We start from the raw sequence: 57,671 nt of genomic DNA, 5'->3' as shown, positions 1-57,671 counted from the left end.
CAAACGTCCGCTGCTGCCGCGCCAGTGGGAACCAAGCGAAGAGACCCGCGAAGTGCTGGACACCTGCCGGGTGATCGCCGAAGCGCCACGCGGATCCATCGCCGCGTATGTGATCTCCATGGCGAAGACGCCTTCAGACGTGCTGGCGGTTCACCTGCTGCTGAAAGAAGCCGGTATCGGTTTCGCGCTGCCGGTCGCGCCGTTGTTTGAAACCCTTGATGACCTGAATAACGCCGACGACGTGATGACCCAGTTGCTGAATATCGACTGGTATCGCGGCTTTATCCAGGGCAAACAGATGGTGATGATTGGCTACTCCGACTCGGCGAAAGACGCGGGCGTAATGGCTGCTTCATGGGCGCAATATCAGGCGCAGGACGCGTTAATCAAAACCTGCGAAAAAGCCGGTATTGAACTGACACTGTTCCACGGTCGTGGCGGCTCTATTGGCCGTGGCGGCGCACCGGCTCACGCCGCGCTGCTTTCGCAACCGCCAGGCAGCCTGAAAGGCGGCTTACGCGTCACCGAACAGGGCGAGATGATCCGCTTCAAATACGGTCTGCCGGAAGTCACCATCAGCAGCCTGTCGCTTTATACCAGCGCCATCATGGAAGCTAACCTGCTGCCGCCACCGGAGCCGAAAAGCGAGTGGCGCCATATCATGGACGAGCTCTCAACCATCTCCTGCGATATGTACCGTGGCTATGTGCGTGAAAACAAGGATTTCGTTCCGTACTTCCGTTCCGCCACGCCGGAGCAGGAACTGGGCAAGCTACCGCTGGGTTCTCGTCCGGCGAAACGTCGCCCGACCGGTGGCGTTGAATCGCTGCGCGCGATCCCGTGGATCTTCGCCTGGACGCAAAACCGCCTGATGCTGCCTGCCTGGCTGGGTGCGGGGGCGGCATTGCAGAAAGTGGTGGAAGATGGCAAACAGAGCGAGCTGGAAGCCATGTGCCGCGACTGGCCATTCTTCTCCACCCGCCTTGGCATGCTGGAGATGGTGTTCTCGAAAGCCGACCTGTGGCTGGCAGAATATTATGATCAGCGTCTGGTGAAACCCGAACTGTGGGCGTTGGGTAGCGAACTTCGCAAGCTGCTGGAAGCGGATATCAAAGTGGTACTGGCAATCGCCAACGACTCGCACTTAATGGCCGATTTGCCGTGGATCGCCGAATCTATCCAGTTGCGTAATATCTATACCGACCCACTGAACGTGTTGCAGGCTGAGCTGCTGCACCGCTCGCGCCTTGCGGAAGAAGAAGGTAAAGAGCCGGATCACCGCGTTGAGCAAGCGCTGATGGTCACGATCGCCGGGGTGGCGGCGGGTATGCGTAATACCGGCTAATTTAGCGGTTATCGCAAAAGGCCACACAGGTTGTGGCCTTTTTTGATCCTGCCAGTTAAGGTTATCCCTTCGCCAGCAACTAAAGGGACACCATGAGTCTCGATGTCAGCCATCTTATCTCGCGCCTGATAAACGGCCCGGCTCCGCTACGGCAGATATGCTTTGCGGGCGTGACCGGAACCGCGCCTGCGCAGGCCTGCCAGGTCGATTTTCCACGCCTGGAGATTGTGCTGGAAGGCACGGTGACCGATATGGGGATCAACGGCGAAACCGCGCGAATGTCGCAGCACGACGTGCTGTATGTTCCCGCCGGTAGCTGGAATCACCCACAATGGCAGCTCCCGGCCACTACCTTAAGCGTGTTGTTTGGCAAGCAACAGCTCAGTTTTAACGTCACGCAGTGGGATGGCGCCATGCTGCAAAACCTGGCGAAACAACATGTTGCGCGACGCGGTCCGCGCGTCGGCTCCTTCCTGCTACAAACCCTGCATGAAATGCAGATGCAACCGCACGAACAGCAAACCGCACGCCTGATCGTCACCAGCCTGCTCAGCCATTGTCATGACTTGCTCGGTAGCCAGATCCAAACCGCGTCGCGCAGCCAGGCGCTGTTCGAAGCCATTCGCGACTATATCGACGAAAATTACGCTTTGCCGCTCACGCGCGAATCGGTGGCGCAGGCGTTTTATATTTCACCCAATTACCTGTCGCACCTGTTTCAGAAAACCAGTTCTGTCGGCTTCAACGAATATCTTACTCATACCCGGCTGGAGCACGCCAAAACGTTGCTCAAAGGGTACGATTTAAAAGTCAAAGAAGTGGCGCACAGCTGCGGGTTTGTTGACAGCAACTACTTCTGCCGCCTGTTTCGTAAAAACACGGAACGCTCCCCCTCGGAATATCGCCAGCAGTACCACAGCCATCTCAGCGAAAAGTCCCCGCTGGACGAATAAACGCAAAACTGGATTTTTGTACGTTAAAAATACCCGGTTTGTTTTCGCGGCGCTCTACAACGCCTTTTTCATCTGCTATCACGTAATTTGTGAGACAGCTCGCACTTTGCCCTCTCGATCACATTTGTCCAGTGTTTGGCAGATTTGTTATATGGCGAGCATACAACCCCCGCTCTTATGCTGTGTGCAGAAACGCTATATGAGGAAGCATGATGGAACTGTATCTGGACACCGCAAACGTAGCGGAAGTGGAGCGCCTGGCGCGAATTTACCCGCTGGCGGGCGTAACCACCAATCCGAGCATTATCGCCGCCGGTAAAGGCTCCCTGTGGGACGTATTGCCACGCCTGCAACGCGCTATTGGCCCACAAGGAACGCTGTTTGCCCAGGTGATGAGCCGCGAAGCGGATGGCATGGTGGCGGAGGCCAAGCGCCTCAATAACGCCGTGCCGGATATCGTGGTCAAAATTCCGGTCACTGCTGAAGGCCTTGCCGCCATCAAACAATTGAAAAAAGAGGGCATTGTTACGCTTGGTACGGCAGTTTACAGCGCCGCGCAGGGGCTGCTTGCCGCGCTGGCGGGCGCAAAATATGTCGCGCCTTATGTTAACCGCGTCGATGCACAGGGCGGAGACGGGATCCGCATGGTGCAGGAGCTGCAAACCCTGCTGAAACTCCATGCGCCAGAGAGCAAAGTGCTGGCGGCCAGTTTTAAAACGCCGCGCCAGGCACTGGAGTGTTTGTTGGTCGGATGCGAAGCGATCACGCTCCCATTAGATGTAGCGCAACAAATGCTCAATACGCCCGCAGTAGAGTCAGCCATTGAGAAGTTTGAACAGGACTGGAAAACAGTTTTTGGCAACCTCAACCTGTAAGGAGGCAGTATATGGACCGCATCATCCAGTCACCGGGCAAATATATCCAGGGTGCAGATGTTATCACCCGCCTCGGTGACTATCTCAAACCGCTGGCCGATCGCTGGCTGGTGGTCGGTGACAAATTTGTGCTTAGTTTTGCGCAGGAAACGCTGCAAAAAAGTCTGGTGGATGCCGGGCTGGCCTGCGAAATCGCGCCGTTCGGCGGCGAATGTTCACAAAACGAAATTGACCGGCTGCGCGGTGTGGCAGAAAGCGCCCGCTGTGGCGCGGTGCTCGGCATCGGCGGCGGCAAAACGCTGGATACCGCTAAAGCGCTGGCGCATTTCATGCAGGTGCCGGTAGCAATCGCCCCGACCATAGCCTCTACCGATGCGCCCTGTAGCGCGCTGTCGGTAATCTACACCGACAGTGGCGAGTTCGACCGCTATTTGCTGCTGCCCAACAACCCGGATCGGGTGATTGTCGACACCAAAATTGTCGCCGGAGCCCCTGCGCGTTTGCTGGCAGCCGGGATTGGCGATGCACTCTCTACCTGGTTTGAAGCGCGTGCTTGTTCGCGCAGTGGCGCAAAAACCATGGCGGGTGGTCAGTGTACACAATCCGCCCTCGCGCTGGCGGAGCTCTGTTACAACACGCTGCTTGAAGAGGGTGAAAAAGCAATGTTCGCCGCCGAACAGCATGTGGTAACACCTGCGCTGGAGCGCGTGGTGGAAGCCAATACTTACCTGAGCGGCGTCGGTTTTGAGAGCGGGGGTCTGGCGGCAGCACACGCCATTCATAACGGCATCACGGCGATTCCGGAGGCACATCATTACTACCACGGCGAAAAAGTGGCGTTTGGCACCTTAACCCAGTTGGTGCTGGAAAACGCGCCGCTGGAAGAGTTCGAAACCGTCGCGGCGCTGTGCCATACCGTCGGCTTACCGATTACGCTGGCGCAACTGGGTATTAAAACCGATATTCCGGCGAAAATGCGCATCGTGGCGCAAGCCGCCTGTGCACAAGGGGAAACCATTCATAATATGCCGGGCGGCGCGACGCCGGATCAGGTCTATGCCGCGCTACTGGTCGCCGATCAGTACGGGCAGCGTTTTCTTGAAGAGTGGGAATAGCATTCAGAATTTTGCGCCCTCAGTAGAGTGCTGAAACCCTTAAAAAGCGTCTCTGCCAACCCTGTGAGATGTAAATCCAAAACAATGCAGAGCTAATATCGGTTGATGACCATGCGCACAGGGCGTGGTTTTCAGTGAGCCATAAAAAAGCCGGATCGCAATCCGGCTTTTCTTTGATTTTCCACTGTCTGGATTTTCAAACGGCCGGGCGAACGCCCAGGGTATGACAAATGGCGTAGCTCATTTCGGCGCGGTTCAGCGTATAGAAGTGGAAGTCTTTCACCCCTTCGCGGCTTAAAATTTTCACCATATCCATGGCGATATTCGCGCCCACCAGCTTGCGGGTTTCCGCGTCATCATCCAGGCCGTCGAACATCTGCGACATCCACGCCGGGATACGCACATTGGTCATATCGGCGAATTTTTTCGCCTGCTTAAAGTTGGAGACCGGCAGGATACCCGGCACGATCTCCACATCAATACCGGTTGCCGCGCAGCGATCGCGAAAACGCAGATAGCTTTCCACATCGAAGAAGAATTGCGTGATCGCGCGGCTCGCGCCCGCATCCACTTTTCGCTTCAGGTTCAGCAGATCGGCCTGCGCGCTTTTCGCTTCCGGGTGAACTTCCGGGTAAGCGGCGACGGAAATATCGAAATCCGCGACCTCTTTTAACAACGTCACCAGATCGGCGGCGTACATATCCGGCTTACCGCCACCCGGCGGTAAATCGCCGCGCAATGCCACAATGTGGCGAATGCCGTTGTTCCAGTAATCCTGCGCGATAGTACGCAATTCGTCACGCGTGGCATCGATGCAGGTCAAATGCGGCACCGCTTCCAGCCCGGTGCGATCTTTGATGCCTTTAATGATGCTGTGTGTGCGATCGCGCTCGCCTGAGTTTGCACCATAGGTCACCGAAACGAATTTCGGCTTCAGGCTGCTTAAACGATCGATGGAGTGCCATAAGGTCTGTTCCATTTCACTGGTGCGCGGCGGGAAAAATTCAAAGGAAACATTAATCTGGCCGTGAACTTCCGCCAGGCTCTGATTCAGGGCTTCCCGCTGGTTGGCGTGAAAAAAGCTCATACCTTACCTCATCAATCGCATGTCATTGTTTGTTGTCTTGTGAACTTCTATACGTTTAGACGTCCAGATGTAAAAATGACGGAAAACGATCGGGGCGTCAACAGGAAAATCACCATTCTGTGTGAGGAATGTTCAGCGAAGATGAAAAAAATTCAGGATGCCGCAGAAGTGTCCTCTCCCTGCACAGGGAGAGGATAAGAGATAGGAACTACAGTAACTGTGCGAGGCGATTGATATCTGACTGAATAGCGCCAGCGGTCACATCGCGGCCCGCGCCCGGCCCGCGGATCACCAGCGGGTTATCGCGATACCAGCGGCTTTCAATGGCGAAGACATTATCCCCCGGCAAAACCGCCGCCAGCGGATGTTCCGGGCGAACAGCCTCAACGCCGACGCGCGCTTTACCGTTAGCATCAAAACGCGCCACATAACGCAGCACCAGCCCCATTTCACGGGCGGCTTCCAGCCGCTGCACCATTTGCTCGTTCAGTTCCTCGCCGTTTTCGAAAAAGTGATCGACCGATCCCTCTTCGCAGCCCGCCGGGACTAAAGACTCCACGCGCACCTGATCAGGTTCGATGTCGTAACCGGCTTCGCGGGCGAGGATCACCAGCTTGCGCATCACATCTTTACCGGAAAGATCGACGCGCGGGTCCGGCTCGGTCAACCCTTGCTGCCAGGCCTGATCCACTAAATCGGTAAACGGCACGGTGCCGTCGAATTGCAGGAACAGCCAGGAGAGCGTACCGGAGAAAATACCGCTAATCGCCAGAATCGCATCACCACTTTCACGCAGGTCGCGCACGGTATGATTCACCGGCAGACCGGCGCCAACAGTCGCGTTATAGAGCCAGCGGCGACCGGTTTTTTCGAATGCATCATGGATCTGACGATAGGTATCCGTCGTGCTGGCCCCGGCCAGTTTGTTAGCGCTGATCACATGGAAGCCGTGGCTGGCGAAATCCAGATACTGATCCGCCAGTTGCGAACTGGCGGTGACATCCAGTACCACCAGATCATCGTAAGGGTGGGCGCGCATCCACAAAAACAGCGACTCCTCATCCTGCTCCACCGCTTCATCATTAAAGAACGCCAGCGCACGGCTGGCATCCAGCCCATCGTAGCTCAGCAAGCTGCGGCGGCTATCCACCACGCCCGCCAGCACAAATTCAAAACCGGTACGCGCCGACAACGCGCTCTGCTCGCGCGAGAACAGCTCCAGCCAGCGGGAACCGATATTGCCTTTGCCAAACAGCACCAGACCAATGCGTTTCTCCGCGCGGAACAGTGACTGGTGCAGCCCCTGAATCAGGCTTTCCGTCGGGCCAACGCGCAGCACGGCGACCAGGCTAATGCCTTCGTCAGATTGCCAGATAAACTCCACCGGCTGGCCTTTAAGTTGCTGCCAGAAACGGTGGCTGTGCAGCGGGTTGCGGCACACGCCTGCCCCCACCATCGCCACTAACGCCAGACCCTGGCGCAGACGCAATTCACCCGGTAAACCGGCTTCATCAAGCAGTTTAAAGACGCTATCGACCACTTCTGAGGTGTAGCAAAGTTGCAGCAGATTACGGTCAGCATGTGCGCCAACCGCCAGCGGGCGCACCTGCGCACGCTTGAGGATCAGGTCAATCTCTTTGTGCGCCAGTTTGAAGTCCTGCCCGGACGGCACCAGAAACTCAATCAGGCAGACGTCATCATGGCTGGTGACAATCCGCGCCCCGGTGCCGGAAGCCAGCACGCGTTCAATGCGTGTTGACCCCTGTTCCGGGTGGTAACTACAGCGCAATTGCAGATCGATATTGCTGCCGGAAACCGGCTGTAAGGTACGCGCATGCAGCACCGGTGCCGCCAGGCGCGCCAGCTCGCTGGCCTCATCAAGGCGCAGCAGCGGTAACAGGCAGGCATCTTTCACTTTACGCGGGTCTGCGCTGTAAACACCGGCCACATCACTCCAGATGGTGACGCGGGTGACATCGCCCAGCGCGCCAATTTGCGTGGCCGAGTAGTCCGAACCGTTACGCCCCAGCAGCACGGTTTCGCCAGCGTCGTTGCGGCTGATAAAGCCGGTCACGACGATACGCTTGCCCGGATACTGCGCCAGCAGTTGTTGCAGCAGCGGATAAGAGGCACCTTCATTCACCTGCGGCTGCGCCGCGCGTTCAGCACGCAGGAAATCGCGGGCATCCAGCCAGGCGGCATCCAGCCCTTGCTGATTCAGCACGGCGGACATTAAACGCGCCGACCAGATTTCACCATGGCCAACCACTTCGGCGTAAACCGCGTCGGTAATGCCGCCATCCAGCAGCACCGCCAGGTGCTCAAGATCGTGAATAAACTCGCTGGTCAGACCGTCGGCGATCGCGGCAGGCAACAGCCCGCTGATTAAATCACTCTGGTAACGACGCAGCGATTGTTGTACCTGATGCGCAGAAAGCCTGTCAGTCTGGCTCAATTTCAGCCAGTTGATCAGCTGGTTGGTGGTGCTGCCTGCGGCCGAGACAACCATCATGTCGCCCGGTTGTGAATACTCCGCCATGATCCCTGCGACGCGCAGGTAACATTTCACATCCGCCAGACTACTCCCACCAAATTTGTGCAGCTGACGAGCCTTCGTCCCTGCCTGCGCAATCACACTCATGTTTACCCCTCAGCTGCGACCCGGAAGCCATTTTCCAGATCGGCAATTAGATCTTCACTGTCTTCAATACCGGTTGAGATACGCAATAGCGTCTCAGAAATTCCCGCTGCGGCGCGCGCTTCCGGCGCCATGCCTGCGTGGGTCATTGTCGCGGCGTGGGAGATTAAACTTTCAACCCCACCTAACGATTCCGCCAGCGTAAACAACGATAGACCACTCAGGAAACGACGCAGCGTTTGTTCGTCGCCATCCAGCTCAAAACTTAACATCGCGCCAAAGCCTTTTTGTTGACGCGCAGCAATCTCGTGCCCCTGATTATCCGGCAGAGACGGGTGGTACAGTTTTTTCACCAACGGCTGTTTTTGCAGAAAATCGACGATCGCCTGAGCGTTACGCTGCGCCACTTCCATGCGCGGCGACAACGTACGCAGACCGCGCAACAGCAGATAGCTGTCGAAGGCGCTGCCGGTGACGCCAATGTTATTCGCCCACCATGCCAGTTCGGTGACAGTCGCCTCATCTTTCGCAATTACCACGCCCGCCACCACATCGGAATGGCCGTTAAGATATTTGGTGCAAGAGTGCAGCACCAAATCCGCACCCAGCGGCAGCGGGTTTTGCAACGCCGGGCTCAGGAACGTGTTATCCACCACGCTGATTGCGCCAGCTTCACGCGCAAGCTGGCAAATTTTCGCGATATCCACGACGCGCAACAATGGGTTGCTTGGGCTTTCGACCAGCACCAGCTTCGGTTGTTCCGCCAGCGCCGCTTTCAGTGCCTGCTCATCGCCTTGATCAACAAATTTCACCCGGTAGCAGCCGCGTTTCGCCAGGCTATCGAACAGGCGATAGCTGCCGCCATAGCAGTCGTGCGGCGCCACCAGCAGATCGCCAGGTTTGAGAAAGACTGTCGTCACCAGGTGAATCGCCGACATGCCGGTATTGGTCAATACCGCGCCCGCGCCACCTTCCAGTTCCGCCAGCGCGCGCTGAACCACGTCACGCGTTGGGTTGCCGCGACGCGAATAGTCATGCGCACGAGGTTCGTTAAAGCCGGTGAAATTATAAGTACTGGAGAGATGAATAGGCGGGACAACGCAACCGTACTGCTCGTCATCGTTCAATCCGCTACGCACTGCGATGGTGGCCTGTTTACGCGTCATGGTGAAGGCTTCCTGGCTTAATGGATGAAAAGTCTCACGACAGAGTAAACACTGCGACAATAGACGTCAATACATCTGGACATCTAAACTTCTTTGCGTATAGATTGAGCAAAAGTACAATAGCCGTTAAAATTATACGCTTTAGTACCGGTAGCTGAGCGATACACCGTGTCACCATGTTGACTCTACGGTAAACTACGCGGAATTACGGCCCGGCGGTGTCCGGGTTTAGACTAATGACTGAGAGGATTAAAGGTATCTCATGGCTGAATGGAGCGGCGAATATATCAGCCCATACGCTGAGCACGGCAAGAAGAGTGAGCAAGTAAAAAAAATTACGGTTTCCATTCCTCTTAAGGTGTTAAAAATCCTCACCGATGAACGTACCCGTCGTCAGGTGAACAACTTGCGTCACGCCACTAACAGCGAGCTGTTGTGTGAAGCGTTTTTGCATGCGTTTACCGGTCAACCCCTGCCGAACGATGAAGACCTGCGTAAAGAGCGCAGCGATGAAATCCCGGAAGAGGCGAAAGTGATTATGCGTGAACTGGGGATCGACCCGGATACGTGGGAATACTGATCGCAACAAAAAAGGGCTGGAAATATCTTCCGCCCTTTTTGTTTATCTCATCGGCTTACTCAAAAGCGCGTCACTTCCGGATGCACTTCAGCCAGAGAGAGCAGGTAAGACATCAATACGTTTTTCACAGCCGTCAGCAAATCACTCATTTTTTCGCCAGGGTTCACAGAAGTGGATGGCGAAAAGAATATGCTCGTTTTTTAATCAGAGCAATATTTTTGTGACGTCAATCACAAAAATTCACCCAGTCGGCAAAACGCAGAGACAAAAAAAAGCGCCTTTCGGCGCTTTTTTCTTTGGCAACTTATTTGCTGCCCGGGATGCTGAAGCGTTTGTTGAAACGCTCAACACGACCACCGGTATCAACAACACGTTGTTTACCAGTAAAGAACGGGTGGCATTTGCCGCATACGTCCAGGTTCAGGTCGTGACCCACGGTGGAGTGGGTTTTGATCACGTTACCGCAAGAACAGGTTGCAGTAATCGCTACATAATTCGGGTGAATACCTTTTTTCATGGGAAACCTCAGTTTAAGGCCGCGTCGCTCTTCCAGCCCTAACGCCAGACACCACGCGAGTTAATATGTAAGTGTATCTTTGGCACGTTCAAAACGCATCAAAGGCGGCGAATCATACAGAAATTAACCAGCACATGCAAACTGATCCGCTCGCCCGTAGCAACAATGTGTATACTATCCCGCCAGTTTTCAAGTCAGGATGATGAGATGCCCGTCGCCCGCGTTGCGCTATCTGTACCGTTGCCCCGCACGTTCGATTACCTGTTGCCGGATGAGATGTCCGCGCGCGCGGGTTGTCGCGTGCGTGTGCCGTTTGGTAACCAGCACCGTGTCGGTATTGTGATGGCTGTGGGCGACGAAAGCGAGTTACCGCTGGCCGACCTCAAAAGCGTGGAAGAGGTGCTCGACAGCGAACCGGTTTTCCCCCCGGCGGTCTGGCGGCTGTTGCTGTGGGCGGCAGATTATTATCACCATCCGATCGGTGATGTGTTGTTCAACGCCCTGCCCGTTCTGCTACGCCAGACGAAACCGGCCAGCGCGGAATTTCAGGGCTACTGGTTTGCGACCGAGCAAGGCCAGGCGGTGGACATCAACCGCGTCAAATCAGCCAAACAACAACAGGCACTCTCGGCGCTGCGAAAAGGCAAAATCTGGCAGCATCAACTGGCGGCGCTGGATCTGAAAAGCGTTACCCTGCAAGCGCTACGCGCCAAAGGCCTGGCGGAGATGAACAGCGAAACGCCAGCCTTTAACGACTGGCGCACGACGTTTTCCGTTAGCGGCGACCGGCTGCGCCTGAACACAGAACAAGCCACCGCTGTTGGCGCGATACACAGCGCCGCCGATCGCTTTTCCGCCTGGCTGCTGGCTGGCGTGACGGGTTCCGGCAAAACAGAAGTCTATTTAAGCGTGCTGGAAAACGTGCTGGCGCAAGGAAAACAGGCGCTGGTGATGGTGCCGGAAATCGGTCTGACGCCGCAAACTATCGCCCGTTTTCGCGAGCGTTTTAATGCGCCAGTCGAAGTGCTGCACTCCGGGCTGAACGACAGCGAACGCCTGATAACATGGCAAAAAGCAAAGAGCGGTGAAGCGGCGATTGTGATCGGCACGCGCTCATCGCTGTTTACCCCCTTTAAGAACCTTGGCGTGATCGTCATCGACGAAGAGCACGACAGCTCCTATAAACAGCAGGAAGGCTGGCGTTATCACGCCCGCGATCTGGCGGTTTATCGCGCCCACAGCGAACAGATCCCAATTATTCTTGGCTCGGCAACGCCGGCGCTGGAAACGCTGCACAATGTGCGGTCGCGCAAATACCATCTGCTGCGCCTGACCCGCCGGGCAGGCCACGCGCGACCGGCGATGCAACATGTGCTGGATCTGAAAGGCCAGCCGTTACAGGCCGGTCTGGCTCCGGCGCTGATCAACCGTATGCGCCAGCATTTGCAGGCCGGGAACCAGGTTATTTTGTTTCTTAACCGCCGTGGTTTTTCGCCTGCATTGCTGTGTCATGACTGCGGCTGGATAGCGGAATGCCCGCGCTGCGATCACTATTACACCTTCCATCAGGCGCAGCAGCATTTGCGCTGTCACCACTGTGACAGCCAGCGCCCGGTACCGCGTCAGTGCCCCTCCTGCGGCTCCACACATTTATTGCCCGTTGGCCTTGGCACTGAACAGCTGGAACATGCCCTGACGCCGATGTTTCCCGGTGTACCGCTGTCACGTATTGACCGCGACACCACCAGCCGCAAAGGCGCGCTGGAGCAGCACCTTGCCGAAGTGCATCGCGGCGGCGCGCGCATTCTGATTGGTACGCAAATGCTGGCGAAAGGCCACCACTTCCCGGATGTGACGCTGGTTGCTCTGCTGGATGTCGACGGTGCGCTGTTCTCAGCGGATTTCCGCGCTGCCGAGCGTTTCGCCCAGCTTTATACCCAGGTTTCCGGTCGTGCCGGGCGCGCGGGAAAAGAGGGCGAAGTGGTACTGCAAACGCACCACCCGGAACATCCACTTCTGCAAACATTGCTGCATAAAGGCTATGACACCTTCGCGGAACAGGCGCTGGCGGAGCGGCAAACCATGCAATTGCCGCCGTGGACCAGCCATGTGCTGATCCGCGCTGAAGATCAGAACAACCAGCACGCACCGCTGTTTTTGCAACAGCTTAAAAATCTGTTGCAGGCCAGCCCACTGGCAGACAACCAACTCTGGGTTCTGGGCCCGGTTCCGGCGCTGACGGCCAAACGCGCCGGGCGTTACCGCTGGCAGTTGCTGCTACAACACCCTTCCCGAATCCGCCTGCAGCATATCGTCACGGGCGCGCTGGCCCTGATTAACACCTTGCCGGATGCACGGCGGGTGAAATGGGTGCTGGATGTCGACCCGATTGAAAGTTAAGTCTGCGAGTCGGCGTATAAAATTCAACTTTCATCACACTTTTCATGAAAATTCTGTAACCGGTGCGCTTAACTATCTGATAAAAATGTGACAACGCCTGCGCCGTGCATGCGAGGAGAACAAGGTGAAACCCAAAAATCAGGTTGCGGCAGCGACCATGAAAGATGTTGCCATGAAAGCAAAGGTTTCGACGGCAACCGTGTCACGTGCATTAATGAACCCGGAAAAAGTGTCGCAGGCTACCCGCAACCGGGTGGAACAAGCGGCAATGGAAGTGGGTTATTTGCCTCAGTCGATGGGACGCAACGTCAAACGCAATGAATCACGCACATTACTGGTGATTGTGCCGGATATTTGCGATCCCTTTTTCAGCGAGATTATTCGCGGCATTGAAGTGACCGCCGCGGCACACGGCTATCTGGTGCTGATTGGCGACTGCGCTCATCAAAATCAGCAGGAAAAAACGTTTATCGATCTGATTATCACTAAGCAAATCGACGGCATGCTGCTGCTCGGTTCGCGTTTGCCGTTTGACGCCAGCATTGAAGAGCAACGCAATTTACCGCCAATGGTGATGGCCAATGAATTCGCGCCGGAGCTGGAGTTGCCGACGGTGCATATCGATAACCTGACCGCCGCCTTTAATGCTGTTAACTATTTGCAGGAACAGGGGCACCAGCGGATCGGTTGTATCGCTGGTCCGGAAGAGATGCCGCTGTGCCATTATCGCTTGCAAGGCTATGTCCAGGCGCTGCGCCGCTCTGGCGTGACCGTTGATCCGCATTACATCACGCGCGGTGATTTCACTTTCGAGGCGGGCGCGCGGGCGTTGGATCAGTTATTGATGCTACCGATGCCACCAACTGCCGTGTTCTGCCACAGCGATGTGATGGCGCTTGGTGCCCTGTCGCAAGCGAAACGCCGGGGTTTGAAAGTCCCGGATGACTTATCCATCATCGGTTTTGATAACATTTCACTGGCTGAATTCTGCGACCCGCCGCTGACCACCGTTTCGCAACCGCGTTATGAGATTGGTCGCGAAGCGATGTTATTGCTGCTGGAGCAGTTGCAGGGGCATAACGTAAGCAGCGGTTCGCGCTTGCTGGAGTGTGAATTAATCCTGCGCGGCAGCACCCGGGCGCTGAAGTAAAGGCGCGGGCTTTCAGACGCCCTCTTCTGGTCAAAACCCCGTCGCTTAAGTAACATGGCGGGCTGATAAACGAAATAAATACAGCGAAACGATAGTGGCACAACGAGATTATGTACGCCGCAGCCAGTCGGCTCCTGCGCGGCGAAAGACGAGTAACTCAAGGAAAAAACAGCGCAGCAAGTCTGCGGTCTCTCCAGCGATGGTCGCTATTGCAGCCGCTGTGCTGGTCGCCTTTATCGGTGGTTTGTACTTTATTACGCACCACAAAAAAGAAGAATCCGAGTCATTGCAAAACCAGAAAATGACCGGCAACGGCCTGCCACCGAAACCGGAAGAGCGCTGGCGCTATATTAAAGAGCTGGAAAGCCGCCAGCCTGGCGTACGAGCGCCAACCGAGCCGACGGCCGGTGGCGAAGTGCAAAAACCGGAACAGTTAACTGATGAGCAGCGCCAATTGTTGGCGCAGATGCAGGCCGACATGCGCCAGCAGCCGACGCAGCTCAATGAAGTGCCGTGGAACGAACAAACGCCGGAGCAGCGCCAGCAAACACTGCAGCGGCAGCGTCAGGCGCAGCAACAAGTGCAGATGCAACAGCAGCAGCAGTGGACGCAGTCACAGCCGGTACAGGCACAGCAGCCGCGCACGCAACCACGCGTGACGGAGCAGCCGGTGCAGCAGCAGGCGCGTACCACGCAAACCACGCCGCCGCGCCAGACGCAAAGCACAACGCAGCAAAAACCGGCCACCTCGCAACCGTATCAGGATCTGCTGCAAACGCCGCCGCATACCGCTGCAACGCCGCCGAAAACGCAACAAGCTGCGCCGGTTACGCGTGAAGTGGAAACGCCTAAGGTGCAACCGCAAACGGCTGAGAAGAAAGACGATCGCCGCTGGCTTATCCAGTGCGGTTCGTTTAAAGGTCAGGATCAGGCAGAAACGGTACGTGCGCAGCTGGCATTTGAAGGTTTCGACTCACGCATTACCAGCAACAATGGCTGGAATCGCGTGGTGATGGGCCCGGTAAAAGGCAAAGAGAGCGCCGATGCCACCATCAGCCGCCTGAAAATGGCCGGTCACGCAAACTGCATCCGTCTCGCCGCCGGGGGTTGAAACCCCCAAAACACCCCCCATTTATAATTGCATTCTGCCCCGTACACCGTGCGGGGCGCTGTATTGTGCATTTGTAACCAAGGGGTCTGCTCGTGACAACAATCGTAAGCGTACGCCGTAACGGCCATGTCGTTATCGCCGGTGATGGCCAGGCCACACTGGGCAACACCGTAATGAAAGGCAACGTGAAAAAAGTTCGCCGCCTGTATAACGACAAAGTCATTGCGGGCTTTGCCGGCGGCACGGCTGATGCCTTCACTCTGTTTGAATTATTCGAACGCAAACTGGAAATGCACCAGGGTCATCTGGTGAAAGCGGCTGTCGAGCTGGCAAAGGACTGGCGCACCGATCGCATGCTGCGCAAGCTGGAAGCACTGTTGGCGGTTGCCGACGAAACCGCGTCGCTGATCATCACCGGTAACGGCGATGTGATCCAGCCGGAAAATGACCTGATCGCCATTGGTTCCGGCGGGCCATACGCCCAGGCCGCTGCCCGCGCGTTGCTGGAAAACACCGAGCTTGGCGCACGCGAAATTGCTGAGAAGGCGTTGGGGATTGCAGGCGATATCTGCATCTACACCAACCACTTCCACACCATCGAAGAATTAGCCTATAAAGCGTAAGGATCTCCCATGTCTGAAATGACCCCACGCGAAATTGTCAGCGAACTGGACAAACACATTATCGGCCAGGACGCGGCGAAGCGTTCTGTGGCGATTGCCCTGCGTAACCGCTGGCGCCGCATGCAGCTTGATGAAGAGCTGCGCCATGAAGTCACGCCGAAAAACATTCTGATGATCGGCCCAACCGGCGTCGGTAAAACCGAAATCGCCCGCCGCCTGGCAAAACTGGCCAACGCGCCGTTTATCAAAGTTGAAGCGACTAAGTTCACCGAAGTCGGTTACGTTGGGAAAGAAGTGGATTCGATCATCCGCGATCTGACCGATGCGGCCGTGAAAATGGTGCGTAGTCAGTCGATCGAGAAAAACCGCTACCGCGCGGAAGAGATGGCGGAAGAGCGCATTCTCGACGTGCTGATCCCACCGGCGAAAAATAACTGGGGCCAGCCGGAACAGTCGGCTGAACCTTCCGCCGCGCGCCAGTCTTTCCGTAAAAAACTGCGCGAAGGCCAGCTCGATGACAAAGAGATTGAAATCGATCTCGCTGCCGCGCCGATGGGCGTAGAAATTATGGCGCCTCCGGGCATGGAAGAGATGACTAATCAGCTCCAGTCCATGTTCCAGAACCTGGGCGGCCAGAAGCAAAAGCCACGTAAGCTGAAAATCAAAGACGCGATGAAGCTGCTGATTGAAGAAGAAGCGGCGAAGCTGGTGAACCCGGAAGAACTGAAGCAGGATGCAATCGAAGCCGTTGAGCAGCACGGGATCGTGTTTATCGACGAGATCGACAAAATCTGTAAACGCGGCAATACCTCTGGCCCGGATGTTTCGCGCGAAGGTGTGCAACGCGATCTGCTGCCGCTGGTGGAAGGCTGTACTGTGTCGACCAAACACGGGATGGTGAAAACGGACCACATTCTGTTTATTGCGTCTGGTGCGTTCCAGATTGCCAGTCCGTCAGATCTGATCCCGGAGCTGCAAGGCCGTTTGCCGATCCGTGTTGAGTTGAAAGCGTTAACCACGGAAGATTTCGAACGTATCCTGACCGAGCCAAACGCGTCTGTCACCGTACAGTACAAAGCGCTGATGGCGACCGAAGGCGTAAACATTGATTTCACCGAAGACGGCATCAAACGTATTGCTCAGGCCGCATGGCAGGTGAACGAAACCACTGAAAACATCGGTGCGCGTCGTTTGCATACGGTGCTGGAACGTCTGATGGAAGATATCTCTTATGACGCCAGCGATCTGGGCGGTGAGACGATCATCATCGATGCAGACTATGTGAGTAAACATCTTGATGCTTTAGTGGCAGATGAAGATCTGAGCCGTTTTATCTTATAATCCCGGTCACAACGTTTTCATCACATTCGATGGGGGCTTATGCCCCCATTTTTGTTGGCTGACCTTATGAACGAAACGCAATCTCTTAGCCTCACCCAGGCCTGGCTGGAAAGCCTGCGACCGAAAACATTACCGCTGGCTTTCGCCGCGATTGTCGTTGGCACAGTGCTGGCCTGGTGGCAAGGCTATTTTGATCCGCTGGTGGCGGTGCTTGCGCTTATCACCGCAGGATTGCTGCAAATCCTCTCCAACCTTGCCAATGATTACGGCGATGCGGTTAAAGGCAGCGATAAACCCGATCGTATTGGTCCGTTGCGCGGCATGCAAAAAGGGGTCATTTCCCTTGCGCAGATGAAGCGCGCGCTGATGATTGTCATCGCGCTAAGCTGCATCTCCGGGCTGTTGCTGGTGACCGCTGCGACACAAACAATGGCGGATTTCATCGGCTTCCTTGCGCTCGGTGGGCTGTCGATTATTGCCGCCATCACTTATACCGTCGGCAAACGTCCATATGGTTATCTTGGTCTTGGCGATATCTCCGTGCTGCTTTTCTTCGGCTGGATAAGCGTAATGGGTAGCTGGTATCTGCAGACGCATATGCTGATCCCGGCCGTTATTCTGCCCGCGACCGCCTGCGGTCTGCTGGCGACGGCGGTTTTGAATATCAATAATCTGCGCGATATCGAAAGCGACCGCGAAAATGGCAAAAATACGCTGGTAGTCCGTTTAGGGCCGGTCAACGCACGCCGTTATCATGCAGGTCTGCTGGTTGGCGCGCTGGTATGCCTTGCGCTGTTTAACCTGTTTTCGTTGCAAAGCCTGTGGGGCTGGCTGTTTGTGCTGGCTGCGCCGCTGCTTATCAAACAGGCGCGCTTTGTGCTACGCGAGCTCGACCCGCGCGCTATGCCACCGATGCTGGAGCGCACGGTAAAAGGCGCACTGTTAACTAATCTCTTGTTTGTATTAGGAATAATCCTCAGTCAAACGCATTTTTAACTGATAAATGTCAACGAACAATTGATGATTTTGCCAACAGCGCGTGATGCGCGATATACTGACTGTTCTCGCAGCAACTGAACGCTAATCCTATGAAATACGATACTTCTGAGCTTTGTGATATTTACCAGGAAGAGATCAACGTCGTGGAACCGCTGTTCTCCAATTTTGGCGGACGGTCGTCGTTTGGCGGACAAATCATCACGGTGAAATGTTTCGAGGATAACGGGTTGCTGTACGATCTGCTCGAACAAAACGGCCGTGGTCGCGTCCTGCTGGTCGACGGCGGTGGTTCAATGCGTCGTGCGTTAATCGACGCGGATCTCGCCCGCACTGCGGTGCAAAACGAGTGGGAAGGGATTGTGGTCTATGGCTCAGTACGCCAGGTAGACGACCTTGAAGAGCTGGATATTGGGATTCAGGCGATTGCCGCCATTCCGGTTGGCGCAGCGGGTGAAGGCATCGGTGAAAGCGACGTACGCGTCAATTTCGGCGGCGTGACCTTCTTCTCCGGCGACCATCTCTATGCCGATAGCACCGGCATTATCCTTTCCGAAGATCCTCTCGATATCGAGTAAACAAAAGGGCACCGTCAGGTGCCCTTCTTCTTTTTGCCGGATGGCGCTTCGCTTATCCGATGTCGCAGCACTTTCCCTGCCAATTTCGCGCTATAGCTAAGCCCGTTAATCCGGCAGCGTAGTTACCTGGATGAGACAACCCGCAAAGCGTTATCAGACTTCTTCCATGCGCCCCAGCAGCGCCTGCAAGCGCTCCTGCCAGCCGTGCTGCTGCTCTCTCAGCTGGTGGTTTTCACGCTCCAGCTCTTCACGGCTCTGCTGAGCAGACTGTACGTCCTGCGCCAGGCTATTGTTTTTCTCTTTCAGCTCTTCGATTTCCATCTGCAGCAGCGTGATGGTATCAATCGCCTGCTGCACCTTCGCTTCCAGTTTTTCAAACACTTCTAATGACATTGTCATACCTCTCCTGAGTTGCAAGGCGCTGATGGATATACACTTGCCTCTTCGCGTTGCAGTTGCGTCGCCGCTTTCTTGCAACCCAAAGATTCGTGTCTTTAAAAATCCCCGTCCCGAAAATCGGCGACGCCTTATGATATTGAGCGGATCTCGCTTGTCCCCGATTGTATGAAGCCCACCAGCCCCTGTCCAGCGCGGAGCCGCGCTGTTTGCGCTTTGCAACACTTTTCGTCCTCATCCTGGTGCAACGCGTGCGCCTGCCACTAAATTGTTAAGGCCTGGGTTACAAAAATGATTCAGCTCACATTTCGCTATGGTGCAAAAACGCGCTTCAGCGCTCGAAAACGCTCATTTTATTGACGCAGTACACACATTTTAATTTCGATATTTCTCGTTTTTGCTCGTTAACGATAAATTAACACTATGTCTACACGACATCATGGGGGAGCGATCGCCCGTGCTAACAATAACCATTACTCTTTTGCAGGATCCGATTATGAGTCAGACATCAACCTTAAAAGGCCAGTGCATCGCCGAGTTTCTCGGCACCGGGTTGTTGATTTTCTTCGGTGTCGGATGTGTCGCGGCGTTGAAAGTGGCTGGCGCCACCTTCGGCCAATGGGAAATCAGTATTATCTGGGGCTTGGGCGTGGCGATGGCCATCTACCTGACCGCAGGGGTTTCCGGCGCACATCTGAACCCGGCTGTGACTATTGCATTATGGCTCTTCGCTAGTTTTGATGGGCGCAAAGTTGTTCCCTTCATCATTTCTCAGTTTGCCGGCGCGTTTTGCGCGGCTGCACTTGTTTACGGGCTTTACTACAATCTTTTCCTCGATTTCGAACACACGCACAATATGGTGCGCGGCAGTGTTGAAAGTCTTGATTTAGCTGGTATTTTCTCAACTTACCCGAACCCGCACATCAACTTTGTGCAGGCCTTCGCCGTTGAGATGGTGATCACCGCTGTACTGATGGGCGTCATCATGGCGTTAGGTGATGACGGTAACGGTATTCCGCGCGGCCCACTGGCACCGTTGCTCATCGGTTTGTTGATTGCGGTTATCGGTGCATCAATGGGACCGCTGACAGGATTCGCCATGAACCCGGCGCGTGACCTTGGTCCGAAAACGTTCGCCTGGCTGGCTGGCTGGGGCAACGTCGCCTTTACCGGCGGCAAAGATATTCCCTACTTCCTCGTCCCGCTGTTCGGGCCGATCGTAGGCGCGGCGCTCGGCGCATTCGGTTATCGTAAACTGATTGGTCGCCATCTGCCGTCTGGAACCAGTGAGGCGGCGGAAGAAAAAGGCACCGCCTCCACGACTCAACAAAAAGCTTCGCTGTAATGTGACTACGGGAACATAACCATGACTGACAAAAAATATATCGTTGCGCTCGACCAGGGCACTACCAGCTCCCGCGCCGTCGTGATGGATCATGACGCCAACATCATCAGCGTTTCTCAGCGCGAGTTTGAACAAATTTATCCGAAGCCAGGCTGGGTTGAGCACGACCCGATGGAAATCTGGGCATCGCAGAGCTCTACGCTGGTAGAAGTATTAGCGAAAGCGGATATCAATTCCGACGAAATCGCCGCTATCGGCATCACTAACCAGCGTGAAACCGCGATCGTCTGGGAACGTGAAACCGGTAAACCGATTCATAACGCGATTGTCTGGCAGTGCCGCCGTACCGCTGATATTTGCGAAAAACTGAAACGCGACGGCATGGAAGAGTATGTACGCAACGCCACGGGTCTGGTGGTTGACCCGTATTTCTCCGGCACCAAAGTGAAATGGATCCTCGATCACGTTGAAGGCTCGCGCGAACGTGCGAAACGCGGTGAATTGCTGTTCGGTACTGTTGATACCTGGCTTATCTGGAAAATGACCCAGGGTCGCGTACACGTGACGGATTACACCAACGCCTCACGTACCATGCTGTTCAACATCCACGAGCTGGACTGGGATGACAAAATGCTGGAGGCGCTGGACATCCCGCGCGCCATGCTGCCGGAAGTACGTAAGTCTTCTGAAGTTTATGGCCAGACCAACATTGGTGGTAAAGGCGGCACACGTATTCCTATCGCCGGTATCGCCGGTGACCAGCAGGCGGCGCTGTTTGGCCAGTTGTGCGTGAAAGAAGGGATGGCGAAAAACACCTACGGTACGGGCTGCTTTATGCTGATGAACACCGGCGAGAAAGCGGTGAAATCTGAGCATGGTCTGTTGACCACCATCGGTTGCGGCCCGAAAGGTGAAGTGAACTACGCGCTGGAAGGTGCCGTGTTTATGGCGGGCGCATCCATTCAGTGGCTGCGCGATGAGATGAAGCTTATCAGTGATGCCTTCGACTCTGAATACTTCGCCACCAAAGTGAAAGACACCAACGGTGTGTATGTCGTACCGGCCTTTACCGGCCTGGGCGCGCCGTACTGGGACCCGTATGCACGTGGGGCCATCTTCGGTCTGACCCGTGGCGTCAACGCGAACCACATCATCCGCGCTACGCTTGAGTCTATCGCGTTCCAGACGCGCGACGTGCTGGAAGCGATGCAGGCAGATTCCGGCATTCGCTTACACGCTCTGCGCGTGGATGGCGGTGCGGTTGCCAACAACTTCCTGATGCAGTTCCAGTCTGACATTCTCGGCACCCGCGTGGAACGTCCGGAAGTGCGTGAAGTTACGGCGCTGGGTGCGGCCTACCTTGCAGGTCTGGCGGTTGGTTTCTGGCAGAACCTGGATGAACTTCAGGAAAAAGCGGTTATCGAACGTGAGTTCCGTCCGGGTATCGAAACCACCGAGCGTAACTTCCGCTACGACGGCTGGAAAAAAGCGGTGAAACGCGCGCTGGCGTGGGAAGATCACGACAAGTAATTAGCCTCAACCTTGCCCTCTCTCCCCGGAGAGGGGGCTGCTCAACAAACCCTCCGCTTCTCGCTGTGATAAACTTCGCTCAATTTCTTTCACTATAGAGTTTGTTATGAGACGAGAACTTGCCATCGAATTCTCCCGCGTGACCGAAGCTGCAGCGCTGGCTGGCTACAAATGGCTGGGGCGTGGCGATAAGAACACGGCGGATGGCGCAGCGGTTAACGCGATGCGCATCATGCTCAACAATGTCGACATTGACGGCACCATCGTGATCGGCGAAGGCGAGATAGACGAAGCGCCGATGCTGTTTATCGGTGAAAAAGTCGGTACCGGCAAAGGCGACGCGGTCGACATCGCCGTTGACCCGATCGAAGGGACACGCATGACGGCAATGGGCCAGGCCAACGCGCTGGCAGTGCTGGCGGTTGGCGATAAGGGCTGTTTCCTCAACGCGCCGGACATGTACATGGAGAAACTGATAGTCGGTCCTGGCGCAAAAGGCGCTATCGATCTCAATCTGCCGCTGGCTGATAACCTGCGTAATGTCGCCGCTGCGCTCGGCAAGCCGCTGAGTGAACTGACGGTCACCATTCTGGCTAAACCACGTCACGACGCCACCATTGCCGAAATGCAGGCGCTGGGCGTACGTGTTTTCGCCATTCCCGATGGCGACGTTGCCGCGTCGATCCTCACTTGCATGCCGGATAGCGAAGTGGACGTTCTCTACGGTATTGGCGGCGCGCCGGAAGGTGTGGTTTCCGCGGCGGTTATCCGCGCGCTCGATGGCGATATGCAGGGCCGTCTGCTGGCGCGCCATCAGGTAAAAGGCGACAACGAAGAGAATCGTCGTATTGGCGAATATGAGTTAAAACGCTGCCGTGGTATGGGAATTGAAGCGGGTAATGTATTGCGTCTGGATGAAATGGCGCGCAGCGACAATGTGATTTTCGCTGCCACCGGCATCACCAAAGGCGACCTGCTGGACGGCATCACCCGTAAAGGCAATATCGCCACCACCGAAACGCTGCTGATCCGCGGCAAATCGCGCACCATTCGCCGTATTCAGTCTATTCACTACCTGGATCGCAAAGACCCGGAAGTGCAGCGTCATATACTGTAAGGGTATTTGTTCAATTGAGCTTTCCGGCCTTCGCGGGCTGGAAATCTCACCCGACAGACACGAAGATAAGGCAACGCTACAGAACAGGAGAAAACCATGGCGGACTGGGTAACAGGAAAAGTCACAAAGGTGCAGTTCTGGACCGATGCGCTATTCAGCCTCACCGTTCATGCCCCCGTTCACCCCTTCACTGCCGGACAATTCGCCAAGCTCGGGCTGGAAATTGACGGCGAGCGCGTACAGCGCGCCTACTCATACGTAAACGCACCGAGCAATCCCGATCTGGAGTTCTATCTGGTTACCGTACCGGAAGGGAAACTCAGCCCACGCCTGGCCGCGCTTCAGCCGGGGGACGAAGTGTTGCTGGTGAGCGAAGCCGCCGGTTTCTTCGTACTGGAAGAAATACCGGACTGCGAGACTTTATGGATGCTGGCAACCGGCACCGCGATTGGGCCGTATTTGTCGATTTTGCAGGAAGGCAAAGATCTGGAGCGCTTCAAAAATCTGGTGCTGGTACATGCGGTGCGCTACGCGGCGGATTTAAGTTATTTGCCACTGATGCTGGAACTGCAAAAACGCTACGAAGGGAAATTGCGGATTCAGACGGTGGTCAGTCGGGAAACCCTTTCCGGTTCGCTGACCGGGCGCGTCCCGGCGTTGATTGAAAGCGGTGCGCTGGAAGAGGCCGTTGGACTTGCGTTAAATGCCGAAACCAGCCATGTGATGTTGTGCGGCAACCCGCAAATGGTGCGCGATACCACACAGTTACTGAAAGATACCCGGCAGATGGCTAAGCACCTTCGCCGCCGTCCGGGGCATATCACCGCCGAACACTACTGGTAATCAGCGGTACTTCACATCCTGCGTCTCTTTGCCGTATTTGTTCTCTCCCTGGGTGCCAATAAACGCGCCCAGGTCAATCAGCATCATGACGATAATTACCACCGGAATGAGACGCCCCACCGTCCACTCCAGCGTACCACCGAGTATTTGCCAGTTACCCGAAAGCAGCATCCACGCCAGCACCATCAGCAAGCCCCACGCACCGTGACGCCCCCGGTCATGCAGGCGTTTTACCATCACGCAGGTTGTCGGCCAGATCAGACACACCAGGATAAATGCCGCCATCTGAAAATCGAGCATGCCGCCGTTGGCGAGCGTGAACAGCACCGTCATACTCAACACCCACAGGATCACCCAGACCCAAAAATCACGACGCCCAATGCGCCCTTTAAAAGAGAACAACCACTGCTGTATGCCCATGTAAGGTTCCTTATTATCGTAGTGCTGCGTAGTTTACCCTGGCGGCGGGAGTTTTTGACAAGCCAGCCCGATATCGTTTTAATCGTGAGCAAACTCAACAGAGGGCGATGTGAATGAAAGCATGGCGTTATCCCATTTGGCTGCTCTTTTCCGCGCTGGTTTTCAGCATGCCGGTTCATGCAGAAGAGCCGCCGACCGCCACCACTGCGCCCTATTTATTGCCGGGCGCGCCGACATTTGACCAGTCGATTAGTCAATTTCGCGAGAAATTCAACACCGATAACCCGACGCTGGCACTCAGTGAATTTCGCGCGGTGGATAGCCGGGGCGATCAGGCGAACCTGACGCGCGCAGCCACGAAAATCAATGATTACCTCTACGCCTCAACGGCGCTGGAGCGCGGTACGCTGAAAATCAAATCGATGCAGATTACCTGGCTGCCAGTGCAAGGCCCGGAGCAAAAAGCGGCGAAAGCAAAGGCTCAGGAGTATATGGCGGCGTTTATCCGTGCCTTTTTACCGACGCTAACCGCCACGCAAAGTACGCAAAAGCTGCAAAAATTGCTGACTAACGGCAAAAACAAACCTTATTACGCCGAAACGGAAGGTGCGATTCGCTATGTGGTGGCAGACAACGGCGAAAAAGGGCTGACCTTCGCTGTTGAACCGATTAAGCTGACGCTATCTGATTCGCTGGAAGAGAACAATAAATGACAAAAAGCAAAGCCTTTCAGGGGATGAATCTCTATACTGTTTCACAGACCATGCTGCCCTGAGGGGCGGCCATATTCCTTAATTCGCCAAGCGCGTGGAGAGTAAAAATGCGACATCCTTTAGTGATGGGTAACTGGAAACTGAACGGCAGCCGCCACATGGTAAACGAACTGGTTGCAAACCTGCGTACCGAGTTGACTGGCGTAACGGGTTGTGCTGTCTCAATCGCTCCGCCGGAAATGTATCTCGATCTGGCTAAACACGCCGCTGACGGCAGCCACATCGTACTGGGCGCGCAAAACGTTGACGTTAACCTGTCTGCCGCATTCACCGGCGAAACCTCTGCCGAAATGCTGAAAGATATTGGCGCGAAATACATCATCATCGGCCACTCTGAGCGCCGCACTTACCACAAAGAATCCGACGAGTTGATCGCGAAGAAATTCGCGGTGCTGAAAGCGCAGGGTCTGACGCCGGTTCTGTGTATCGGTGAAACCGAAGCAGAAAACGAAGCCGGTAAAACCGAAGAAGTGTGCGCACGTCAGATCGACGCCGTGCTGAAAACGCAGGGTGCTGCGGCATTCGAAGGCGCGGTAATTGCCTACGAACCGGTTTGGGCTATCGGTACCGGCAAATCCGCTACCCCGGCTCAGGCACAGGCTGTTCACAAATTTATCCGTGACCACATTGCTAAAGCCGACGCGAAAGTGGCTGAACAAGTGATCATTCAGTACGGCGGTTCCGTTAACGCTGGCAACGCAGCTGAGCTGTTCACCCAGCCGGATATCGACGGCGCACTGGTTGGCGGCGCATCCCTCAAAGCAGACGCTTTCGCGGTGATCGTTAAAGCGGCAGAAGCGGCAAAACAGGCGTAATGCTGTTTACCCTCTCCCTGCCAGGGAGAGGGTTTTCTCTTACAATTTCCCCAGCACGCTAAACCACGCGTAATCCAGCGGTAACAACACCAGATACGTCACCACCGCCAGTGCCAGACAGAGCAGCATCCCCGATCTCGCCGGGACTTTGCCGAGCGCCATCGCCACCACAATCGGCGACGCCTGATACGGCAACAGCGGCGTGGAGTACCCCAGCACCTGGATCATGATCACTGACAACAACGGAAAACCGGTGGCGTCGGCGAAACTCTGCGCAAGCGTAGTAAACAGCGCCGGTACGCCGTTCGCGGTCATAATGAAATTGAGAGCCGTGGTAATACCGGTTAGCGCCAGGAAACTGGTAAACGGCCGCGCCGGATCGAGCGGCATCACGTGCAGCAGCGCGTCACCAACGGCACTACCGATCCCGGTTTGCGTCACAGTAATCGCCAGGCCGAGAATGCCCGCCACATAGATACAAGTGCGAATGTTCACGCCGCTGGCGAACTCATCGCCAGTGATAAAACCCACGCGCGGCAACAGCGTCACGCAGGCGGCAGCAAGCCCCGTCCATGCAGGGCCGATGCCGTGCCAGCTTTCGGTAACCCACAGCGTCAGCACCACTGCCAGCATCCACGCCAGTCGTTTCTCTTCCCGGCTCATCGGTTCAGAAGGGGTTTGTTCACGAGAGGCGCGGGGCCGACCAGGAAAAAGCCAGCAAATCAGGCCAATCAAAATCAGCCCTTTTAAAATGCCAAGCACCGGCGTATGCAACAGCAGATAAGGCACATAGTTAAGATGAATACCGTAAGAGCCTTCTGCTGCGCCGCTCATCACCAGGTTTGGGACGTTGGCGGGCAAAATGGTTGCCGATAACTGAAAAGTGCCAAAACCGACCGCCAGCGCCAGTCCATACCAGGAGCGCGTCCCTTCGTTAATGCCTGCGCGCGCTGCCATTGCTGCGACGATTGGCATCAACAACGCAATGCGCCCCATGTTCGAAGGCATTACAAACGCCAGGGCGTAACTGAGCAGTACAACGCTTGCGACCATTTGCAGCCATGAGTCGGCCAGCTTTGCCGATAATGCTCTCGCCGCCCGATCCGCCAGCCCGGTTTTGCGTATTGCCACACCGAGCACAAACCCGCTGAATACCAGCCAGAAGGCCGATGAAGCGAAACCGCCAAAAATGACTTCCGGCGGCGCAATTTTCGCCACCATCGCCGCCGTAAAAAACAGCAGCGCGGTGATAAATTCCGGCAATAACGAGGTGGCCCACAGCACGATGGTGATGCCGACAATGACAGAGGGAAGGAACAGAGGGTGAGCAAACCAGAGCGACATGCCTGTCTCCTGTAGATTTTTTCAGCAAGTCTACGGTGACAGGCAGGCGGAGTAAACGTGAATTATGGTGGGGTTATTTCAGGATATCGCATTGATGATCCTGAATTTCCTCTGCCGATGCGCGGTTAAGCGCTAACAGATTGCGCTCGGTGGCCAGCAACACAAATGAGCCATCGGCCTGCTGCGCCATTGCCAGCGCGAAGCGTCCCATATGCGCTTTTGCTTCCGGCACTTCTTCTGCCAGCATCACAAACGGGCTGCGTTGCACCAACTCTTCTTCCGTCACGCGGCGGGCTAAATATTGATGACCGAGCAGACCGCCCGGAAACGCCAGCCACTGGCTACTGATGCGTGCCGCATTGTCATTCAGTTGCGTGCGCACATCGGAACGCAGGCAGGAGATATGAATATGAAAATGGTTCTGCGTGCGCCCGAAGCGTGAATTAATGGTCAACGAGATCGCGCTGTCCGGCACCGGGCTGCCACGCAATTTGCTCATCACATCGCGGGATTGCCACGCCTGCCAGAAGAAGTTGGGCGTTGTCGGTTGCAGCAGCAACGGGCTTTCCGTGCCGTTGATGCGGTACGTTGGCATCAGCAAAAACTGCAGCGGTCCATTACGATCTTTCATCAACACATAGCCGCTTTTCAGGTTCACCTGAGCGCAGGGTTGTGGCGAGTTATGCTCACGCATATTCGGTAAACATTGTTCGGTGACGATATGGCGCAGTGCATCCGGGTTACCGCTGTTTTTAAACCATAACCACGCTCCCGCCGCTGCCAGTAAGGCCAGCACCAACAGAACAATGACGATGCGACGCACTTTTTTCATTTTTTCCGCTTCCTTAGCTGAAAGAACCGGAATGATAGCGCAAATTGCAAGGCAAGTTGAAAATCCTGGATTTTGCGCAGATGAAAAGCAAAACGCCCTCTTACGAGGGCGTCCGGGGGAGATTAACGTTTACTGATTTGGTCGAACGTACCGCCGTTAGAGAAGTGCTCTTTTTGCGCTTTCGTCCAGCCACCGAACACATCATCAATGGTGAAGAGTTTCAGTTTCGGGAACGCGCTGGCGTATTTCGCCGCTATCTGCGCGTCACGCGGACGATAGAAGTTCTTCGCGGCAATCTCCTGGCCTTCCGGCGAGTAGAGATATTTCAGATAGGCTTCCGCAACTTTCTCAGTCCCTTTCTTCTCTGCCACTTTGTCGACAACGGAGACGGTCGGTTCTGCGAGAATAGATTCGCTCGGGGTGACAATTTCAAACTTGTCTTTGCCCAGTTCGTTCGTTGCCAGCAGCGCTTCGTTTTCCCACGCAATCAGTACATCGCCGATGCCGCGCTCAACGAAGGTATTGGTCGCACCGCGCGCGCCGGAATCCAGCACTTCGACATTTTTAAACAGCGCTTTGACGAACTCCTGCGCTTTTGCCTGATCGCCGCCGTTCTGATGCAGCGCATAGCCCCAGGCTGCCAGGTAGTTCCAGCGCGCGCCACCAGAGCTTTTCGGGTTCGGCGTGATCACAGAAACGCCCGGTTTAATCAGATCGTTCCAGTCATGAATCTGTTTCGGGTTGCCTTTACGCACCAGGAAAACGATGGTCGAGGTGTACGGAGCGGAGTTATCCGGCAGGCGTTTGATCCAGTTTTTATCGATACGACCACGCTCTGCAATCGCATCAACATCGTAGGCCAGCGCCAGAGTGACCACGTCGGCGTCGATACCGTTGATAACAGAGGTTGCCTGTTTGCCGGAACCGCCATGGGACTGACGGATCACAACGTTGTCGCCAGTCTCTTGTTTCCAGTGCGCGCTGAAGGCTTTGTTGTATTGCTCATACAGCTCACGCGTTGGATCGTAAGAGACGTTTAATAACTGGATATCCTTTGCCAGAACGCTGGTAGAAGCCAGCAGTAATGTAATCCCCAAGCCCCATTTATTCATCGCCCACTCTCTTAAGGTTATCGATTTTGATGTGGTCAGACTGCCAGAAAGAGATCCAATGATTAAAGAATAAAAAAAGATTGGCTATAACTTTGGGGAATAAATCAGGATAAAAAAACGCCCTCGTTATTGAGGGCGTTTTTGCTCTTAGTAGAGTTTTTTCGCGCAGTCGAGCCAGTCGCCTTTGAACGGGCGTTTCATGTTCTCAATGGCATCGATGATGTCGTGGTGCACCATTTTTTCGTTCTGAATACCAACACAACGGCCGCCATAACCCTGCAGTAGCAGTTCGATCGCGTAAGAACCCATACGGGAAGCCAGAATGCGGTCGTAAGGCACCGGAGAACCGCCGCGCTGGATATGACCAAGAACGGTGGCGCGGGTTTCACGCTGGGTTTCGCTTTCGATGTATTTCGCCAGCTCGTCGATATCGCAGATGTGCTCGGTAATCGCCACGATGGCGTGTTTTTTACCTTTGGCGATACCCGCTTTGATTTCTGCTACCAGGTCTTCACGGTTGAATTCCACTTCCGGCAGTACGATAAACTCGCAACCGCCCGCAATCGCCGCCGCCAGCGTCAGGTCGCCGCAGTAGCGACCCATCACTTCAACGATGGAAATACGCTGGTGGGAAGAAGAGGTGTCACGCAGGCGGTCAATGGCTTCCACCACGGTTTGCAGCGCGGTGAAGTAACCGATGGTGTAGTCGGTACCTGCTACGTCGTTATCGATGGTGCCCGGCAGACCGATGCACGGGAAACCCATTTCAGTCAGTCGCTTAGCGCCCATGTAGGAACCGTCGCCACCGATTACCACCAGCGCGTCGATACCGCGTTTTTTCATGTTCTCAATAGCCACGGCGCGGATATGCTCTTCACGGAATTCCGGAAAGCGGGCGGAGCCGAGGAATGTACCGCCGCGGTTGATCATGTCGGACACGCTGTAGCGGTCAAGTTGGATCATGCGGTCTTCGTACAGGCCGAGGTAACCGTCATAGATACCTGACACTTCCAGACCTTCTGTCAATGCTGCGCGGACGACGCCGCGGATCGCGGCATTCATGCCTGGCGCATCACCGCCACTTGTCAACACACCGATTTTTTTAATCATGACTACCTCTGAACTTAGGAATGCAAAATAAAATTCTGTGGCCCGAAGCGACTCCCCTGTGGGAGCGAACAACTATGCTGCTATGGTGCAAATAGTATATCAATCCCAGCTTGCTGAATTGATTCAGGTCAGACCAAATGGCGGTAATTTATACACAAAAAGTTGGTCTGGCTCACTCTTTTACAACGAAATACGAAAGCCTCTGCGTGCTTATCGTCCTTGAGGTACTACCGAACATGGGTCCTGATGGATTATCACATCAGAACCCGGGAAACGTTGCAGAATCGCCTGTTCTACCTGCTCAGCAATAAGATGTGCCTGAACGAGCGGCAGGTTATCTTCCATTTCCAAATGTATTTGAATAAAGCGGGTCGGCCCTGACTGCCGCGTGCGAAGATCGTGAGCGCCGCTGACGCCCGGCCAGGAGGTGACAATGGTGAAAATTTCCTGTCGCTCTTCGTCGGGTAAAGCTCGGTCCAGCAATGCCTGAACCGCGTCATACCCCATGTGTAACGCGCTATACAAAATATAGCTGCCAATACCCAGCGCAAACAATGCATCTGCACGATGCCATCCATACCAGGAGAGCCCCAGCGCGATGAGAATTGCGCCGTTCATCATAACATCAGACTGATAATGAAGCATATCCGCCCGCACCGCCTGGCTGTGGGTTTTCCGCACTACCCAGCGCTGAAAAGTGACAAGGATCACAGTGCTAAACAGCGCGATCAACGTGACCGTAATACCAATACCTGCATCACGAAGCGGTTCAGGTTTAGCAAGGTGCTGAATCCCCGTCAAAAACAGGAACAGCGCCGAACCAGAAATAAACATACTTTGTGCCAGCGCCGCCAGCGATTCCGCCTTTCCGTGGCCGAATGTATGCTCTTCGTCAGCGGGTTGCAGCGAATAGCGTACCACTAACAAGTTGGTTAACGACGCGGCAATATCCACCAGCGAATCCACCAGCGCCGCCAAAATACTGACCGAACCGGTTAACCACCACGCGATGATTTTAATTACCAGCAGTGACGATGCCGTGACGGTCGCCGCAACCGCTGCCCGGGTAACCAAACGCCCATAGGATTGATTCATAAACGCTCCTGCCTGGATCCTGCAGGGATTATAACGAAAGGCAGACAACAGCAATGGGGAAATTAAGCAGTGGAATTGCGGGCAAAAAAAACCCCCTCATCATGAGGGGGAAGACAGGGATGGTGTCTATGGCAAGGAAAACAGGGTTTGTTACTGGTAATGCCGGGTACTACTGCTACTCATAACCATCGACGGAGAACTTTGTTGCATCTGCGCCACTTCGCGCAGTTGCGTCATCCGTTGCTGGTGTCTCTGGTTTAAAACCGCTTGCTGCTCCGGCGTAAGCAGGTTGTACATCTGGTTGCGGACTTTCGCCATTTCAACCTGACGAGCTACTTGCTCCTGCGCCATTTTTTCTGCCTGAGCGCGCACAGCGTTTTCATCAAAATTTTCTGCGGTGACAAGGCGATGCATTGTCTCCATTTCGCTAACATTAACAGGAGGCTGATCGTGCCGCGCCTGCCTCATTAAATCCCGCATCTGCTGACGCTGATGTTCGGTTAAATTAATACCGTCGAACATATGGCTCTGAACACTGCGCTGCGCAAACCCATCAATCGGGTGCCAGTTATCGCCTGTTACGACGTCAGCAGCCTGGCTAACGGTGCTAAACGCCAGCGTTGAGGCCATGACGGCAGCGGTAACGATGCGCATCATTTACTCCAGTAACCTTTTCGTCTCACGATTCAACGATAATCAGTCTACGATTCAGGCTGCAAACATGCGTCAGGGGGTGTAAAACAACGTAAAGTCATGGATTAGCGAGTCTCGATGACGTAATTTCTGCCTCGGAGGTATTTAAACAATGAATAAAATCCTTTTAGTAGATGATGACCGAGAGCTTACTTCCCTGTTAAAGGAGCTTCTCGACATGGAAGGTTTCAATGTGCTCGTTGCCCATGACGGGGAGCAGGCGCTCGACCTCCTCGACGACAGCATCGACCTGCTTTTGCTTGATGTCATGATGCCGAAGAAAAACGGTATCGACACACTTAAAGAGCTACGCCAGACACACCAGACACCGGTCATTATGCTGACCGCCCGCGGCAGCGAACTCGATCGCGTACTCGGCCTTGAGCTGGGCGCGGATGACTATCTGCCAAAACCGTTTAACGATCGTGAATTAGTCGCGCGTATTCGCGCCATCCTTCGTCGCTCGCACTGGAGCGAACAGCAGCAAAGCAACGATAACGGCTCGCCTACGCTTGAAGTGGACGCGCTAAGTCTGAATCCGGGTCGTCAGGAAGCCAGTTTTGAAGGCCAGGCGCTGGAACTGACCGGCACCGAATTCACCCTGCTTTACTTGCTGGCTCAACATTTAGGCCAGGTGGTATCGCGTGAACATTTGAGCCAGGAAGTGCTGGGTAAACGTTTAACACCGTTCGATCGCGCTATCGATATGCACATTTCCAATCTGCGCCGCAAACTACCGGAGCGTAAAGATGGGCATCCGTGGTTTAAAACCCTGCGTGGCCGCGGTTATCTGATGGTGTCCGCTTCATGATAGGAAGTTTGACCGCCCGCATCTTTGCCATTTTCTGGTTAACGCTGGCGCTGGTATTGATGCTGGTGTTGATGGTGCCAAAGCTGGACTCCCGTCAGATGACGGAGTTGCTGGACAGCGAGCAACGCCAGGGCGTGATGATTGAACAACATGTTGAAGCGGAACTGTCGAACGACCCGCCGAACGACCTGATGTGGTGGCGCAGGCTTTTTCGCGCCATTGACAAATGGGCGCCGCCGGGTCAACGTCTGCTGCTGGTGACCAGCGAAGGGCGCGTCATTGGCGCCGAACGCAACGAGATGCAAATCATCCGTAACTTCATCGGCCAGGCGGACAACTCCGACCATCCGCAGAAGAAAAAATATGGCCGGGTCGAAATGGTAGGGCCCTTCTCCGTTCGTGACGGGGAAGATAACTACCAACTCTATCTGATTCGTCCCGCCAGCAGTTCACAATCTGACTTTATCAACCTGTTGTTTGACCGCCCGTTATTGCTGCTGATTGTCACCATGCTTATCAGCTCGCCGCTGCTGTTGTGGCTGGCGTGGAGCCTGGCGAAACCGGCCAGGAAGCTGAAAAATGCGGCGGATGAAGTGGCGCAAGGCAACTTGCGGCAACATCCGGAACTGGAATCCGGGCCGCAGGAATTTCTGGCCGCCGGCGCCAGTTTCAACCAGATGGTCACGGCGCTCGAACGCATGATGACCGCACAGCAGCGCCTGCTTTCTGACATCTCTCACGAACTGCGTACACCGCTCACGCGCTTACAGCTCGGCACCGCCCTGCTGCGTCGCCGCAGCGGTGAAAGCAAAGAGCTGGAGCGCATTGAAACTGAGGCGCAGCGGCTGGACAGCATGATCAACGATCTGCTGGTGATGTCGCGCAATCAGCAGAAAAACGCGCTGGTCAGCGAAACGGTGAAAGCCAATCAGATGTGGAATGAGGTGCTGGATAACGCGGCGTTTGAAGCGGAACAGATGGGCAAATCCCTGACGGTCAATTTCCCGCCAGGCCCGTGGCCGCTGTACGGTAACCCCAGCGCACTGGAAAGTGCGGTCGAAAACATCGTGCGCAATGCGCTGCGCTACTCGCACAGCAAAATCGAAGTCAGTTTCGCGGTGGATAAAGACGGCATCACCATTAATGTGGACGATGACGGTCCCGGCGTCAGCCCGGAAGACAGGGAACAGATTTTCCGCCCGTTCTACCGCACCGACGAAGCACGCGATCGCGAGTCCGGCGGTACGGGGCTTGGTCTGGCGATTGTCGAAACCGCTATCCAGCAGCATCGCGGCTGGGTAAAAGCAGACGACAGCCCGCTCGGTGGTTTACGCCTGACGATATGGCTGCCGTTATATAAACGCGCTTGATAACCCGCCCTCTCCGCTCACCGGAGGAGGCGTTTTATTTTCCCAACAACCTGCGTGAATTGTCTTCAATCTTGCCGCTCAAACGCCGCTTTTGCATCGTACGTGTCCAGCTCGCCGACAATCCCGCAGCGGACAGCAGGCGATGATACTGCTCATCGTCAAATGGCTGAAACCAGGCAATCGCCGCTGCGTCATAAACGCTAACATCACTTACACGTGAAACCAGCTCCAGCGGTGCTTCCGCCGACACATTGCCGCCCGCAATCACCCGATAAAGCCAGCCAGTGCGACCGCTGGACTGCATCTGCGAAGACATATCGCTGATGCCAAAGTGGAAATTGAGTTTGAAACAGGGCGAGCGCGGCTGCGTTACCTGAATCAGCGCGTCGCCCCAGCGAAAGATATCGCCGATAAAGACATTTTTCTCTGTCAGGCCGCTGGTGGAAAGGTTTTCGCCAAACGCGGGCGCACAAAATAATGCCGCCTGCTGCGGAAACATCTGCGCCCAGTGCGCATAGTGTTCTCGCGGGTAATGGCACAACGCGCGATCCGTCCCACCGTGGTAACTCTTTTCCGCCTGCTCGTCCCCGACGATGCCGGTTTCGGTTAGCGTGAGTTCACCATCAACCTGCAATTTTGCGATGGCGCTCGGTCGGCTGCCCTGATAATCCCTTATTTTTCCTACAAACACGTCAACCGGATGTTGCATATTCCCTCCAACAGGCTTCGTTCATCACGGTATTACACCACAATTGTTCGCAGACCAAACCTGCAAAAATGAGACATTCATGCACATGCGCACCGCTGTGCCGTGCTATCACTTACCTTACGCTTTTGAAACATGATTTCATTAATCGAGGAGGCAGTGACGTGACGCAAACAATCCCCTTTTCCGGCGTCTGGTGTCCTTCCATCACGCCGATGGACAGTGAAGGCAACATCGATCTCAATGGATTAAAGCAGCATATTACCCGCCTGACGGCGGCGAAAATCGACGTGGTATTGCTGATGGGCAGTATCGGCGAGTTCGCCTCTTTCACACTCGATGAACGAATAATGTTGATTCGTGAAGCGCGCGCTATGTCACCCATTTCGATGGTGGCTAACGTCTCTTCCACCTGTTTTAACGACATCCTGTGGATGGCGGATGAAGCCTACCGCACAGGCTATGAAGCCGTGATGGTGCTGCCGCCTTATTACTATGGGCAAACCAGCAACCAGCTTTTAAGCTACTTCCGCGCGCTGGGCAAAGCGATCAGCGGCAAATGGTTTGCCTATAACTTCCCGGCGCGAACCGGCTGCGATTTAACCCCCGAGTTGGTGGCGACGCTGGCCGCCGAATTCCCCGATTTTGCTGGCATTAAAGACACCGTGGATTGCCAGTCGCACACCCGCAATATGATTCTGGCAACCAAGAACGTGCGCGATGATTTCGCCGTGCTGTGCGGTTACGACGAATATTTCATTCCCAACCTGCTGGCGGGCGGCGCAGGGGTGATTTCAGGCTTAAACAACGTGATGCCGGAACTGTTTGTTAAAGCGCGGGAAACGTGGCGGCAAGGTGATGTGGCAACGCTGCATCAGGTGCAGCAAGAGATCGGCAAATTGATGGTCATCTACAGCATTGGCGACGATTTTGTTACTACCATCAAAACCGTGGTATCGCGCAAATTTGGCTACTGCACGCCTGTCGCCCGTAACTTCGGCAGCGCCCTCAATGAAGATCAGTGCAACCTTATCGACACCGTTTTTGCTATCCGGTAATGCAAAAGCCGACCGGTAAAGGTCGGCCTCATTGCGTTATTTGACGGTGTTTCGTAGTAAAACTTCCGCTTCCGCCCCTTTCACTTTTCGTGACCAGACAGAAGTCAAAATCGGCACCAGGATCGAAGTAACAATCACCGATGTCGCCACCAGCGCGGTGGCTGCCGGGGCCATCGCTTTGAAGTCCGGCACCATTTCAGCAATCAGCACCGGCGTAGCCACCGCAGCACCCGCCGAACTGGAGGCCGCCAGCCCCGCGGTTCCGTCGCCGCCGCCAATCAGTTTATCGGCAATAATCAGCGGGATCCCGGTGATGACAATCACCGCGACGCCGAGCAAAATCCCCAGCAGCCCGGTTTGCGCAATCACGCTTAAATCGATGGTGTTGCCAAGCGCGAAAGCGAAGAACGGAATCAACGTCTGCACCGCCTTGCTGAAGAACTCGCGCAGTTCCGGGTCGAGATTACCCAGCGCGAACCCCACGAGGAAGGGCAGCACCGCGCCGACAAACACATGCGGTTCAAAAGAAGCAATACCAGCAGTACCGAGGATGATCATCGTCATCAATGGGCCGGATTCCAGCGACATCAGCACAAATGCCCCGGCCTCCTCCTTAGTGCCGTACTGCTGCATGATGGAGGCGTACAACCCGCCGTTGGTCATATCCATCGAGGCCACCAGTGCCAGCGTCGATAGCCCGGCGAAAAACCCAGCTTCCACGCCGTGTTCCGGAAGCAACCGCGACGCAACCGCCGCCACTATCCACGCCACCGCGATTTTCGTCACCACCAGCGTGCCGGATTTACGCAGCACCGTACCGGTCGCGCTCAGTTTGATTGAAGCTCCCATACAAAAAAACCACACTGCAAGGATCGGCACCGTCCCGGTAATCATGCCGTTAGTGAACGAACCGAAGTATTTCCCGGCACCAGGCGCAAAAGTGTGGCACAAGGCACCGATGAACAATGGAACCAGCATCATCCCGCCAGGGATTTTCTCTATTGCACGCTTGATTTGCATATCTTCACCTGTAAAAACCGTTCGATTTTTATGGCGCTGGCACTCCGGTTGAACGGAACAACAGCCGCGCGGATGAAGAGAGCGTAGACCCGGATTGATGCGAGAAAAGTGATCAAACAACCATAACAAAACATTATTTCATTATTTTAGGATCAGCGTTCCTTTTGGTTTCTGGCGGGCAAAAAGGAATAAAAAAGCCCCGCTGGCAACGCCTGGCGGGGCTTCGACTCACGCTATCGTACGTGACGAAAGCGGCTTATTTTTTCGCAGCGAAACGCGCAGCCGCTTCGTCCCAGTTCACTACGTCCCAGAACGCTTTGATGTAGTCCGGGCGGCGGTTCTGGAATTTCAGGTAGTAAGCGTGTTCCCACACATCCAGACCCAGGATCGGGAAGCCGGACACGCCAGAGATCGCTTCACCCATCAGCGGGGAGTCCTGGTTAGCGGTAGAAACCACAGCCAGTTTGTCACCTTTCAGTACCAGCCATGCCCAGCCGGAACCAAAGCGAGTTGCCGCTGCTTTTTCGAATTCAGCTTTGAAGTTGTCCACGGAACCGAAATCACGCTCGATAGCAGCTTTCAGGTCGCCCTGCAGGGTGGTGCCTGTCTTCAGGCCTTTCCAGAACAGGCTGTGGTTCGCGTGACCGCCTGCGTTGTTACGCAGTACGGTTTTTTTGTCCGCAGGCAGCTGGTCCAGTTTGGTGATCAGCTCTTCAACCGGCAGGCTGGCGAACTCCGGCAGGCTTTCCAGCGCGGCATTCGCGTTGTTCACGTAGGTCTGGTGATGTTTAGTGTGATGGATTTCCATCGTCTGCTTGTCGAAATGCGGTTCGAGGGCATCGTATGCATACGGCAGAGCGGGCAGTGTATAGCTCATATTCATCTCCATTAAGGGTAAGCGGCTATTGTGTTAACGCCGCGTAAGCAGTTGGTTCATTATAGTTAATTAAATGATATTGAAAATGTTTATCAATGCCGTAGTTTTAATAAGGTTATAACTTTTGGTTATGTTATTGAAATCGTGAAGCCGTCCGTCCGCATCACGCCATGGTTGCCGGTCTGCAACGCAACGCGGCAAATATTTGAAGTGTGATCCTTTGTGCGATTTTTACGTCCATCGACCAGGCAGCGCAGCAATCTGTGTGCGGCTGGATGAGGTTTTTAAGGGTGGAAAACCATTGATGGCAACCCGCAAGACAGGGCTGCGTAGTGCGTCGAACCAGACAGGGCAAGCGAATCAGGCAGCAACCCGGCTGCGATGGCGCCACTGACCCGGCGTCATCCCCACTTCCCGGCTAAACACCACCGAAAAGTAGTTGCTGTCTTCAAACCCGCACTGCATGGCGATTTCGCTGATCATCTGCTCGGAGTGCTGCAACAAAAATTGCGCATGGCAAATGCGTAACTGGCGCAAATAGTGGTTGATAGTCATCCCGGTTTGAGTGCGAAACTGCTGGCGCAGCGCCCGCTCGCTGCACTGTTCCTGTTCACAAAAACGCTCCAGCACAAAGCTGCGATTCAGGCTGCCGGAAAGGGCGGTGATCAGTTTATCCAACAGTGCTTCACTGTGGGTCGCGGCGAGGTTATCGGTAGCGAAACGGTGGCGTTTTAGGGTCATCACCAGTTGGGCAAACAGGGTTTCCGCCATCAGATTCGCCAGCGGATCGTCCTTCGCGCTCTCATGTTCAAGTTGCGTAATCACCTGCCGCGCCTGCGCCATTCCGCTGCTACCAATCCGCCAGTGCGGGTTGGACGGCGCGCCGTTAAGCCCCGGAATATGCGCGGCCCAGTCGAGATTCAGCGTCAGCCGGTCCGGACAGTAGATAATGTTCTGTAACACCAGGTCATTAACCGAGGCGTAAGAGTGACAATCTTCGGCGCGAATATAAAACAGATCGCCGCGCGTAATGCGGTAAGGCCGGTCATTAAGCACATGCAACCCATTGCCGCGCCACACCATCACCAGTTCGCAGAACTCATGCGTATGTTCAGCAAAGACATTTTGCGGGTAGCGATCGGCCACCACAACCGCCTGTCCGGCGCGCGGGAAAAAGTCTGCTTTACGAAGAATTAACTCACCAGCCACAACGCCACCTCTGCCGTGAACAACCTGACATTATTAGCGGAAGCCCGAAAAAAAATCGGTGATAACCTTCTCGTTACTGGAGCAGCGTGTCGCGCCCCTGGCGAATATCACGCGGTGACCAGTCAAATTCGCGGCGAAACAGCGTCGAAAAGTGGTTACTGTCGCCGAACCCGCAGCGAAACGCGATATCCGTCACGCTCTCGTCGCTGTGGCGCAGCATATGGCGTGCCTTAATCAACCGCAGGCGGTTTAAATAGCGCTGCGGCGTCATACCGGTGGACTGTTTAAGCTGGCGATGCAGCGTGCGCAATGACAAGGTGAACTGTTCCGCCAGCGACTCCCAGCAAATATCCTCGGCGAAGTGATCCTCCAGCCACAGCATCAGCTGGTTCAGCCGCGCATCGCTGTTACCCGCATCTTCCTGCTGGCTGCTTTTACGCAATAACACCAGCAACTGCATAAACAGGATCTCGCGGTTGGCAATGTCATGGGTTGCCACTTCACTGCCCATCTCTTCCATCTGGCTAATGATGCCGCGCACCTGCCCCAGCGTGTGCTGGCTTACCCGCCAGTGCGACGGGTAATGCCCATCCTGCTCCTGCGGCAGCAACTGGTTCAACCCGGCAAGGAACTGGAACGCATCCGGCGAGCGGTACAGCACATTGGTCAAACAGAGATTATCGGTATGTTCATACAAATGGCGGTCATGATCGCGCACAAAACAGACCGTGCCGCCGCTGATGGTATAAGGCTGGCCATTAAAAACATGGATCCCCGTTCCGTGTTCGACAATAACGATTTCATGAAAATCATGGTGATGTTCCGGAAACGCGGCCTGGGGCAATCGCGGTTCAATGGCAACGGGTGATTTACCTGTCGGAAAAAAATCCACGCTATGCAGTACGGTCATGATTGCCCCGGTCTTGAGAAATGTTCTCAAAATAGTAATTAAGGGTTTTCGACCTCACCTTAAATTTTCGACGCCAATTCGCGCATAGCCTGCCGTTTTTTCAAGAAACGCCCGGAAAGATCGGGAAATGTGGTGAGGGTCACAATGGCCGAAAACCGCGCGATTACTGGAAACTGTGAACTCTCTCACGTTCACCTTTGCTTTCTTGCCAGCGCGAAATCGCCGCTGTCAGTAGCAAGAAGGTACGGCTGTCGCGCCCTTTTTAGACTGTCCGCAATGACTCTAAGAAGGACCCGATCATGACTTTTCGCCATTGTGTTGCGGTGGATTTAGGCGCCTCCAGCGGACGCGTCATGCTGGCGCGCTATGACCGTCAGAACCGCACGCTTTCGCTTCGCGAAATTCACCGTTTTATAAACTGTCTGCAAAAAGTGGACGGCTTTGATTGCTGGGATATCGACGGCCTGGAAGCTGAAATCCGCCTTGGACTGAACAAGGTTTGCGCCGAAGGCATACAGCCAGACAGCATCGGTATTGATACCTGGGGTGTTGATTACATCCTGATTAACCGCGAAGGCCAGCGCGTCGGGTTGCCGATAGCCTACCGCGACAATCGCACCGATGGCGTGATGCACCGGGCGCTGCAAAATCCCGGCAAAGCCGATATCTATCGTCGCAGCGGTATTCAGTTTTTACCCTTCAACACCCTGTACCAGTTACGCGCATTAGCAGAACAGCAACCGCACTTGCTGGAACAGGCCGATCACGCGCTGCTGATCCCGGATTACTTCAGCTACCGCCTGACCGGCAATCTCAACTGGGAATACACCAACGCCACCACTACCCAACTGGTCAATATCAATACCGATACCTGGGATGAATCATTGCTGGGCTGGGCTGGCGTTCCGTCTCGCTGGTTTGGCACGCCAACCCATCCGGGCAATGTTATCGGCAACTGGATCTGCCCGCAGGGTAATGCCATTCCGGTCGTCGCCGTCGCCAGCCACGATACCGCCAGCGCGGTGATCGCCGCACCGCTGGAAAATCACGACGCGGCCTATCTCTCTTCCGGCACCTGGTCACTGATGGGCTTTGAGAGCAAAACCCCCTACACCAGCGATGAGGCGCTCGCTGCCAACATCACCAATGAAGGCGGTGCCGAAGGCCGTTACCGGGTACTGAAAAACATCATGGGGTTGTGGCTGCTGCAACGCGTGCTGAAAGAGCAAAACATCTCCGACTTACCGGCGTTAATCGCGCTCACCGAGCAACTTCCTGTCTGCCGTTTTGTGATTAACCCGAACGATGATCGCTTTATCAACCCGGACAACATGAGCGCTGAGATCCAGGCCGCCTGCCGGGACGCGGGCCAACCCGTACCGCAGAACGCCGCCGAACTGGCGCGCTGCATCTTCGATAGCCTCGCGCTGCTGTATGCCGATGTGCTGAGCGAACTGGCGTTCCTGCGCGGTAAGCCGTTTACCCGCCTGCATATTGTCGGCGGCGGCTGCCAGAACCAGTTACTGAACCAGCTCTGCGCCGATGCCTGCGGGCTGACGGTCGTCGCCGGGCCGGTGGAGGCCTCGACGCTGGGCAATATTAGCGTGCAACTGATGACGCTGGATGAGTTAAGCAACGTCGATGATTTTCGCCAGCTGATCACGGCTAACCACTCACTGATTACGTTTACCCCTAATCCTGATAATGAAATCGCCCGCTATGTCGCGCGCTTTCAGCCAAAACGACAGACAAAGGAGCTTTGCGCATGACCACTCAACTTGAACAAGCCTGGGACATAGCTAAACAGCGTTTCGCCGCTGTGGGGATTGATGTCGAGGAGGCGCTGCGCCAGCTCGACAGGCTGCCGGTTTCCATGCACTGCTGGCAGGGCGATGACGTTGCCGGTTTCGAAAACCCGCAAGGCAGCCTGACCGGCGGCATTCAGGCTACCGGTAATTATCCGGGCAAAGCGCACAACGCCACGGAATTACGCGCCGATCTGGAACAAGCGCTAAGCCTGATCCCAGGTCCAAAACGCCTGAACCTGCATGCGATTTATCACGAAGCCGAAACGCCGGTCGCGCGGAATGAAATCAAACCCGAACACTTCAAAAACTGGGTACAGTGGGCAAAAACCAATAACCTAGGGCTGGACTTCAACCCGTCCTGCTTCTCGCACCCGTTGAGCGCCGATGGTTTTACGCTCTCCCACGCCAATCCCGAGATCCGCCAGTTCTGGATCGATCACGTGAAAGCCAGCCGTCGCGTGTCAGCCTGGTTCGGCGAGCAACTGGGTACGCCGTCAGTAATGAATATCTGGATCCCGGACGGCATGAAAGATGTCACCGTTGACCGTCTCGCGCCGCGCCAGCGTCTGCTCGACGCGCTCGATGAGGTGATCAGCGAAAAACTGAATCCGGCGCACCATATCGACGCGGTGGAAAGTAAGCTGTTCGGCATCGGCGCAGAGAGCTACACCGTCGGCTCCAACGAGTTCTATATGGGGTACGCCACCAGCCGCCAGACCGCGCTGTGCCTTGATGCCGGCCACTTCCATCCGACGGAGGTTATCTCCGACAAAATCTCTGCCGCCATGCTTTATGTGCCGCGTCTGCTGCTGCACGTCAGCCGTCCGGTACGCTGGGACAGCGACCACGTTGTGCTGCTGGATGACGAAACGCAGGCCATCGCCAGTGAAATTATCCGCCACAAACTGTTCGATCGCGTCCACATCGGGCTCGACTTCTTCGACGCCTCCATCAACCGCATCGCCGCGTGGGTGATTGGCACGCGCAACATGAAAAAAGCGCTGCTGCGCGCGCTGCTCGAACCGGTTGAACAACTGCGCCAACTGGAAGCGGACGGTGATTACACCGCGCGTCTGGCGCTGCTCGAAGAGCAGAAATCCCTGCCGTGGCAGGCGGTGTGGGAAATGTACTGCCAGCGCCACGATACGCCAGCCGGTAGCCAGTGGCTGGAAAGCGTGCGTGCCTATGAGAAAGACGTATTAAGCAAACGTGGCTAATCGCTGCGCATTCATCAGACCCGGTAAGCGCAGCGCTACCGGGCAATAAACGGGAAACAGAAGACTATGCAGACCATTACCGATTCCTGGTTCGTCCAGGGGATGATCAAAGCCACCTCGGACGCCTGGCTGAAAGGCTGGGATGAACGCAACGGCGGCAACCTGACGCTGCGCCTGGATGAGGCCGATATCACATCGTTCGCCGCCGATTTTCACCAGAAACCGCGCTATATCGCCCTGAGCCAGCCAATGCCGCTGCTGGCCAATACGCCGTTTATCGTCACCGGCTCCGGTAAATTTTTCCGTAACGTGCAGCTCGATCCGGCCGCCAATTTAGGCGTAGTGAAAGTCGACAGCGACGGCGCGGGCTACCACATTCTGTGGGGGCTGGAGCATGACGCGGTTCCGACGTCAGAGCTACCAGCGCACTTCCTGTCGCACTGCGAACGCATCAAAGCCACCGGCGGAAAAGACCGCGTGATTATGCACTGCCACGCCACCAACCTGATTGCGCTGACCTACGTGCTGGAAAATACCTCTGATTTGATTACCCGCAAGCTGTGGGAAGGCAGCACCGAATGTCTGGTGGTGTTCCCGGATGGTGTCGGCATTCTGCCGTGGATGGTGCCAGGCACCGATGAAATCGGCCAGGCGACCGCCAAAGATATGCAGAAACATTCGCTGGTGCTGTGGCCCTTCCACGGTGTGTTCGGCAGCGGGCCGACGCTCGACGAAGCCTTTGGCCTGATCGACACCGCCGAGAAATCCGCCGAAGTGCTGGTAAAAATCTACTCGATGGGCGGGATGAAACAGACCATCACGAAGCAAGAGTTGATTGCACTGGGTAAACGCTTTGGCGTGACGCCGCTGCAATCCGCATTAGATCTCTACCCATAACAACATCGCGCCCCGCTCACTGAGACGGGGCGAATCCTCACCTGCAAGCCCTACAAACACTAACTCTCGTGGAGTAAAAGCAATGAAAACAAAAGCAAGCTTAATCCTCACCGTTGCCATGCTGGCGTTGTCCGGTTCCGCTTTAGCTGAAGTAAAAATCGCCCTTGTGGCGAAATCTTTAGGTAATGGCTTTTTTGAAGCAGCAAACACCGGCGCACAGGAGGCAGCCAAAGAGCTAGGCGATGTCAAAGTGATCTACACCGGCCCGACCACCACCACCGCCGAAGCGCAGATCGAAGTGCTTAACGGCTTGATCGCCCAGGGGGTGGATGCGATCGCCATCTCGGCCAACGATCCCGATGCGGTGGTACCGGTGCTGAAAAAAGCGATGCAGCGCGGCATTAAAGTGGTGTCGTGGGATTCCGGCGTGGCGAAAGCCGGACGCCAGATCCATCTCAATCCGTCTAATAACGCGCTGATTGGCGAAACCAACGTCAAACTGGCCGCCGATGCGCTAAAAGCGCTGCATGTTGAAAAAGGCGATGTGGCGATTCTTAGCGCCACGCCGACTTCCACCAACCAGAACATCTGGATTGCGGAGATGAAAAAGGTGCTGCCGAAGTACCCGTCGATTAACCTGGTGACTGTCGCTTATGGCGACGATCTCTCCGATAAAAGCTACCGCGAAGCGGTCGGCCTACTGAAATCGTATCCGGACCTGAAAGTGATTGTTTCGCCATCGTCGGTCGGCATTGTCGCGGCGGCGCAAGCGGTAAAAGACCAGGGCAAGATTGGCAAAGTGTATGTCACCGGTTTAGGGCTGCCATCGGAAATGGCGGGCGCGATTAAGTCCGGCGCGAGCAAAAGTTTCGCCATCTGGAACCCGATCGACCTCGGTTATGCCGCCACCTATTTAGCGGATGATCTGGTGAAAGGTACGGCAACCAAAGACGAAGCCAGCATGGGCAAACTCGGCAAAGTGAAACTGGATGCCGACGGTAACGGCGCAATGGCGGAACCGTTCGTCTACGACGCCAGCAACATTGATAAGTTCTCGAAGATTTTCTGATCCCTTCCGGCCCTCTTTTACGGGAGAGGGCACAAACTGGAGAACTATCATGACGGCATCCACTCCTCTGCTGTCGCTCAAGGGCATCACCAAGGTCTTTCCCGGTGTGCGCGCCCTTGAGAACGTGCAGCTCGATCTCTGGCCCGGCAAAGTCACCGCGTTGATCGGTGAAAACGGTGCGGGAAAATCCACGCTGGTCAAAGTGATGACCGGTATTTACCAGCCTGAAGAGGGCGAAATTCTCTATAAAGCGATCCCGATTTCACTGCCTACGCCCGAGTCGGCGCATAAAGTGGGGATCACCGCCATTCACCAGGAAACGGTACTGTTCGACGAACTCTCGGTCACCGAAAACATCTTTGTCGGGCAGTATTTATATAAAGGGCTGCTGAAAAAACTCGACTGGCCCGCCATGCACCAGCAAGCGCAGGCGATCCTCACCCGACTGGAGGTGCAAATTGACCCGCGCGCGACGCTAAAAACATTGAGTATTGCCCAGCGCCACATGGTGGCGATCGCGCGTGCGCTGTCGTTTGACGCGCAGGTGGTGATTCTGGACGAGCCGACCGCCGCGCTCTCGCAGCATGAAATTCTGGAGTTCTACCAAATCGTTGAGCGCCTGAAGCAGGAAGGCAAAGCGATCCTGTTTATCTCGCACAAGTTTGATGAAATTTTTGAGCTTGCGGATCACTACACTATTTTGCGCGACGGGGTGTATGTCGATTCCGGCGCCATCAATGACATCAGCGAAGAGCGGATGGTGGCGATGATGGTCGGGCGAGCCATTAACCAGAGCTGGCCGAAAGTGGCGTGCGAACCAGGCGAAACCGTGCTGGAAGTGCGCGATTTATGCCATCCCACCGAATTTGCCCATATCAACTTTTCGCTGCGCAAAGGCGAGATCCTCGGCTTTTACGGCCTGGTCGGTGCCGGTCGTACGGAACTGATGCAGGCGCTTTCCGGCGTGTCGCGCCCTTCTTCGGGCGACATCATCCTTAACGGACGAACGGTGCATTTCCGCCAGCCTGCGGATGCCATCAACGCCGGGATTGTCTGTGTGCCGGAAGAGCGGCAAAAGCAGGGCGCGATTATCGAACTGTCGATTGCCCAGAACATCAGCCTGCCGCAGCTCAGCAAACTCAATAGCAACGGCGTGCTTAACGAGGCCAAAGAGTGGGCACTGGCGGATGAGTACGCCCGGCGTTTGCAGGTGAAAGCCTTTAGCTGGAAACAGGCGGTGGAAACCCTCTCCGGCGGCAATCAGCAAAAAGTGGTGATCGGCAAATGGCTCGCCACCCATCCGGAAGTGATCATTCTTGATGAGCCAACGAAAGGCATCGATATCGGCTCCAAAGCCGCCGTACACCAGTTTATGTCTGAACTGGTGGCACAGGGGCTGGCGGTGATTATGGTCTCTTCCGAACTGCCGGAAGTGATGGGCATGGCCGATCGGGTGATCGTTATGCACGAAGGGCTGATGGTCGCCGAGTACCAGGCCGGTGAAGCGACGGCGGAAACCATCGTCAGCGCCGCCAGCGGTGCCGGGAAGGAGGCAGCATAATGTGGCAACAACTGCTTAAACATCGCGAAGCGCTGCTCGGCGGCGTGATTGTGCTGCTGGTGCTGATTATCGGCAGCCGCGTGCCGGCGTTTATCAGCCCCGGCAACCTGGTGGAGATGTTCAACGACACCGCCATTCTGATCATTCTCGCTCTCGGGCAAATGATGGTGCTGCTGACCAAAGGCATCGACTTGTCGATGGCGGCCAACCTGGCGCTGACCGGCATGATTGTCGCGCTGATCAACTTCCATCACCCGGATGTACCCGTCTGGTCGTTGCTGCTGTTGGCGACGGTGCTTGGGCTGGTGATGGGCGTCATCAATGGTCTGCTGGTGTGGAAACTGGGTATCCCGGCGATTGTCGTCACGCTTGGCACCATGAGTATTTATCGCGGGATTATCTTTTTGCTCTCCGGCGGCGGCTGGGTGAACTCGAACCAGATGGGCGCAGATTTTCTCGGCCTGCCACGCGCCTCACTGCTTGGTTTGCCGGTACTGAGCTGGTGCGCCATCGCCGTGCTGCTGCTGGTGGGCTACTTCCTGCGTTACAGCCGCACCGGACGAGCGCTCTATACCGCAGGCGGCAACGCCACGGCGGCGTATTACACCGGTATCAACGCCGGGAAAATGCAGTTTGTCAGCTTCTGCCTTTCTGGCGCACTGGCGGGTTTTTGCGGCTACTTGTGGATTTCACGTTTTGCCGTGGCCTATGTCGACGTGGCTAACGGGTTCGAACTGCAAGTGGTTGCCGCCTGTGTGATTGGCGGCATCAGCACCATGGGCGGCACCGGGCGTGTGCTCGGCTGTTTGTTCGGCGCGCTGTTCCTCGGCGTTATCAATAACGCGCTGCCGGTAATTGGCATTTCACCGTTCTGGCAGATGGCGATTTCCGGCACGGTGATCGTCATTGCGGTGCTGCTCAACGAGCGCGGTAACAAACGCAAAGGCCGCCTGATCCTGCGTGACGCGGCGCTGGCGCGACAAAAACAGGCGGTGAAACCATGAGCAAAATATTGACCTCCGAAGGCGTGAAAAATCCCCCTGCTACGGCACCATTCTTTAAGCGCGTGTTGTGCTGGGAAGGGTTTTTACTGGCGGTGACGCTGGCGGTGTTTGTGGTGAACGCCCTCGCATCGCCCTATTTCCTCAATATCTGGAATCTTTCCGACGCGACATTCAACTTCACCGAAAAGGCGATCATCGTCTTACCGATGGCGATGCTGATTATTGCTCGCGAAATTGACCTCTCTGTCGCCGCCATCATCGCGCTCAGCTCCACGGCGATGGGCTTTTGCGCCCAGTCGGGTATGGATACGCCGCTGCTGGTGTGCGTCGGTTTGGGCGTTGGGCTGCTGTGCGGATTGTTCAACGGCATGCTGGTAACGCGCTTCAACCTCTCTTCGATTGTGATCACCATCGGCACCATGAGCCTGTATCGCGGCATTACCTATATTCTGCTGGGCGATCAGGCACTTAACACCTGGCCTGCGAGCTTTGCGTGGTTTGGCCAGGGTTACGTGTGGGGCGCGCTGTCGTTTGAGTTTGCTTTGTTTATCGTGCTGGCGCTGCTGTTCGCTTTTCTGCTGCACAAAACCAACTTTGGCCGCCGCACGTACGCCATTGGCAATAACCCGACCGGCGCGTGGTATTCCGGTATTAATGTGAAACGCCACAACCTGATCCTCTTCGCGCTGGTGGGGCTGATGGCGGGCCTGGCCTCGGTGCTGCTGACGTCGCGTTTGGGCAGCACACGCCCGACGATTGCGCTCGGCTGGGAGCTGTCGGTAGTGACGATGGCGGTGCTCGGCGGCGTCAATATTCTCGGCGGTTCCGGCAGCATGGTCGGCGTGATTATCGCCGCCTTCCTGATGGGGCTGGTGACCTTTGGCCTGAGCCTGCTCAATGTGCCGGGCATTGTGATGTCGATTATCGTCGGCGCGATGCTGATTGTGGTGATTTCGCTGCCGATCATCACCCGCCGCATGATGCAGCGCAGGCGTTTATGAATCCCTCCGGCGACAGGGCGTTTCGTCGCCGGTAAAAATCAAACAAGATAAAGGAGTGATGTATGAGCTTTATGTTAGCACTACCCAAAATCAGCCTGCACGGCGCGGGCGCTATCGGCGATATGGTCACTATGGTGGCGAACAAACAGTGGGGAAAAGCGCTGATTGTCACCGACGGGCAACTGGTCAAACTGGGTCTGCTCGATAGCCTGTTTGCCGCGCTGAAAGCGCATAACATGGCGTATCACCTGTTTGATGAGGTGTTCCCGAACCCAACGGAAGCGCTGGTACAACAAGGCTATGCGGCGTATCAAAACAGCGCCTGCGACTACATTATCGCCTTCGGCGGCGGCAGCCCGATCGATACCGCCAAAGGGGTGAAAATCCTCACCGCCAACCCCGGCCCGTCGACCGCCTATTCCGGCGTCGGTAAAGTGAAAAACCCCGGCGTACCGCTGGTCGCCATCAATACCACCGCCGGTACGGCGGCGGAGATGACCAGTAACGCGGTGATCATTGATTCCGCGCGCCGGGTAAAAGAAGTGATTATCGACCCGAACATTATTCCCGACATCGCCGTGGATGACGCCAGCGTGATGCTGGAAATCCCCGCGTCGGTTACCGCCGCAACCGGCATGGACGCTCTTACCCACGCCGTTGAAGCGTATGTCTCGGTGGGCGCGCACCCGTTGACCGACGCCAATGCGCTGGAAGCCATTCGCTTAATTACCGCGTGGCTGCCAAAAGCGGTTGATGACGGCCACAACCTTGCAGCGCGTGAGCAAATGGCATACGGCCAGTATCTTGCCGGGATGGCCTTTAACAGCGCCGGTTTGGGCCTGGTTCACGCGTTAGCGCACCAGCCAGGCGCCACGCATAATCTGCCGCATGGCGTGTGCAATGCCATCCTGTTGCCAGTTATCGAAAACTTTAACCGCCCGAACGCCGTTGCCCGTTTTGCCCGCGTGGCGCAGGCGATGGGCGTGAATACCCGCGGGATGAGCGATGAAACCGCCAGCATGGAAGCCATCAATGCCATCCGCGCCCTGAGCGCGCGCGTCGGTATTCCTTCTGGTTTCAGCAAACTCGGCGTTACCAAAGCGGATATCGAAGGCTGGCTGGATAAAGCGCTCGCCGATCCGTGCGCGCCGTGCAACCCGCGAACCGCCAGCCGGGACGACGTCCGCGAGCTTTATCTGGAGGCATTATGATCCGCAAAGCCTTTGTGATGCAGGTAAATCCCGATGCGCACGAAGAGTATGAACGCCGCCACAACCCCATCTGGCCGGAGCTGGAAGCGGCGCTGAAAGCGGGTGGCGCACACCATTACGCCATTTTTCTTGATAAACAGCGCAATCTGCTGTTCGCCACCGTTGAGATTGAATCGGAAGTACGCTGGAACGCCGTCGCGAAGACCGAGGTGTGCCAGCGCTGGTGGAAACATATGCGTGATGTGATGCCGGCCAACCCGGACAACAGCCCGGTAAGCGCGGAGCTAAAAGAAGTGTTCTACCTGGAGTAAGCGGTTGCCCCCCTTCGCAAAGGAGGGGGGATTAACGAACGGGAAATGTCTGTTCGGCAACCAGGCCGTTATCATCAATCAGTTTGGCCTGGATACGCAGCGGTAAAACCGTGGGCTGAAGATCGTTTGCGGCCACGGTGTATCGCTTCTCGCCGTAGGGCGCCACCATCATGTCCGGCTGCTGCTCCACAGCGTAGTTTTTTTCGCCATAGCGTAACGATAATCCGCCAAAGGAGAGATGCCACGGCGAGGCGTTATGGCAGACGATCTCCATGTTTTTGCCGCTGTTGACCACACTGAAGCGGATTTTTTTCGCTATATCCACCGGCGCGCCAAGCCCTTTTGGTCGCCAGAAGATTTTCATTTGCGTATTCATCGTCAGGATCACGCTGCGCGCGTCTGGCGCGGAGGTGGTTGATTTTGGCGGCATTTCGTACAGATTGAGCCAAAAGACCGACTCCCGATCCTTTGGCAGCGTTTGCTGGTTATACAACAGCCGCAACCCCTTCATCCCTTTGGGTTCGAGTGAAAACAGCGTGGGAACCGCCACAAACGGCGCTTTAACGCGGGCTGGCGCATCGACATCCGCTTCGCCGTTATCGACCCAGGTTTGCACCATCACCGGCCAGTTGTTGGCGTTTACCAGCATCAGGCTTTGCTGGGTCTGGCCTTCGTTAAAAATCACCCGCGTCGAGGCGGCGATAAGCCCGGCGCGGGTGGAAAAGGTAGCCACCAACAAAGCGGTGAGCAGCGCTAAGGCAAGCCGTTGTCTCATTGGACTTTCACCAGCACTTCGGCACTGGCATCAACCTTGCCAGCCGTCACCGTTTCGCCCGCGATACGGGTCAGATAAGCATTGAAATTCACCACATATTCGTTAATCGCTGCGGAGCCGTTATTGGTGATCTGCGTTGCACCATCACGCACGGCGTACCAGCCGCCGCTGCCGCCCGGTCTACAGGTTGCGGCCTGGCAGCGAAACCAGCCAATAAAATTACGCAGTACACCGTCATTGCTATTGGCTATCTGAATACCGACTCCGCTGGCATAACCCGGTTGCCCATATTTTTCGGAAAGCAGATAACTTACGCCACCGGACGCATTCACCAGGTTGAGTTGCTGCGCCGTCAGGTAACTTTCATAGGGCACCTGAAGCCCCATTGCCGTCATCCCTTGTGTTTCACCGCTTGTCGACTGCCCTTCACAGAGGATATGCACGTTAAAGCTACTTTGAGCGGTTTGACCATTGTTCAGATCGTTAATGGAAATGGTGGGGAAAAAGACCATCGGTGTGACGCTTTTCGCGACACAGGTGGGTATCGATACCAGGTTGGCGGGGTAACCCGTAGAAATGCCCATATTGATGGCCATCCAGTTATCTAAATACCAGCCATTAAAGGTGTAAGCAGAATCGCCAGAATCACAATAGGCGTCCGGGCTGCCGGGTGAGCAGAAAGAGACATAACCGTTGGGCTGGTTGCAGCTATACGAACCTGCAGTTAATTCTGACGAGCGAGCGCAATAGTTAGAAGGGGAACCCGCAGAGGTTTTCCCGCTTACCCGAATCAGATCCGCGCGAATAGGGCTGAAATCTTTGACACGAATATAGATTTGGCTGCCATCCGGCGACACCTGGTAGTTCTTCATCGGGATACGCTGATATTGACGCGTAAACACCGTGCCCGAATTCATGTGCGTCAACCGTAGCGCAACATGCTCAAACAGCGTGCCGTAGTAGTCGGGATAACCATCCGCTTTACCCAATTCATAAAAACCGCTGTAACGATCGTCGCCATTGGTGGCGATGATTTCAAAGATATTGTTTTTATCGGCGATATCGCAGACCCACAGCACGCTATCCGGGCTTTTGTAACGCGGGTTCTGCGAGAAGGTCACGATATTCGAACCCAGCGGGGAACCTATCGGTTGGATTTCGAGGCTGGAAACGTTGATGGTTCCCATCGCCAGGCTAAGGCCCAGAGAATCTTCTTCCGTGCGAACGAAATCGGGGCCTTTTTTACATAGCGCGCTCGCAGACAGGCTGGTTAATAAAAGGATATTCAGCAAAATAATGCGTATAAGTGACATACAAAAACTCCGTCGATTAACGACAAGGCAAGCTCATCAGAAGCAGAGGTTTGCGCGGCGGCGTAATACGCCATGAGATATGGCAGATGTCCTGAGCGTTGTTTCCCCACTGAACGCGCAACGTTCCTTTGTCGTCACTCGAACGCAGGTAAATTTGGTTGGCCTGGCCGACCATGCCGACGTAATTGCCGTAGCTGTCATAGACGGCGGAACCCATCGGGATGGGCGTATTGTTCTGCGGTTGCGCGGTGATCAGCATGGCCTGGCCGCTTAGCGTGTTAAAACGAACCCGCACCGTCGCGCCCGCATACGGGGCAACGCGCTGAAGTGACGTTTGCAGTTCAACATCTTCGCTCATATTGCGGGGATCCAGACCGATGTTGTTGAACTGATAAGCCCCCAGCGACGGCGCAATCGCATAGCCAAAGGCGTCAATGCGCGCCCCTTGTCCACCAATCACTTCCGCACCTCTGGCACCGGGTGCATCAACCAACACAAAGCTGTCGCCCACCCAGTGACCGAGCGTTACGCCACCTTTATGCGCCACCAGGGCGCCCTGAAGCGAACCAGACGCTTGCCAGTAATTTTTCGATGAGGACCATGAGAGGCCAGCATTGGCATACGGGAAACTGCGCTGGAGCCCGCCGCCCCAAACGGATTGTTCACCTTTGCTGTCGGTCGAGTAATTCAGGTTGTAGTTCAGCGGGTTCTGCTCGCCATACACCCCGCTCAGCGTCGACTGGTAGCCGCCATCGCGGCTATTGCTGCCGTTTGATCGGTTCGCGCTGGCCGACAAAATCGGGGCATAGCGCGTACTGCCAAGCGGCACGGAAACAGAGAGCGACCACATGGTTTGTATGCGATCACGCAGAAAAATCGTATGTTCGTTACCGCTGTTTTGCCATGGCGTACTGTTCATGCCAGGCACGACGTTGTACGTCCTCGCCACGCCCAGATTCAGCGAAATGCCATGGTTGAAGGTTTTACTCCAGTTGAACTGTAACTGTTTGTCGCGTTTTTTACCGTCACGGTAATCCTGGGACGACGCAGAGAGGGTGATATCACCCAGCACGCCAATGTGCTGACCGGCGGAAATCTCGATGCGGCTGCGTTGCTTCCAGCTCAGCGATTGCCATTTTTGCCCGTGATGACGTGCTTCGCGCGAGCCTAATGCGTCGTAAAGTTCAGAATACCCTTCCGTTGAATAGCGATAACCCGCCAGCGTAAATGAGGTGCCGGTGCGTGGAATAAATTTGCTGTAGTTCGCGCGCAGCGTCCAACCGCTCTTGTTACCGTCGCTGCCCATATTCGCGCGCGAGAACATACTGTTCAGGCCAAATGCCCCGGCCACGCTGCTATAAACCGCGCCCAATGAATAGCTCATATAACCCGCGGCGAGCTGATTTCCGAGGTTGAGAGTGAGGGAGTTCGTCAGCCCTTGCCGCCAGACCGCTTCGCTAAAGACATTGTTATCGCCAACGTCGCGCGCTCGCCCCACAGTGAAAACGTAATCAGAAGTACCCGGACGCATGGATTCAGCCAGCGCGGAGAACGGCACGCTAAAGGTGTTTTCACTGCCGTCCGCCTCGCTGACAACAACGGTTAAATCCCCGGCAAAGTTAGTGGGATAGAGATCATTTATGGTGAACGGGCCGGGGGCAACCGTGGTTTCGTATAGTGTGGTTTTGCCTTGCAGGATGGTCACTTTGGCGTTGGTTTTAGCAATCCCACGCACGACGGGCGCATAACCTCGCTGGGAGCTGGGCAACATTCGCGTATCCGATGAGATCTGGAAACCACGAAAACTCATGCCGGAGAAGAATTGCCCGTTGGTGTAACCTTCGCCAATCAAGATTTCACTGCGTAACGGGTAAATCGCACGCTGGATATAGCGGCGGCTGGTGCTCCAGCGGCTGCCGTTATCTCTGCTGTAATTTAAAGTGGATTGCTGGCGATAACGCCATAATCCCAAATTAATACCGCCATTGAAACTCAACCAGGTTGAATCCATGCCGCCCGTATTACCCTGCCGCGACTTAACATGGTATTGGTTAGCCATATAGTTGAGAAATAACATGCTCTCCCCGGCGCTGAGACTGGCTTCGCTTACGCTGCCACGGGGAACCGATTTCAATAACGCCTGCGGCGCGGTGAAATCCATTCGCAATTGCGCCATGTCATCTTTACGTGTGATACCGTTCAATACCTTATCGTCTGGCCAATAACATGTTTGCGCAGAGTCATCAGACAATGCGTTAAAACCCAACGTTGTTAATAAATCATGGGGCAGACACGGTTCGATTTTTTTACCGCGCCGGGAAAATTCAATCTCGCGGTGAGTAGTAAATTGCCCATTAAGATAAATATCGAGAGAATGTCGGCCTGGCGTAATTAATTCATCATTATTTAAACGCAGGAGATCTTCATTAGATAATCCACTCCCCTTTAATAAAGAAGCGTCAAAATAAAATTCATTATCTTTCGCTGATGCTGTCAACGATACAACAGAAATAAACCCTATGAGAATACGAAAGCATGAGGAGCGCAGATGCATCAGTACCATCCGAGTTGAATAATGTTTTATATTTCCGAGCGGAAGATTTATTTAACTAAAGAATACGACTTGCTAAATACTCCACCATAATCATTTATTGCATTAATCGTTAATTTATCCCCGCCACGCGTCGGGAGAGTCCACTGCGTAATGGAGCGTGGCGCAATCATTCCTTTGATTTTTATTGGATGCTTCTTTTCCCGTTCTTCAGTGAATGCGCTAATTACAGAAATGTGATAAGCGCTTGTGTTATTCACTTCAACAGTTTGGCCATGTAATGTCACTTTTACATTGTCCAGAGAATGGTTAGCATCTCCTGTAATACCGTCGGGGCGGTAAAAAATCTTCAGTCGGCTTTTTATCAGCATGGTTAAACTGTTCTGCCCACGTTCAGACGTTTTCTTTGCCGGATATTGCAGAAAGTTCAACCAAAAAAGAGATTCCCGATCCTGAGGAAGTTGCGCCCCGGTAAATTTCAGCCGTAATGTGTGCTCAGTAGCTGGATTAATACGGAAAATCGACGGCATCAAAAGAAATGGCGCATCAGCCGTTTCCGGTGTTGACTGTGGGTTATTTTTATCCGCCCAAACTTGCACTAAAACAGGTTCATTGCCCGTATTAGTAAAAGCTAATCCCTTCTCTTTTATGTCAGCAGGATAAATAATTCGCGTCCCGACCATCGTCACACTGGCGCAAACATTTCCGACTATAAAAAATAATAATGCTGTCAGTGATATATATTTCGACATACTGATATAAGCCGCATAGAAGCGCTGCATAATGCAGCGCTTTAAGAAAGATTATTGATAAGTCACAGCAAATTGCGCTTGTGCTTCAACAGCGCCAGGTGTTGCCTGCCCGGTTGCGTAATAACGTGCAGCCAGATCATAGGTTACGGTAGTGTTGGCCCCGCCGACAGATTGTGTCGTGGTTTGGGCTTTATTTCCCGTAAAGTCCAGCGCATTTGAACCTTCCATCAGCTGAATCGCAACGTTTGTTGCCGGTGAAGTGCTCGCGGTATTTTTCAAATTCGTACCATCAATATCGTTGGCAACAAAAACAATACCGGCATTGGATGCTTGCGCACCGCCACAGCCAGAAAGCGTCACAGTGAACGGCGTCTCACCTGTTGTTGAACCGGAAGTCGCTAATTGACTGTCACTGACGGTAGGTAAAAGTACAATCGGCGATGTACTACTACCATTAATATTAATATCACAGGTCTGTTCGCTAACTTCACCCATAAAACGCACGGTGTTATTTGATGTCGCTGCAAAAGCAGAACTGCTCAACGACAAAATAGCCGTCGCTGCAAAAACATTTACCAACTTATTCATAAACTCGCCTCACTATTAATATTAACAACCCCAAAACACTTGATTGATATATATTCAATCAATTTAATATCGCGAGTAAATTACACTGGCTTAATATTGATGTAAAGGTATTAAGAGAGGGCGTTTAATGGAACTAATCTATAACATCAAAATAATAAATGACACTCAAACAACTATTCGTAAGAACTATAAAAAACAAATTAAAACCCTAATCAAAACAGCAAGATAGTTTAATATGGATTTAAGTAAATCGATGATTTAATTCATTAAAATAAGTGTTTAATCAGAATATTCACAAAGAAAAATAAAATGAAGAATCTTAAAAAGATTAAAAGAGATAAAGGGGGCAATTATATTGCTCCCTTCTCTGTTATCTTTATTCGTTTTTATTATTGCCGAGTGGAATTAAAGCGGATTAATTTTGTTCAGCTACCAGAATGGCCTGCGTATCCGCCTGCAGCGCTTTAAAGATATGTTCCCTGTCCGCCGGATAACAAATGTAATCCCCTTCGCCTAACTCTTCCGGCGCTTCCGTCAGCCCTACCAGCGCGCGCCCTTGTGTCACAATAATGTGCTCCACTGAACCTGTCGGGTGAGGATGCGAGATCCGATCGGCGCCAGGTTGCGTGAGCAATAAATAGATATCGCGTCGTGCGCCGGGCGGGCAGGCCGCAAGCAATATCGCCTGGTAATTTGCCTCTTCGGCAATCACTTTGGTGCCTTCACCACGTCGGATAACCTGCGTGGTGGGTTTTTGCGGTTCCAGCAGGCGAGCAAAGGGAATGTCCAGCGCGACGCAGAGCGCCCAGAGCGTTTCCAGACTAGGATTACCGTTACCCGCTTCCAGCTGTGAAAGCGTGGATTTGGCGATACCCGCCCGGCGGGCAATCTCTGCCAGCGAAAGGCCGGTTCGCAGTCGCTCACGCACCAGACTTTTGGCAATGATGCTAATTGGCTGTGTCATAAACACCCCATTGTTCATTTAATCGAACGAATCGTTCTTGTTGAAAAACGATTCTGGTGTGTTCATTATAATGGATAAACGTTCGATATGGGTAAAGAGAGATGTTCACCAGACACTTCGCCTCGCTGAAAAGCGACACCGTAAAAGCTATCTTCCTGGTCTGCCTGGCCGTGGGCGTCGTCGGCGTCTCGTATGGATCGCTGGCGATGGCGTACGGCTTTCCTTTATGGGTGCCGCTGGCGCTCTCCACGCTAGTGCTGGCTGGCGCTTCCGAATTTATGTTTATCGGTATTGTCGCCAGCGGCGGCAATCCACTGGCCGCCGCGCTCGCGGGTCTGCTGGTCAACGCTCGCCATATTCCTTTTGGCGTCACGGTGCGTGAACTGGTGGGTCAACGTGCAGCCAGTTTTCTCGGCTGCCACATCATGAACGATGAAAGCGTGGTGTTCGGTTTATCACAACCCACCGCCGAGCAGCGTAAAGCCGCTTACTGGCTGTGTGGTTTAGGTGTCGCGTTATTGTGGCCCGCTGGCGTACTGGTGGGCGCGGTGGTAGGTAAATTGCTGCCCGCGCCGGAAACCATTGGTCTGGATGCGGTTTTCCCGGCAATTTTACTGGCGCTGGTGTTGCCGGCGCTGAAAAAGCGCACCACGCTGATTCGCGCCTCAAGCGGCGCGGTATTGTCGCTCGCCGCCGTTCCTTTTGCGCCGGTGGGATTACCGGTGCTGCTCTCTTTACTTGGCTTACTGACGAGGAAGAAATAATGACCAGCGTCGCGCTTATTATCG

55 protein-coding genes (2 of these 55 cut by a window edge) are annotated in these 57,671 nt (G+C 54.9%); 32 read left to right on the top strand and 23 right to left on the bottom strand.

Translation table 11 applies throughout. The features are described 5' to 3' along the window. The 4 genes from ppc to gldA all read left to right on the top strand — a co-directional run. Positions 1-1,345 carry the 3' portion of a phosphoenolpyruvate carboxylase gene (ppc, locus tag IP581_RS00540; protein ID WP_086873286.1) on the top strand. It extends 1,307 nt beyond the left edge of the window, so only the last 1,345 of its 2,652 coding nucleotides appear in the window; its start codon lies off the left edge, out of view; it ends in the stop codon at positions 1,343-1,345. 92 nt (positions 1,346-1,437) lie between these two features. After that, positions 1,438-2,298 carry an AraC family transcriptional regulator gene (locus IP581_RS00535; protein ID WP_193821530.1) on the top strand — a complete coding sequence of 287 codons (861 nt, stop codon included), beginning with the start codon at positions 1,438-1,440 and terminating at the stop codon, positions 2,296-2,298. Positions 2,299-2,510: 212 nt separating this feature from the next. Beyond that, complete coding sequence (gene fsa / locus IP581_RS00530) at positions 2,511-3,173, top strand: fructose-6-phosphate aldolase (RefSeq protein WP_193822616.1); 663 nt, start codon at positions 2,511-2,513, stop codon at positions 3,171-3,173. Positions 3,174-3,184: 11 nt separating this feature from the next. After that, a complete protein-coding gene (gene gldA, locus IP581_RS00525) occupies positions 3,185-4,288 on the top strand; it encodes a bifunctional L-1,2-propanediol dehydrogenase/glycerol dehydrogenase (RefSeq protein WP_193821529.1) in 1,104 nt (367 codons plus the stop codon). A gap of 196 nt (positions 4,289-4,484) precedes the next feature. Here the strand turns inward: gldA and metF are convergent, their stop codons facing one another. From metF to metB, 3 genes are all read right to left on the bottom strand, one after another. After that, positions 4,485-5,375, bottom strand: coding sequence for a methylenetetrahydrofolate reductase (gene metF, locus IP581_RS00520; protein WP_017459628.1), 891 nt, complete (start codon positions 5,373-5,375; stop codon positions 4,485-4,487). A 208-nt stretch (positions 5,376-5,583) separates the two neighbouring features. Beyond that, positions 5,584-8,016 carry a bifunctional aspartate kinase/homoserine dehydrogenase II gene (locus IP581_RS00515; RefSeq protein WP_097401930.1) on the bottom strand — a complete coding sequence of 811 codons (2,433 nt, stop codon included), beginning with the start codon at positions 8,014-8,016 and terminating at the stop codon, positions 5,584-5,586. Positions 8,017-8,018: 2 nt separating this feature from the next. Further along, on the bottom strand, positions 8,019-9,179 hold the full coding sequence (metB, locus tag IP581_RS00510) for a cystathionine gamma-synthase (protein WP_193821528.1): 1,161 nt from the start codon (positions 9,177-9,179) through the stop codon (positions 8,019-8,021). A 262-nt stretch (positions 9,180-9,441) separates the two neighbouring features. Between metB and metJ the strand changes: the two genes are divergently transcribed. After that, positions 9,442-9,759: a met regulon transcriptional regulator MetJ gene (metJ, locus tag IP581_RS00505; protein WP_007369220.1), complete on the top strand. Its 318-nt coding sequence runs from the start codon at positions 9,442-9,444 to the stop codon at positions 9,757-9,759. A gap of 304 nt (positions 9,760-10,063) precedes the next feature. Here metJ and rpmE read toward each other — a convergent pair whose 3' ends face one another. Continuing rightward, positions 10,064-10,276, bottom strand: coding sequence for a 50S ribosomal protein L31 (rpmE, locus tag IP581_RS00500; protein WP_007369223.1), 213 nt, complete (start codon positions 10,274-10,276; stop codon positions 10,064-10,066). A gap of 207 nt (positions 10,277-10,483) precedes the next feature. Here rpmE and priA point away from each other — a divergent pair, with 207 nt between their 5' ends. The 7 genes from priA to rraA all read left to right on the top strand — a co-directional run bounded on the left by priA (position 10,484) and on the right by rraA (position 18,475). Beyond that, positions 10,484-12,676, top strand: a complete 2,193-nt coding sequence (priA, locus tag IP581_RS00495; protein WP_193822615.1) for a primosomal protein N' — start codon at positions 10,484-10,486, stop codon at positions 12,674-12,676. 124 nt (positions 12,677-12,800) lie between these two features. Then, a complete protein-coding gene (gene cytR / locus IP581_RS00490) occupies positions 12,801-13,826 on the top strand; it encodes a DNA-binding transcriptional regulator CytR (RefSeq protein WP_193821527.1) in 1,026 nt (341 codons plus the stop codon). 94 nt (positions 13,827-13,920) lie between these two features. After that, positions 13,921-14,937, top strand: a complete 1,017-nt coding sequence (ftsN, locus tag IP581_RS00485; RefSeq protein ID WP_086873295.1) for a cell division protein FtsN — start codon at positions 13,921-13,923, stop codon at positions 14,935-14,937. Positions 14,938-15,029: 92 nt separating this feature from the next. Further along, positions 15,030-15,560, top strand: coding sequence for an ATP-dependent protease subunit HslV (hslV, locus tag IP581_RS00480; protein WP_020455959.1), 531 nt, complete (start codon positions 15,030-15,032; stop codon positions 15,558-15,560). Between the two features lie 9 nt (positions 15,561-15,569). After that, a complete protein-coding gene (hslU, locus tag IP581_RS00475) occupies positions 15,570-16,901 on the top strand; it encodes an HslU--HslV peptidase ATPase subunit (RefSeq protein WP_086873296.1) in 1,332 nt (443 codons plus the stop codon). A gap of 66 nt (positions 16,902-16,967) precedes the next feature. After that, positions 16,968-17,897: a 1,4-dihydroxy-2-naphthoate polyprenyltransferase gene (gene menA / locus IP581_RS00470; RefSeq protein WP_097401925.1), complete on the top strand. Its 930-nt coding sequence runs from the start codon at positions 16,968-16,970 to the stop codon at positions 17,895-17,897. Between the two features lie 92 nt (positions 17,898-17,989). Next, a complete protein-coding gene (gene rraA, locus IP581_RS00465; RefSeq protein ID WP_020455956.1) occupies positions 17,990-18,475 on the top strand; it encodes a ribonuclease E activity regulator RraA in 486 nt (161 codons plus the stop codon). 153 nt (positions 18,476-18,628) lie between these two features. On the opposite strand, the gene zapB is transcribed toward rraA, so the two are convergent. Continuing rightward, on the bottom strand, positions 18,629-18,874 hold the full coding sequence (gene zapB / locus IP581_RS00460) for a septal ring assembly protein ZapB (protein ID WP_086873298.1): 246 nt from the start codon (positions 18,872-18,874) through the stop codon (positions 18,629-18,631). Between the two features lie 493 nt (positions 18,875-19,367). Here zapB and IP581_RS00455 point away from each other — a divergent pair, with 493 nt between their 5' ends. The 4 genes from IP581_RS00455 to fpr all read left to right on the top strand — a co-directional run bounded on the left by IP581_RS00455 (position 19,368) and on the right by fpr (position 23,706). Then, positions 19,368-20,216 carry an MIP/aquaporin family protein gene (locus tag IP581_RS00455; RefSeq protein WP_017459641.1) on the top strand — a complete coding sequence of 283 codons (849 nt, stop codon included), beginning with the start codon at positions 19,368-19,370 and terminating at the stop codon, positions 20,214-20,216. Positions 20,217-20,237: 21 nt separating this feature from the next. Beyond that, positions 20,238-21,746: a glycerol kinase GlpK gene (glpK, locus tag IP581_RS00450; RefSeq protein WP_193821526.1), complete on the top strand. Its 1,509-nt coding sequence runs from the start codon at positions 20,238-20,240 to the stop codon at positions 21,744-21,746. A gap of 106 nt (positions 21,747-21,852) precedes the next feature. Further along, positions 21,853-22,863, top strand: coding sequence for a class II fructose-bisphosphatase (glpX, locus tag IP581_RS00445; protein ID WP_017459643.1), 1,011 nt, complete (start codon positions 21,853-21,855; stop codon positions 22,861-22,863). Positions 22,864-22,959: 96 nt separating this feature from the next. After that, a complete protein-coding gene (gene fpr, locus IP581_RS00440) occupies positions 22,960-23,706 on the top strand; it encodes a ferredoxin--NADP(+) reductase (protein ID WP_086873300.1) in 747 nt (248 codons plus the stop codon). Here the strand turns inward: fpr and IP581_RS00435 are convergent, their stop codons facing one another. Further along, positions 23,707-24,126, bottom strand: a complete 420-nt coding sequence (locus IP581_RS00435) for a DUF805 domain-containing protein (RefSeq protein ID WP_086873301.1) — start codon at positions 24,124-24,126, stop codon at positions 23,707-23,709. It lies immediately after the preceding gene. Between the two features lie 113 nt (positions 24,127-24,239). On the opposite strand from IP581_RS00435, the gene IP581_RS00430 reads away from it, so the two are divergent. After that, positions 24,240-24,839: a YiiQ family protein gene (locus IP581_RS00430; RefSeq protein ID WP_193821525.1), complete on the top strand. Its 600-nt coding sequence runs from the start codon at positions 24,240-24,242 to the stop codon at positions 24,837-24,839. A gap of 107 nt (positions 24,840-24,946) precedes the next feature. Then, on the top strand, positions 24,947-25,714 hold the full coding sequence (gene tpiA, locus IP581_RS00425) for a triose-phosphate isomerase (protein WP_193821524.1): 768 nt from the start codon (positions 24,947-24,949) through the stop codon (positions 25,712-25,714). A 39-nt stretch (positions 25,715-25,753) separates the two neighbouring features. Here tpiA and IP581_RS00420 read toward each other — a convergent pair whose 3' ends face one another. The 6 genes from IP581_RS00420 to cpxP all read right to left on the bottom strand — a co-directional run bounded on the left by IP581_RS00420 (position 25,754) and on the right by cpxP (position 31,861). After that, positions 25,754-27,058, bottom strand: coding sequence for an SLC13 family permease (locus IP581_RS00420; RefSeq protein WP_193821523.1), 1,305 nt, complete (start codon positions 27,056-27,058; stop codon positions 25,754-25,756). Positions 27,059-27,131: 73 nt separating this feature from the next. Beyond that, on the bottom strand, positions 27,132-27,890 hold the full coding sequence (locus IP581_RS00415; protein ID WP_193821522.1) for a CDP-diacylglycerol diphosphatase: 759 nt from the start codon (positions 27,888-27,890) through the stop codon (positions 27,132-27,134). 122 nt (positions 27,891-28,012) lie between these two features. Further along, complete coding sequence (locus IP581_RS00410) at positions 28,013-29,002, bottom strand: sulfate ABC transporter substrate-binding protein (RefSeq protein ID WP_017459650.1); 990 nt, start codon at positions 29,000-29,002, stop codon at positions 28,013-28,015. 147 nt (positions 29,003-29,149) lie between these two features. Next, entirely contained in the window at positions 29,150-30,112 is a 963-nt protein-coding gene (gene pfkA, locus IP581_RS00405; RefSeq protein WP_193821521.1) for a 6-phosphofructokinase, read from the bottom strand. Positions 30,113-30,322: 210 nt separating this feature from the next. After that, complete coding sequence (gene fieF, locus IP581_RS00400; RefSeq protein WP_097401921.1) at positions 30,323-31,207, bottom strand: CDF family cation-efflux transporter FieF; 885 nt, start codon at positions 31,205-31,207, stop codon at positions 30,323-30,325. Between the two features lie 150 nt (positions 31,208-31,357). Beyond that, a complete protein-coding gene (cpxP, locus tag IP581_RS00395) occupies positions 31,358-31,861 on the bottom strand; it encodes a cell-envelope stress modulator CpxP (protein ID WP_193822614.1) in 504 nt (167 codons plus the stop codon). A 151-nt stretch (positions 31,862-32,012) separates the two neighbouring features. Here cpxP and cpxR point away from each other — a divergent pair, with 151 nt between their 5' ends. Then, positions 32,013-32,711, top strand: coding sequence for an envelope stress response regulator transcription factor CpxR (gene cpxR / locus IP581_RS00390; protein WP_086873306.1), 699 nt, complete (start codon positions 32,013-32,015; stop codon positions 32,709-32,711). Beyond that, complete coding sequence (gene cpxA / locus IP581_RS00385) at positions 32,708-34,081, top strand: envelope stress sensor histidine kinase CpxA (RefSeq protein ID WP_045512355.1); 1,374 nt, start codon at positions 32,708-32,710, stop codon at positions 34,079-34,081. Before cpxR ends, cpxA begins: the two co-directional genes overlap by 4 nt. A 34-nt stretch (positions 34,082-34,115) precedes the next feature. Here the strand turns inward: cpxA and yiiM are convergent, their stop codons facing one another. Further along, positions 34,116-34,790 carry a 6-hydroxyaminopurine reductase gene (yiiM, locus tag IP581_RS00380; RefSeq protein ID WP_193821520.1) on the bottom strand — a complete coding sequence of 225 codons (675 nt, stop codon included), beginning with the start codon at positions 34,788-34,790 and terminating at the stop codon, positions 34,116-34,118. Between the two features lie 161 nt (positions 34,791-34,951). Here yiiM and IP581_RS00375 point away from each other — a divergent pair, with 161 nt between their 5' ends. Next, positions 34,952-35,845 (top strand): dihydrodipicolinate synthase family protein, encoded by an 894-nt coding sequence (locus IP581_RS00375; protein WP_193821519.1) that lies wholly within the window; start codon positions 34,952-34,954, stop codon positions 35,843-35,845. Between the two features lie 36 nt (positions 35,846-35,881). Here IP581_RS00375 and kdgT read toward each other — a convergent pair whose 3' ends face one another. The 4 genes from kdgT to rhaS (IP581_RS00355) all read right to left on the bottom strand — a co-directional run bounded on the left by kdgT (position 35,882) and on the right by rhaS (IP581_RS00355) (position 39,861). Further along, complete coding sequence (kdgT, locus tag IP581_RS00370; protein WP_086873309.1) at positions 35,882-36,865, bottom strand: 2-keto-3-deoxygluconate transporter; 984 nt, start codon at positions 36,863-36,865, stop codon at positions 35,882-35,884. 256 nt (positions 36,866-37,121) lie between these two features. Next, positions 37,122-37,742, bottom strand: coding sequence for a superoxide dismutase [Mn] (sodA, locus tag IP581_RS00365; RefSeq protein ID WP_086873310.1), 621 nt, complete (start codon positions 37,740-37,742; stop codon positions 37,122-37,124). Positions 37,743-38,102: 360 nt separating this feature from the next. Then, positions 38,103-38,951 (bottom strand): HTH-type transcriptional activator RhaR, encoded by an 849-nt coding sequence (gene rhaR, locus IP581_RS00360; RefSeq protein WP_193821518.1) that lies wholly within the window; start codon positions 38,949-38,951, stop codon positions 38,103-38,105. A 73-nt stretch (positions 38,952-39,024) separates the two neighbouring features. Beyond that, positions 39,025-39,861 (bottom strand): HTH-type transcriptional activator RhaS, encoded by an 837-nt coding sequence (gene rhaS / locus IP581_RS00355; protein ID WP_086873312.1) that lies wholly within the window; start codon positions 39,859-39,861, stop codon positions 39,025-39,027. Between the two features lie 299 nt (positions 39,862-40,160). Between rhaS (IP581_RS00355) and rhaB the strand changes: the two genes are divergently transcribed. The 9 genes from rhaB (at position 40,161) to rhaM (ending at position 49,940) form a co-directional block, all read left to right on the top strand. After that, on the top strand, positions 40,161-41,630 hold the full coding sequence (gene rhaB / locus IP581_RS00350) for a rhamnulokinase (protein ID WP_193821517.1): 1,470 nt from the start codon (positions 40,161-40,163) through the stop codon (positions 41,628-41,630). Then, positions 41,627-42,886 carry an L-rhamnose isomerase gene (gene rhaA / locus IP581_RS00345; protein WP_193821516.1) on the top strand — a complete coding sequence of 420 codons (1,260 nt, stop codon included), beginning with the start codon at positions 41,627-41,629 and terminating at the stop codon, positions 42,884-42,886. The genes rhaB and rhaA overlap by 4 nt, the downstream gene beginning before the upstream one ends. A 66-nt stretch (positions 42,887-42,952) precedes the next feature. Further along, a complete protein-coding gene (gene rhaD, locus IP581_RS00340) occupies positions 42,953-43,783 on the top strand; it encodes a rhamnulose-1-phosphate aldolase (protein WP_193821515.1) in 831 nt (276 codons plus the stop codon). Positions 43,784-43,865: 82 nt separating this feature from the next. Next, complete coding sequence (gene rhaS, locus IP581_RS00335) at positions 43,866-44,852, top strand: rhamnose ABC transporter substrate-binding protein (protein WP_193821514.1); 987 nt, start codon at positions 43,866-43,868, stop codon at positions 44,850-44,852. A gap of 49 nt (positions 44,853-44,901) precedes the next feature. Beyond that, positions 44,902-46,413 (top strand): sugar ABC transporter ATP-binding protein, encoded by a 1,512-nt coding sequence (locus tag IP581_RS00330; protein WP_193821513.1) that lies wholly within the window; start codon positions 44,902-44,904, stop codon positions 46,411-46,413. After that, positions 46,413-47,417: an ABC transporter permease gene (locus IP581_RS00325; protein WP_193821512.1), complete on the top strand. Its 1,005-nt coding sequence runs from the start codon at positions 46,413-46,415 to the stop codon at positions 47,415-47,417. The genes IP581_RS00330 and IP581_RS00325 overlap by 1 nt, the downstream gene beginning before the upstream one ends. Continuing rightward, positions 47,414-48,418 (top strand): ABC transporter permease, encoded by a 1,005-nt coding sequence (locus IP581_RS00320; protein WP_193821511.1) that lies wholly within the window; start codon positions 47,414-47,416, stop codon positions 48,416-48,418. Before IP581_RS00325 ends, IP581_RS00320 begins: the two co-directional genes overlap by 4 nt. Before the next feature lie 62 nt (positions 48,419-48,480). Then, positions 48,481-49,629 carry a lactaldehyde reductase gene (fucO, locus tag IP581_RS00315; protein WP_193821510.1) on the top strand — a complete coding sequence of 383 codons (1,149 nt, stop codon included), beginning with the start codon at positions 48,481-48,483 and terminating at the stop codon, positions 49,627-49,629. Continuing rightward, positions 49,626-49,940, top strand: a complete 315-nt coding sequence (gene rhaM, locus IP581_RS00310) for an L-rhamnose mutarotase (RefSeq protein ID WP_193821509.1) — start codon at positions 49,626-49,628, stop codon at positions 49,938-49,940. The genes fucO and rhaM overlap by 4 nt, the downstream gene beginning before the upstream one ends. A 31-nt stretch (positions 49,941-49,971) precedes the next feature. On the opposite strand, the gene IP581_RS00305 is transcribed toward rhaM, so the two are convergent. The 6 genes from IP581_RS00305 to IP581_RS00280 form a co-directional block, all read right to left on the bottom strand. Beyond that, the gene (locus IP581_RS00305; protein WP_193821508.1) at positions 49,972-50,715 is read right to left on the bottom strand and encodes a fimbrial biogenesis chaperone; all 744 of its coding nucleotides are present in this window, start codon (positions 50,713-50,715) and stop codon (positions 49,972-49,974) included. After that, a complete protein-coding gene (locus IP581_RS00300; protein WP_193821507.1) occupies positions 50,712-52,028 on the bottom strand; it encodes a fimbrial protein in 1,317 nt (438 codons plus the stop codon). The genes IP581_RS00305 and IP581_RS00300 overlap by 4 nt, the downstream gene beginning before the upstream one ends. Before the next feature lie 16 nt (positions 52,029-52,044). Beyond that, on the bottom strand, positions 52,045-54,582 hold the full coding sequence (locus tag IP581_RS00295) for a fimbria/pilus outer membrane usher protein (protein WP_193821506.1): 2,538 nt from the start codon (positions 54,580-54,582) through the stop codon (positions 52,045-52,047). Positions 54,583-54,629: 47 nt separating this feature from the next. After that, positions 54,630-55,361, bottom strand: a complete 732-nt coding sequence (locus tag IP581_RS00290) for a fimbrial biogenesis chaperone (protein WP_193821505.1) — start codon at positions 55,359-55,361, stop codon at positions 54,630-54,632. Between the two features lie 21 nt (positions 55,362-55,382). Further along, positions 55,383-55,919 (bottom strand): fimbrial protein, encoded by a 537-nt coding sequence (locus IP581_RS00285; protein WP_097401907.1) that lies wholly within the window; start codon positions 55,917-55,919, stop codon positions 55,383-55,385. A 415-nt stretch (positions 55,920-56,334) separates the two neighbouring features. Next, positions 56,335-56,883 (bottom strand): helix-turn-helix domain-containing protein, encoded by a 549-nt coding sequence (locus IP581_RS00280; protein WP_193821504.1) that lies wholly within the window; start codon positions 56,881-56,883, stop codon positions 56,335-56,337. Between the two features lie 101 nt (positions 56,884-56,984). On the opposite strand from IP581_RS00280, the gene IP581_RS00275 reads away from it, so the two are divergent. After that, entirely contained in the window at positions 56,985-57,647 is a 663-nt protein-coding gene (locus tag IP581_RS00275) for an AzlC family ABC transporter permease (RefSeq protein WP_193821503.1), read from the top strand. Further along, a protein-coding gene (locus tag IP581_RS00270; RefSeq protein WP_097401905.1) for an AzlD domain-containing protein crosses the window boundary here: on the top strand, positions 57,647-57,671 show its 5' portion. It continues 299 nt past the right edge of the window; only the first 25 of its 324 coding nucleotides appear in the window; its start codon is at positions 57,647-57,649; the stop codon falls past the right edge of the window. Before IP581_RS00275 ends, IP581_RS00270 begins: the two co-directional genes overlap by 1 nt.

The organism is Kosakonia pseudosacchari, from assembly GCF_015167415.1.
GTDB classification, from domain to species: Bacteria; Pseudomonadota; Gammaproteobacteria; order Enterobacterales; family Enterobacteriaceae; genus Kosakonia; species Kosakonia pseudosacchari.
The sequence above is the reverse complement of the archived record's forward strand: the minus strand, read 5'-3'. Positions and strand labels throughout refer to the sequence as shown.

Bases quoted from the DNA above. Each gene is read 5' to 3' on its own strand.
- metJ (WP_007369220.1), top strand. From the start codon at position 9,442: ATGGCTGAATGGAGCGGCGAATATATCAGCCCATACGCTGAGCACGGC.
- IP581_RS00430 (WP_193821525.1), top strand. From the start codon at position 24,240: ATGAAAGCATGGCGTTATCCCATTTGGCTGCTCTTTTCCGCGCTGGTT.
- rhaD (WP_193821515.1), top strand. From the start codon at position 42,953: ATGCAGACCATTACCGATTCCTGGTTCGTCCAGGGGATGATCAAAGCC.
- IP581_RS00515 (WP_097401930.1), bottom strand. From the start codon at position 8,016: ATGAGTGTGATTGCGCAGGCAGGGACGAAGGCTCGTCAGCTGCACAAA.
- pfkA (WP_193821521.1), bottom strand. From the start codon at position 30,112: ATGATTAAAAAAATCGGTGTGTTGACAAGTGGCGGTGATGCGCCAGGC.
- fpr (WP_086873300.1), top strand. From the start codon at position 22,960: ATGGCGGACTGGGTAACAGGAAAAGTCACAAAGGTGCAGTTCTGGACC.
- IP581_RS00300 (WP_193821507.1), bottom strand. From the start codon at position 52,028: ATGTCACTTATACGCATTATTTTGCTGAATATCCTTTTATTAACCAGC.
- rraA (WP_020455956.1), top strand. From the start codon at position 17,990: ATGAAATACGATACTTCTGAGCTTTGTGATATTTACCAGGAAGAGATC.
- kdgT (WP_086873309.1), bottom strand. From the start codon at position 36,865: ATGCAAATCAAGCGTGCAATAGAGAAAATCCCTGGCGGGATGATGCTG.
- metB (WP_193821528.1), bottom strand. From the start codon at position 9,179: ATGACGCGTAAACAGGCCACCATCGCAGTGCGTAGCGGATTGAACGAT.
- IP581_RS00320 (WP_193821511.1), top strand. From the start codon at position 47,414: ATGAGCAAAATATTGACCTCCGAAGGCGTGAAAAATCCCCCTGCTACG.
- IP581_RS00280 (WP_193821504.1), bottom strand. From the start codon at position 56,883: ATGACACAGCCAATTAGCATCATTGCCAAAAGTCTGGTGCGTGAGCGA.
- rhaS (WP_193821514.1), top strand. From the start codon at position 43,866: ATGAAAACAAAAGCAAGCTTAATCCTCACCGTTGCCATGCTGGCGTTG.
- fucO (WP_193821510.1), top strand. From the start codon at position 48,481: ATGAGCTTTATGTTAGCACTACCCAAAATCAGCCTGCACGGCGCGGGC.
- IP581_RS00415 (WP_193821522.1), bottom strand. From the start codon at position 27,890: ATGAAAAAAGTGCGTCGCATCGTCATTGTTCTGTTGGTGCTGGCCTTA.
- IP581_RS00325 (WP_193821512.1), top strand. From the start codon at position 46,413: ATGTGGCAACAACTGCTTAAACATCGCGAAGCGCTGCTCGGCGGCGTG.
- glpX (WP_017459643.1), top strand. From the start codon at position 21,853: ATGAGACGAGAACTTGCCATCGAATTCTCCCGCGTGACCGAAGCTGCA.
- menA (WP_097401925.1), top strand. From the start codon at position 16,968: ATGAACGAAACGCAATCTCTTAGCCTCACCCAGGCCTGGCTGGAAAGC.
- metF (WP_017459628.1), bottom strand. From the start codon at position 5,375: ATGAGCTTTTTTCACGCCAACCAGCGGGAAGCCCTGAATCAGAGCCTG.
- glpK (WP_193821526.1), top strand. From the start codon at position 20,238: ATGACTGACAAAAAATATATCGTTGCGCTCGACCAGGGCACTACCAGC.
- yiiM (WP_193821520.1), bottom strand. From the start codon at position 34,790: ATGCAACATCCGGTTGACGTGTTTGTAGGAAAAATAAGGGATTATCAG.
- cpxP (WP_193822614.1), bottom strand. From the start codon at position 31,861: ATGCGCATCGTTACCGCTGCCGTCATGGCCTCAACGCTGGCGTTTAGC.
- cpxA (WP_045512355.1), top strand. From the start codon at position 32,708: ATGATAGGAAGTTTGACCGCCCGCATCTTTGCCATTTTCTGGTTAACG.
- rhaA (WP_193821516.1), top strand. From the start codon at position 41,627: ATGACCACTCAACTTGAACAAGCCTGGGACATAGCTAAACAGCGTTTC.
- IP581_RS00330 (WP_193821513.1), top strand. From the start codon at position 44,902: ATGACGGCATCCACTCCTCTGCTGTCGCTCAAGGGCATCACCAAGGTC.
- IP581_RS00285 (WP_097401907.1), bottom strand. From the start codon at position 55,919: ATGAATAAGTTGGTAAATGTTTTTGCAGCGACGGCTATTTTGTCGTTG.
- rhaB (WP_193821517.1), top strand. From the start codon at position 40,161: ATGACTTTTCGCCATTGTGTTGCGGTGGATTTAGGCGCCTCCAGCGGA.
- cpxR (WP_086873306.1), top strand. From the start codon at position 32,013: ATGAATAAAATCCTTTTAGTAGATGATGACCGAGAGCTTACTTCCCTG.
- IP581_RS00410 (WP_017459650.1), bottom strand. From the start codon at position 29,002: ATGAATAAATGGGGCTTGGGGATTACATTACTGCTGGCTTCTACCAGC.
- IP581_RS00435 (WP_086873301.1), bottom strand. From the start codon at position 24,126: ATGGGCATACAGCAGTGGTTGTTCTCTTTTAAAGGGCGCATTGGGCGT.
- hslU (WP_086873296.1), top strand. From the start codon at position 15,570: ATGTCTGAAATGACCCCACGCGAAATTGTCAGCGAACTGGACAAACAC.
- IP581_RS00305 (WP_193821508.1), bottom strand. From the start codon at position 50,715: ATGAGACAACGGCTTGCCTTAGCGCTGCTCACCGCTTTGTTGGTGGCT.
- IP581_RS00455 (WP_017459641.1), top strand. From the start codon at position 19,368: ATGAGTCAGACATCAACCTTAAAAGGCCAGTGCATCGCCGAGTTTCTC.
- fieF (WP_097401921.1), bottom strand. From the start codon at position 31,207: ATGAATCAATCCTATGGGCGTTTGGTTACCCGGGCAGCGGTTGCGGCG.
- fsa (WP_193822616.1), top strand. From the start codon at position 2,511: ATGGAACTGTATCTGGACACCGCAAACGTAGCGGAAGTGGAGCGCCTG.
- gldA (WP_193821529.1), top strand. From the start codon at position 3,185: ATGGACCGCATCATCCAGTCACCGGGCAAATATATCCAGGGTGCAGAT.
- IP581_RS00295 (WP_193821506.1), bottom strand. From the start codon at position 54,582: ATGCATCTGCGCTCCTCATGCTTTCGTATTCTCATAGGGTTTATTTCT.
- IP581_RS00290 (WP_193821505.1), bottom strand. From the start codon at position 55,361: ATGCAGCGCTTCTATGCGGCTTATATCAGTATGTCGAAATATATATCA.
- IP581_RS00535 (WP_193821530.1), top strand. From the start codon at position 1,438: ATGAGTCTCGATGTCAGCCATCTTATCTCGCGCCTGATAAACGGCCCG.
- tpiA (WP_193821524.1), top strand. From the start codon at position 24,947: ATGCGACATCCTTTAGTGATGGGTAACTGGAAACTGAACGGCAGCCGC.
- rpmE (WP_007369223.1), bottom strand. From the start codon at position 10,276: ATGAAAAAAGGTATTCACCCGAATTATGTAGCGATTACTGCAACCTGT.
- IP581_RS00420 (WP_193821523.1), bottom strand. From the start codon at position 27,058: ATGTCGCTCTGGTTTGCTCACCCTCTGTTCCTTCCCTCTGTCATTGTC.
- zapB (WP_086873298.1), bottom strand. From the start codon at position 18,874: ATGACAATGTCATTAGAAGTGTTTGAAAAACTGGAAGCGAAGGTGCAG.
- IP581_RS00275 (WP_193821503.1), top strand. From the start codon at position 56,985: ATGTTCACCAGACACTTCGCCTCGCTGAAAAGCGACACCGTAAAAGCT.
- sodA (WP_086873310.1), bottom strand. From the start codon at position 37,742: ATGAGCTATACACTGCCCGCTCTGCCGTATGCATACGATGCCCTCGAA.
- priA (WP_193822615.1), top strand. From the start codon at position 10,484: ATGCCCGTCGCCCGCGTTGCGCTATCTGTACCGTTGCCCCGCACGTTC.
- rhaM (WP_193821509.1), top strand. From the start codon at position 49,626: ATGATCCGCAAAGCCTTTGTGATGCAGGTAAATCCCGATGCGCACGAA.
- rhaS (WP_086873312.1), bottom strand. From the start codon at position 39,861: ATGACCGTACTGCATAGCGTGGATTTTTTTCCGACAGGTAAATCACCC.